The organism is Buchnera aphidicola (Eriosoma lanigerum) (assembly GCF_964059125.1).
Taxonomy (GTDB): Bacteria; Pseudomonadota; Gammaproteobacteria; order Enterobacterales; family Enterobacteriaceae; genus Buchnera_D; species Buchnera_D aphidicola_C.
In genome coordinates this window covers 232,751-290,421 of the sequence record NZ_OZ060395.1, presented here as the reverse complement: position 1 = coordinate 290,421, position 57,671 = coordinate 232,751, and the positions used below count along the sequence as shown (strand labels likewise).

The 57,671-nt window shown below is 22.3% G+C and carries 45 protein-coding genes, 3 tRNA genes and 1 rRNA gene (1 of these 49 cut by a window edge); 20 read left to right on the top strand and 29 right to left on the bottom strand.

Translation table 11 applies throughout. From position 1 onward, the window contains the following. The first annotated feature begins 305 nt into the window (after positions 1 to 305). Together cls and hns are read left to right on the top strand one after the other, a co-directional pair. On the top strand, positions 306 to 1,772 hold the full coding sequence (gene cls / locus AB4W75_RS01225) for a cardiolipin synthase (protein WP_367679640.1): 1,467 nt from the start codon (positions 306 to 308) through the stop codon (positions 1,770 to 1,772). Between the two features lie 660 nt (positions 1,773 to 2,432). Beyond that, positions 2,433 to 2,843 (top strand): histone-like nucleoid-structuring protein H-NS, encoded by a 411-nt coding sequence (hns, locus tag AB4W75_RS01220; RefSeq protein ID WP_367679639.1) that lies wholly within the window; start codon positions 2,433 to 2,435, stop codon positions 2,841 to 2,843. 774 nt (positions 2,844 to 3,617) lie between these two features. On the opposite strand, the gene ribA is transcribed toward hns, so the two are convergent. From ribA to mnmA, 9 genes are all read right to left on the bottom strand, one after another. Beyond that, a complete protein-coding gene (ribA, locus tag AB4W75_RS01215) occupies positions 3,618 to 4,211 on the bottom strand; it encodes a GTP cyclohydrolase II (RefSeq protein ID WP_367679638.1) in 594 nt (197 codons plus the stop codon). Between the two features lie 307 nt (positions 4,212 to 4,518). Next, complete coding sequence (gene pyrF / locus AB4W75_RS01210; RefSeq protein WP_367679637.1) at positions 4,519 to 5,235, bottom strand: orotidine-5'-phosphate decarboxylase; 717 nt, start codon at positions 5,233 to 5,235, stop codon at positions 4,519 to 4,521. Positions 5,236 to 5,328: 93 nt separating this feature from the next. Beyond that, complete coding sequence (gene lipA, locus AB4W75_RS01205) at positions 5,329 to 6,240, bottom strand: lipoyl synthase (protein ID WP_367679670.1); 912 nt, start codon at positions 6,238 to 6,240, stop codon at positions 5,329 to 5,331. Positions 6,241 to 6,320: 80 nt separating this feature from the next. Beyond that, positions 6,321 to 7,010, bottom strand: coding sequence for a lipoyl(octanoyl) transferase LipB (gene lipB / locus AB4W75_RS01200; RefSeq protein WP_367679636.1), 690 nt, complete (start codon positions 7,008 to 7,010; stop codon positions 6,321 to 6,323). A 145-nt stretch (positions 7,011 to 7,155) separates the two neighbouring features. Then, positions 7,156 to 7,803: a YchE family NAAT transporter gene (locus AB4W75_RS01195; RefSeq protein ID WP_367679635.1), complete on the bottom strand. Its 648-nt coding sequence runs from the start codon at positions 7,801 to 7,803 to the stop codon at positions 7,156 to 7,158. Between the two features lie 196 nt (positions 7,804 to 7,999). Then, positions 8,000 to 9,952 carry an exoribonuclease II gene (locus tag AB4W75_RS01190; protein ID WP_367679634.1) on the bottom strand — a complete coding sequence of 651 codons (1,953 nt, stop codon included), beginning with the start codon at positions 9,950 to 9,952 and terminating at the stop codon, positions 8,000 to 8,002. Positions 9,953 to 10,186: 234 nt separating this feature from the next. Continuing rightward, on the bottom strand, positions 10,187 to 10,957 hold the full coding sequence (locus AB4W75_RS01185) for an enoyl-ACP reductase (protein WP_367679633.1): 771 nt from the start codon (positions 10,955 to 10,957) through the stop codon (positions 10,187 to 10,189). A 458-nt stretch (positions 10,958 to 11,415) separates the two neighbouring features. Beyond that, positions 11,416 to 12,786 carry an adenylosuccinate lyase gene (purB, locus tag AB4W75_RS01180; RefSeq protein ID WP_367679632.1) on the bottom strand — a complete coding sequence of 457 codons (1,371 nt, stop codon included), beginning with the start codon at positions 12,784 to 12,786 and terminating at the stop codon, positions 11,416 to 11,418. A 351-nt stretch (positions 12,787 to 13,137) separates the two neighbouring features. Beyond that, positions 13,138 to 14,259, bottom strand: a complete 1,122-nt coding sequence (gene mnmA, locus AB4W75_RS01175; RefSeq protein WP_367679631.1) for a tRNA 2-thiouridine(34) synthase MnmA — start codon at positions 14,257 to 14,259, stop codon at positions 13,138 to 13,140. Positions 14,260 to 14,929: 670 nt separating this feature from the next. On the opposite strand from mnmA, the gene lepA reads away from it, so the two are divergent. The 5 genes from lepA (at position 14,930) to acpS (ending at position 19,844) form a co-directional block, all read left to right on the top strand. Continuing rightward, positions 14,930 to 16,717, top strand: a complete 1,788-nt coding sequence (lepA, locus tag AB4W75_RS01170; RefSeq protein WP_367679630.1) for a translation elongation factor 4 — start codon at positions 14,930 to 14,932, stop codon at positions 16,715 to 16,717. A gap of 27 nt (positions 16,718 to 16,744) precedes the next feature. Beyond that, positions 16,745 to 17,644: a signal peptidase I gene (gene lepB, locus AB4W75_RS01165; RefSeq protein ID WP_367679629.1), complete on the top strand. Its 900-nt coding sequence runs from the start codon at positions 16,745 to 16,747 to the stop codon at positions 17,642 to 17,644. A 112-nt stretch (positions 17,645 to 17,756) separates the two neighbouring features. Further along, positions 17,757 to 18,437, top strand: a complete 681-nt coding sequence (gene rnc, locus AB4W75_RS01160; RefSeq protein ID WP_367679628.1) for a ribonuclease III — start codon at positions 17,757 to 17,759, stop codon at positions 18,435 to 18,437. After that, positions 18,434 to 19,300 carry a GTPase Era gene (era, locus tag AB4W75_RS01155; protein WP_367679627.1) on the top strand — a complete coding sequence of 289 codons (867 nt, stop codon included), beginning with the start codon at positions 18,434 to 18,436 and terminating at the stop codon, positions 19,298 to 19,300. The genes rnc and era overlap by 4 nt, the downstream gene beginning before the upstream one ends. A gap of 163 nt (positions 19,301 to 19,463) precedes the next feature. Then, positions 19,464 to 19,844, top strand: a complete 381-nt coding sequence (gene acpS, locus AB4W75_RS01150) for a holo-ACP synthase (RefSeq protein WP_367679626.1) — start codon at positions 19,464 to 19,466, stop codon at positions 19,842 to 19,844. Between the two features lie 10 nt (positions 19,845 to 19,854). On the opposite strand, the gene tadA is transcribed toward acpS, so the two are convergent. Together tadA and smpB are read right to left on the bottom strand one after the other, a co-directional pair. Then, positions 19,855 to 20,334 carry a tRNA adenosine(34) deaminase TadA gene (gene tadA, locus AB4W75_RS01145; RefSeq protein ID WP_367679625.1) on the bottom strand — a complete coding sequence of 160 codons (480 nt, stop codon included), beginning with the start codon at positions 20,332 to 20,334 and terminating at the stop codon, positions 19,855 to 19,857. 46 nt (positions 20,335 to 20,380) lie between these two features. Then, positions 20,381 to 20,875: an SsrA-binding protein SmpB gene (gene smpB, locus AB4W75_RS01140; RefSeq protein WP_367679624.1), complete on the bottom strand. Its 495-nt coding sequence runs from the start codon at positions 20,873 to 20,875 to the stop codon at positions 20,381 to 20,383. A gap of 105 nt (positions 20,876 to 20,980) precedes the next feature. Between smpB and AB4W75_RS01135 the strand changes: the two genes are divergently transcribed. Continuing rightward, positions 20,981 to 21,268, top strand: coding sequence for an RnfH family protein (locus AB4W75_RS01135; RefSeq protein ID WP_367679623.1), 288 nt, complete (start codon positions 20,981 to 20,983; stop codon positions 21,266 to 21,268). Between the two features lie 47 nt (positions 21,269 to 21,315). Here AB4W75_RS01135 and AB4W75_RS01130 read toward each other — a convergent pair whose 3' ends face one another. The 4 genes from AB4W75_RS01130 to dnaQ all read right to left on the bottom strand — a co-directional run bounded on the left by AB4W75_RS01130 (position 21,316) and on the right by dnaQ (position 23,525). After that, positions 21,316 to 21,867 (bottom strand): nucleotide exchange factor GrpE, encoded by a 552-nt coding sequence (locus AB4W75_RS01130; protein ID WP_367679622.1) that lies wholly within the window; start codon positions 21,865 to 21,867, stop codon positions 21,316 to 21,318. A gap of 73 nt (positions 21,868 to 21,940) precedes the next feature. Further along, complete coding sequence (gene gpt, locus AB4W75_RS01125) at positions 21,941 to 22,396, bottom strand: xanthine phosphoribosyltransferase (protein ID WP_367679621.1); 456 nt, start codon at positions 22,394 to 22,396, stop codon at positions 21,941 to 21,943. Between the two features lie 250 nt (positions 22,397 to 22,646). Further along, a tRNA-Asp gene (locus AB4W75_RS01120) sits at positions 22,647 to 22,720 on the bottom strand. A gap of 76 nt (positions 22,721 to 22,796) precedes the next feature. Continuing rightward, positions 22,797 to 23,525: a DNA polymerase III subunit epsilon gene (gene dnaQ / locus AB4W75_RS01115; protein WP_367679620.1), complete on the bottom strand. Its 729-nt coding sequence runs from the start codon at positions 23,523 to 23,525 to the stop codon at positions 22,797 to 22,799. Between the two features lie 82 nt (positions 23,526 to 23,607). Here dnaQ and rnhA point away from each other — a divergent pair, with 82 nt between their 5' ends. Both rnhA and gloB read left to right on the top strand, forming a co-directional pair. After that, positions 23,608 to 24,090, top strand: a complete 483-nt coding sequence (gene rnhA / locus AB4W75_RS01110) for a ribonuclease HI (protein WP_367679619.1) — start codon at positions 23,608 to 23,610, stop codon at positions 24,088 to 24,090. 85 nt (positions 24,091 to 24,175) lie between these two features. Beyond that, positions 24,176 to 24,913 carry a hydroxyacylglutathione hydrolase gene (gene gloB, locus AB4W75_RS01105; RefSeq protein WP_367679618.1) on the top strand — a complete coding sequence of 246 codons (738 nt, stop codon included), beginning with the start codon at positions 24,176 to 24,178 and terminating at the stop codon, positions 24,911 to 24,913. Positions 24,914 to 24,919: 6 nt separating this feature from the next. Here the strand turns inward: gloB and AB4W75_RS01100 are convergent. The 3 genes from AB4W75_RS01100 to AB4W75_RS01090 form a co-directional block, all read right to left on the bottom strand. After that, positions 24,920 to 24,995, bottom strand: a tRNA-Ala gene (locus AB4W75_RS01100). A 16-nt stretch (positions 24,996 to 25,011) separates the two neighbouring features. After that, positions 25,012 to 25,089: transfer RNA gene (locus AB4W75_RS01095), tRNA-Ile, on the bottom strand. A 60-nt stretch (positions 25,090 to 25,149) separates the two neighbouring features. Continuing rightward, positions 25,150 to 26,714 (bottom strand): 16S ribosomal RNA (locus tag AB4W75_RS01090). A 338-nt stretch (positions 26,715 to 27,052) separates the two neighbouring features. On the opposite strand from AB4W75_RS01090, the gene argS reads away from it, so the two are divergent. Next, on the top strand, positions 27,053 to 28,786 hold the full coding sequence (argS, locus tag AB4W75_RS01085; protein ID WP_367679617.1) for an arginine--tRNA ligase: 1,734 nt from the start codon (positions 27,053 to 27,055) through the stop codon (positions 28,784 to 28,786). A 194-nt stretch (positions 28,787 to 28,980) separates the two neighbouring features. On the opposite strand, the gene flhA is transcribed toward argS, so the two are convergent. Together flhA and flhB are read right to left on the bottom strand one after the other, a co-directional pair. Further along, positions 28,981 to 31,086: a flagellar biosynthesis protein FlhA gene (gene flhA / locus AB4W75_RS01080; RefSeq protein WP_367679616.1), complete on the bottom strand. Its 2,106-nt coding sequence runs from the start codon at positions 31,084 to 31,086 to the stop codon at positions 28,981 to 28,983. Between the two features lie 49 nt (positions 31,087 to 31,135). Beyond that, positions 31,136 to 32,236: a flagellar biosynthesis protein FlhB gene (gene flhB, locus AB4W75_RS01075; protein WP_367679615.1), complete on the bottom strand. Its 1,101-nt coding sequence runs from the start codon at positions 32,234 to 32,236 to the stop codon at positions 31,136 to 31,138. A 305-nt stretch (positions 32,237 to 32,541) separates the two neighbouring features. Here flhB and AB4W75_RS01070 point away from each other — a divergent pair, with 305 nt between their 5' ends. Further along, positions 32,542 to 34,242: a proline--tRNA ligase gene (locus AB4W75_RS01070; protein WP_367679614.1), complete on the top strand. Its 1,701-nt coding sequence runs from the start codon at positions 32,542 to 32,544 to the stop codon at positions 34,240 to 34,242. 74 nt (positions 34,243 to 34,316) lie between these two features. Here the strand turns inward: AB4W75_RS01070 and dnaE are convergent, their stop codons facing one another. The 8 genes from dnaE to rpsB form a co-directional block, all read right to left on the bottom strand. Then, a complete protein-coding gene (gene dnaE, locus AB4W75_RS01065) occupies positions 34,317 to 37,814 on the bottom strand; it encodes a DNA polymerase III subunit alpha (RefSeq protein ID WP_367679613.1) in 3,498 nt (1,165 codons plus the stop codon). Positions 37,815 to 37,866: 52 nt separating this feature from the next. After that, positions 37,867 to 38,463, bottom strand: a complete 597-nt coding sequence (locus tag AB4W75_RS01060) for a ribonuclease HII (RefSeq protein WP_367679612.1) — start codon at positions 38,461 to 38,463, stop codon at positions 37,867 to 37,869. 127 nt (positions 38,464 to 38,590) lie between these two features. Beyond that, on the bottom strand, positions 38,591 to 39,013 hold the full coding sequence (gene fabZ, locus AB4W75_RS01055; protein ID WP_367679611.1) for a 3-hydroxyacyl-ACP dehydratase FabZ: 423 nt from the start codon (positions 39,011 to 39,013) through the stop codon (positions 38,591 to 38,593). 194 nt (positions 39,014 to 39,207) lie between these two features. After that, on the bottom strand, positions 39,208 to 41,643 hold the full coding sequence (bamA, locus tag AB4W75_RS01050; protein ID WP_367679610.1) for an outer membrane protein assembly factor BamA: 2,436 nt from the start codon (positions 41,641 to 41,643) through the stop codon (positions 39,208 to 39,210). 1,307 nt (positions 41,644 to 42,950) lie between these two features. Then, on the bottom strand, positions 42,951 to 43,508 hold the full coding sequence (frr, locus tag AB4W75_RS01045; RefSeq protein ID WP_367679609.1) for a ribosome recycling factor: 558 nt from the start codon (positions 43,506 to 43,508) through the stop codon (positions 42,951 to 42,953). A gap of 142 nt (positions 43,509 to 43,650) precedes the next feature. Beyond that, positions 43,651 to 44,388 (bottom strand): UMP kinase, encoded by a 738-nt coding sequence (gene pyrH / locus AB4W75_RS01040; protein ID WP_367679669.1) that lies wholly within the window; start codon positions 44,386 to 44,388, stop codon positions 43,651 to 43,653. A gap of 179 nt (positions 44,389 to 44,567) precedes the next feature. Next, positions 44,568 to 45,386: a translation elongation factor Ts gene (gene tsf, locus AB4W75_RS01035; protein ID WP_367679608.1), complete on the bottom strand. Its 819-nt coding sequence runs from the start codon at positions 45,384 to 45,386 to the stop codon at positions 44,568 to 44,570. Between the two features lie 132 nt (positions 45,387 to 45,518). Next, the gene (gene rpsB / locus AB4W75_RS01030) at positions 45,519 to 46,232 is read right to left on the bottom strand and encodes a 30S ribosomal protein S2 (RefSeq protein WP_367679607.1); all 714 of its coding nucleotides are present in this window, start codon (positions 46,230 to 46,232) and stop codon (positions 45,519 to 45,521) included. A 416-nt stretch (positions 46,233 to 46,648) separates the two neighbouring features. Here rpsB and map point away from each other — a divergent pair, with 416 nt between their 5' ends. Further along, complete coding sequence (gene map / locus AB4W75_RS01025; RefSeq protein WP_367679606.1) at positions 46,649 to 47,437, top strand: type I methionyl aminopeptidase; 789 nt, start codon at positions 46,649 to 46,651, stop codon at positions 47,435 to 47,437. A gap of 224 nt (positions 47,438 to 47,661) precedes the next feature. Further along, complete coding sequence (gene dapD / locus AB4W75_RS01020; protein WP_367679605.1) at positions 47,662 to 48,486, top strand: 2,3,4,5-tetrahydropyridine-2,6-dicarboxylate N-succinyltransferase; 825 nt, start codon at positions 47,662 to 47,664, stop codon at positions 48,484 to 48,486. Between the two features lie 81 nt (positions 48,487 to 48,567). Here dapD and AB4W75_RS01015 read toward each other — a convergent pair whose 3' ends face one another. Further along, positions 48,568 to 49,947, bottom strand: a complete 1,380-nt coding sequence (locus AB4W75_RS01015) for a Do family serine endopeptidase (protein ID WP_367679604.1) — start codon at positions 49,945 to 49,947, stop codon at positions 48,568 to 48,570. A 619-nt stretch (positions 49,948 to 50,566) separates the two neighbouring features. On the opposite strand from AB4W75_RS01015, the gene AB4W75_RS01010 reads away from it, so the two are divergent. From AB4W75_RS01010 to ftsZ, 6 genes are all read left to right on the top strand, one after another. Further along, on the top strand, positions 50,567 to 51,493 hold the full coding sequence (locus tag AB4W75_RS01010) for an FAD:protein FMN transferase (protein WP_367679603.1): 927 nt from the start codon (positions 50,567 to 50,569) through the stop codon (positions 51,491 to 51,493). Between the two features lie 465 nt (positions 51,494 to 51,958). Beyond that, positions 51,959 to 53,686, top strand: a complete 1,728-nt coding sequence (ilvB, locus tag AB4W75_RS01005; protein ID WP_367679602.1) for a biosynthetic-type acetolactate synthase large subunit — start codon at positions 51,959 to 51,961, stop codon at positions 53,684 to 53,686. Beyond that, positions 53,683 to 54,159: an acetolactate synthase small subunit gene (gene ilvN, locus AB4W75_RS01000; RefSeq protein ID WP_367679601.1), complete on the top strand. Its 477-nt coding sequence runs from the start codon at positions 53,683 to 53,685 to the stop codon at positions 54,157 to 54,159. Before ilvB ends, ilvN begins: the two co-directional genes overlap by 4 nt. Before the next feature lie 186 nt (positions 54,160 to 54,345). Then, positions 54,346 to 55,287: a 16S rRNA (cytosine(1402)-N(4))-methyltransferase RsmH gene (gene rsmH / locus AB4W75_RS00995; protein ID WP_367679600.1), complete on the top strand. Its 942-nt coding sequence runs from the start codon at positions 54,346 to 54,348 to the stop codon at positions 55,285 to 55,287. Between the two features lie 483 nt (positions 55,288 to 55,770). Further along, entirely contained in the window at positions 55,771 to 57,033 is a 1,263-nt protein-coding gene (ftsA, locus tag AB4W75_RS00990) for a cell division protein FtsA (RefSeq protein ID WP_367679599.1), read from the top strand. A 69-nt stretch (positions 57,034 to 57,102) separates the two neighbouring features. Further along, a protein-coding gene (gene ftsZ / locus AB4W75_RS00985; protein ID WP_367679598.1) for a cell division protein FtsZ crosses the window boundary here: on the top strand, positions 57,103 to 57,671 show its 5' portion. Its footprint extends 565 nt past the window's final position; only the first 569 of its 1,134 coding nucleotides appear in the window; the start codon lies at positions 57,103 to 57,105; its stop codon lies beyond the right edge, outside the window.

Sequence of the window (57,671 nt, the reverse complement as noted above, 5' to 3'; positions counted from 1 at the left end):
ACATTAACTATGTTACTTTTACTGATTTTATATAGGTAACATCTATATCATATGTAATATTTTACATAATGTAAGTAACATATAATATAAAACAATATATTTTTAATTTTATATATATATATATATATATGGTATTTAATAATATAGAAATAATTCTATTCTTTATTATAATTAATATTATTCATATTGATGTATTATAATACAAATACATATTAATTATTTTATATAATCATAAATTAATGATATATATATAAATTTTAAAACACAATTAATACTTAAATAAAAGTTAATAGGAAATATAATGCATGAAGAATAGTTATATTTTTACTTCTTGGTTTATGTTTCTAGGATATTGGCTGTTAATCGCTAGTCTTACAATTAAAATTCTTATTAATAAAAAAACAAGAAATTCAACTATAATATGGTTACTAATTATTTATACTATTCCATTAATAGGAATATTAATATGGTTATTATTTGACGAACCGTATGTAGAACAAACAAGAATTAAACTTATTCATAAAATTTGGAATCAAAATAATCAATGGATAAAAAAAATAAAAAATTATAAATATATTTTAAAAAATACAAATAGTAAAGTAGCCAGTCCATTATTTCAATTATGTAAAAATAGACAAGGACTATATGGAATTACTAATAATAAATTACAACTATTAACCAATTCTCAAAATATTATTGACATTTTAATTAAAGATATTCATTTAGCAAAAAAAAATATTGAAATGGTGTTTTATATTTGGACACCTGGAGGATTAGCTGATGAAGTAGCTAAAGCATTAATTTCATCAGCTAAAAGAGGAATATCCTGTAGATTAATGTTAGATTCAGCTGGTAGCATAAAATTTTTCAGAAGTAAATGGGTTCACATTATGAGACATGCTGGAATACACATTGTAGAAGCTTTAAAAATTAATTTATTTAAAACATTTTTTCGAAGAATAGATTTACGACAACATCGAAAAATTATACTAATTGATAATTATATTACATATACAGGAAGTATGAATTTAGTAGATCCAATTTTATTTAAAAAATCATCTAGAATTGGTCAATGGATAGATTTAATGACTAGAATTGAAGGACCGATAGCTACTACAATTGGTGTCGTATATTCTTGTGATTGGGAATTAGAAACAGGAAAAAAAATTTTACCAGCTATACCAAAAGTACATGATTATCCTATATATAAAAAAAAATGTAATAATAATTTAATTCAAGTTATAGCTTCTGGACCTGGTTTTCCTGAACATATGATTCATCAATCATTTTTAATTGCTATATATTCTGCTCAAAAACAGTTAATTATTACTACACCATATTTAGTACCTAGTGATGATGTATTACATGCTATTTGTACTGCTTCTCAAAGAGGAGTAGAAGTTATTATTATTGTTCCTAAATATAATGATTCATTATTAGTACAATGGGCTAGTAGAGCTTTTTTTAGTGAACTATTAGAATCAGGAGTAAAAATTTATCAATTTGAAAAAGGATTATTACATAGTAAAAGTATGTTAGTGGACAAACAACTGAGTTTAATTGGTACTGCTAATTTAGATATGAGAAGCTTATGGTTAAATTTTGAAATTACTTTAGTTATTGATGATAAAAATTTCGGAGATAATTTAGCTTCTATTCAATATGAATATATAAATCATTCTAAATTATTAGACCCTCAATCATGGTTTGTACGTTCATATTGGAGAAGAATTTTAGAAAAATTTTTTTATTTTTTAAGCCCATTATTGTAATTACTTATTTTAATTTTAATATGAATAATATTTTTAATTTATTTTAACAGTAACATTAACTTTTTATAAAATTGATATATAATAAATTAAAAATATCATATTAAGATAACATTAATAGTAATAAAATATGTAAATACATAAAAATATTATTCTATATATATTATATATATATTAAATAAAAAATATTATTATAATATTTAATATATAAATTAATAATATTCTATTAATGACCAATAATTATTTATTATATAAAATATCAAATAATATTTAGTTATTAAACTAGATATTTTTAAAATTTAAAATCAATTAAATAATATTTTAAAATCATATATATTTTATATTATTAAAAATGAAAAAAGAAAAAATTAAATTTTATTATTTTTTAAAACAATCTAATATTAATTATACATAAATATATTTAAAATTATAATTAATTATTATAAAAATAATTATATATATGTTAATCATTATATTTAAATTAAAATACTTTAATTAAATAAAAATTAATATATTTTAAATTAATTAAAATATATATTATTCTAATAATATTAATTTTATAAATTATATAATTATATTAATAATTAAATTTGTAATGATTCACATTGATTATTAAAATTAAATGAAGTTAAAAAAACTTAATTATATTTAGAGAGTATACTCATGAATGAAAGTCTAAAAATTTTGAATAATATTCGTACTCTAAGAGCACACGCAAGAGAATGTTCTTTAGAAACTTTAGAAGAAATGTTAGAAAAATTAGAAGTAGTTGTAAAAGAACGCCGTAATGAAGAGAATCAAGCATTAGAAGAAATAAAAGAAAAAACAAAAAAGTTACAACAATATAAAGAAATGCTAATTGCAGATGGTATAGATCCAAACGAATTATTACAATCTATGAATTCAAATAAATTTTTAGGAAAAAATAAAAAAAGAGCTACTAGACCTGCAAAATATAAATATATTAATAAAAATGGAGAAATAAAAACATGGACAGGACAAGGAAGAACACCAAGAATTATAAAAAATGCAATTATTAAGCAATTTAAAAAATTAGAAGATTTTTTATTATAATGTACTATAGTATAAAAAAAATAGTAATAATTTTGATATTTTAATTATTTATAATAAACATGAAATTTTTTATATATATAAAATTAAAATATAAATATTAATATATTTTCAATTACGATTTATTCAAATATATATATGTATATATTTAAAATATCTACATTTTTATATTATAGTCATCTTATTGTTTGTAATACATAAAAATAAATAAATTATATAAAAATATTAAAAATAATTATATAAATAACGATGACTATAATAAAAAATAATTAATAACGTATAAAAATATTATTTTTATAATAAAATTATATATATTAAAAAATAAAACAAAATAAAAAAAACAATACATATAATAAATTTATGTTTTTATCTTTATTAAAACGAAATATAAACTGGTTTTTATTACTATATAAAAATAGAAACTAATCAATAAATACTAATAAAAATTATGACGTATAACTAAATTAAATATAATTATGCTCTTAATTATCAATAACTTTAATAAATTAATAAAAAAAATATCATATTTTTTTTTTTTTTATGTGATACATTCATTAAAAAACTATAAAAAAATGTTATTATTTATAATATTGATTATTATTAATAATATAATTATTATAAAATATTTGATTATGAATTAATAATGTTATATATAATAAAAAATATTTTTTTATAATTTTATTTATAAAATATTTATTATTGTTAATAATAATTTTTTATTTTAAATAAACATAAAATATTAACATAATAATTATGTAATAATATTAAAAATTAATGTTATAAACAGTGCCCCATTTTTTTTTCTTTAGTGTTAAGATAAATGGAATTATTAGTATTTTGACCTACAACCAAAGAAATTCTTTTAACAACATTAATACCAAAAGTTTGCATAGCTAATACTTTAATAGGATTATTAGTTAATAATAATATATTTTTAATTTTCAGTTTTTTTAAAATTTCAGAACATACAAAAAAATTTCTTTCATCTGCAGAAAATCCCAATTTATGATTAGCTTCTACAGTATCTAATCCCATATCTTGCCAAGAATATGCTTTAATTTTATTTAATAATCCAATATTTCTTCCTTCTTGACGATGATATATTAAAATTCCATTCCCAGATGATGCAATCATTTTCATAGATTGTTTTAATTGAAATCCACAATCACACCGTAAACTAAATAAAGCATCTCCTGTTAAACATTCTGAATGTATTCTTACTAAAATTGGTTTTTGTGTAATTAATATATTTCCATATACTAAAGCAACATGATTACTATTAATTCGGTTATTTTCTTGAAATCCTACTAAAACAAATTGTCCCCATTTAGTTGGTAATATAGCCTTTTCTTTAATCATATTAAGATACATGCGTTCTCCATTATTATTAAGTGATGTAACTATATAAATATATTATTCCAACAATACTTAATATAAAATATTTTCAATATATACTATATATGTATAAATACTTAAATAATTACTATGATTAATAAAATTATGACAAATTTAATATATTAATAATACTAAATTATATTTGGATACATACTATTATATTTTTATCATCAATAATAAATTAAGTATTAAATAATTAATTAATTGAAATTATATATGATTAATATTAATAATAACACAATTATAAATAAAGTTATTGCTATCATAATTTTATATATATCAATTACAACATTGAATAAAAATTATTTAAAACTAAGATAGGATTGTTAGATAAAGTAATTGGTCTACCAACAACTATATAATCTATTGCAAATTTTTTAGCAAGATCAGGTGTAATAATTTGATTTTGATCATGTACATGTATAGAAGATTTTGACAATCGTACTCCTGGAGTAACAATTTTAAAATCACTTCCAAATTTTTTCTTTATATTTAATGCTTCTGATCCAGGACATACAACTCCATCTAAACAACATTGTTTAGCTAAATTAGATAATAAAAAAACTTGTTTTCGTAAAGAATGAATAATTCCTATTGCTTTTAAATCATTTTGATTCAAACTAGTTAATACTGTTACACCAATTAAAATTGGTGCAGTATCTGAAAAATTTTTCAACGCTAATTTAGCAGATTTTAACATATTTACTCCACCTAAAATATGAATACTTAACATCCATATCCCAAGATCTGCTGCTGCCTTTACTGAATAAAATACTGTATTAGGAATATCATGGAACTTTAAATCAAGAAAAATTTTAAATTTTAGTTTATGTAAATCTCTAATTAACTGTACACCAAATCTAGTAAACATGGCTTTACCTATTTTTAAATAAAAAATAGATGGATCCAACATATGTACTAATTTCATAGCAGAACTCATAGTAGGATAATCTAATGCTACTATAATTTTTGTTTTTTTAACTTGATTTAATAATAACAAGATGAACCTCTTAAAATATATATATATATATTAATTAACGTTATAATGTAAAAATACATTTTTAATTCTGAATAAATATTTATTGTAAAATCATTATTTATTTTTATATATCTGAATTTGTTCATAAGCATGATATGAAGATCGTACTAAAGGTCCACAAAATACACTAGAGAATCCAATTGATAAAGCTGTTTTTTTTAATTCATGAAATTCTAATAATGTTACATATCGTACTACAGGTAAATGCAATGTACTAGGTTGTAAATATTGCCCTATAGTCAACATGTCTACTCCATTAGAATGTAAATCTTTCATAACTTGAATGATCTCTTTATTAGTTTCTCCTAAACCTAACATTAATCCAGATTTAGTAGGAACATCAGGATATAAATTTTTAAATTCTGATAATAATTTTAAAGATAATTTATAATTAGCACCTGGTCTAATTGTTTTATATAATCTTGGAACATTTTCTACATTATGATTAAATATATCTGGTAATGATTGTTCCATTTTTTTTAACGCTTGTTCTCTACAATTTCTAAAATCTGGAACTAAAATTTCAATTTTAACATTAGATTGACTTCTAATTGTTTGAATACAATTGACAAAATGATTAGATCCACCATCACGTAAGTCGTCCCTTACTACTGAAGTTAATACTACATGATTTATTTTCATTTTTTTTATGGTCTTAGCCAAATTAATGGCTTCATCAGGATCTATTAACATAGGTCTTCCATGTTGTACTGCACAAAATGGACAAGATCGAGTACAAATAGTTCCCAAAATCATAAACGTAACCGTACCTTTATTAAAACATTCAAATAAATTAGGACAACGTGCTTCTTCACATACAGAATGTAATTTATTTGTTCTTAAAATAGATTTCATTTTCTGAATTCGAATAGAATCCATTGGAAATTTAACTTTAATCCAATTCGGTTTTTTTAATATATTATGATTAATAGGAATATTTTTAGTAGAAATATTTTTAGTAGAAATACTTTTAGATTTAATATATTGTGGATTACTAGAACATAGTAATTGTTTATTGGTTATTTTTGTCAATTTTGTCTTCCATTTTAAATAATAATTTGATGATAAATTAAATTTGAAATAAATAATATACATTTATAAAACAAAGTAAAACTAACTACAAAAAAAAAATATAATTGCTGTAATAATACTGATTTTACTTGATGTAAAGTAATATTAGAATGATGTTTTGCCATCATAGTCATTTTCATAGTTTTATTACCGCAAGGATATATATAACTAAATGGAGATAAATCCATATCAACATTTAATGATAAACCATGTAAGGAATATCCATTTTTAATTCGTAATCCAATAGAACATACTTTACTATTATTTATATATATCCCAGGAGAATTATTAATTCTGTATCCTATAATTGAAAAATATTGCAATGTATTAATAACAATTTGTTCCAACAATCTTATAAAATAACGAGGATACATCTTTCTTTTTTTTAAATTTATTAATACATATATTATTTGCTGTCCTGGACCATGATATGTAATTTTTCCACCTCTATCACTATACTCAATAGGTATACCATTTAAATTAATTATATTTTCTTTAATTTTTATTTGACCTTCAGTAAAAACAGAATAATGTTCTAGTAACCAAATTTCATCAATACTTGTACTGTTACAATTATTTATAAATTCATGCATTGCATTAAAGCTTGATTTCCACTGACATAAACCAAAATCCCTAATAATTAATTTTTTTGTATATAGATTCATATTAAAGTCATCTTTGTACGAAATATATTTAATAATTATTTAATTTTATGTAATTAAATTACAAATTATTAATAAATATTAATTATTAATAATATGATTGTGATATTTATTACATTGCAAAATTAATTACATATTATAAAGGTAATCAAAAATGATGTAATATTGATTTCATACTTATAGTTATAAACTCTATACCTAAAGACATAAGTAATAAACCCATAATTCTAGTTAAAACATTAATTCCAGTTTTTCCTAAAAACTGTACTAAACAAGGACCAGTCTTAAATAATATCCAACAAAAAAAAGAAAAAAAGAAAATCAATAAACAACATAAAAATAAACTAATCCAATTTGAATAATAGTTACTCCATACAATAGTAGAACTAATAGCACCTGGACCTGCTATTAAAGGAATAGCTAATGGTACTATAGAAATATCTTTATTTATAGATTTAATATTATTTATTGATTTTTTATTCTGTTCACTTTCTTCAATAATTTTTCCACTAACCATAGACATAGCAATTAAAATAATTAATATTCCTCCAGCTATTCTGAATGAACTAATAGAAATACCAAAAATATTTAAAATACTATCTCCTATAAACAATGTAATGCATAAAATAATAGCAGCAGACAAATTAGCCTTAAAATTTGTTTTATTTCTTTCCAATATTGTTTGATTATTTGTCATACTCATAAAAATCGGAATCATACCAATAGGATTAACTAGTGCAAATAAATTAATAAAAAATTTTATATAAGAAAAAAAATCAGGAAATAAAACATGCATATCATACCTCATAATTTATAGTATTGCAGATCTATTACAGATTATATAAAAAAATTAAATAAATATTATATTAATCATAATTATAATATATCAATATCAATACTATGAAAAAATATTTCAAAATAAATTTTATAAAATTATAAAATTATTTATATGTATATAAATTATATATTTTTATATATAAAATATAGTTAAACTAATTATATGTTATCAATTTTGCTATAATATTTCTATTCGATATTTTAATATCTACTAAATTCACTTCTATTACATCAGTAATTTTATAAATTACAATATTTTTTATATATATTAAACCATTTTCTTTATCAAGAAATAATTCTTCTTTTACTACATGTAATAAATAAGCCGGTATAAATACATTTGCACCATTAATTAATAATTTAGCTCTAATTCCACTTTTAAATACATCTATAATTTCTGCAGAAAACTGTGTGGTATTACAATTATTCTTATTAAGATATAATGAATATAACCAATCTTCAATATTTCTTTGAGCTAAACGATATTTTCTCTTTTTATCATTAATATTAATTAAAATATCATTCTCTAATTTTATACTTTTTTCACCCTGAATAATAGATTTTAACAAACGATGATTAATAATATCACTATATTTTCTTATTGGAGATGTCCAAGTAGCATACTGTTCTAAACCTAAAGAAAAATGAGGATAAGAACATATATTTATTTCTCCAAAAGATTGTAATTTACGTATCCTCATATCTAAATAAGAATTAGATAAAATATCTAATTTTCTATGCATTGCACAAAATCCTGATAAAGTCATAATTTCTTTTGCATTACACTCAATATTAAATTTAGATAAAATAGAAACTGCATGTTCAGCATGAATTAAATCTATAAAACCTTTATGTATATTATATATTCCATAACCCAAATGTTTATTTAAAAACTTAGCTGCACATATATTAGCAGCAATCATAGCTTCTTCAATCATTCGATTCGCAATTCGTCTATTTTCAATTAATATATTTACAACAGAATAATTTTCATTAAAACAAAATTTATATTCAGGTTTTTCTTTAAATATTACAGCATTATTTTTTCTCCATGAAGTTCTAATCATACATAATTCGTGAAGTAAATTAATTTGATTTGAAATAGATTGAGAAAAAGGTTTCCACGTTCCTAATTTTTCTAACCAATCAGAAACTTCTTCATAAACTAATTTAGCTTTGGATTTTATCCATCCTAAAAAAAATGAAATACTATCATCTATAATAGTTCCAGAACAAGAAACATTAAATTGACATAATACAGCAGGACGAATTGAATTAGGTAATAATGAACATAAATTTTCTGATAGTTCATCAGGTAACATAGGTATTGTTAAACCTGGTAAATAATTTGTAAAACTTCTTTCTCTAGCAATACAATCCAATCGGCTATTGTGCATGATATATGAACTAGGATCAGCAATAGCAACTATAATTGTTAATTCTTCTGTTCCTGTTTTTTCAATATAAATAGCATCATCAATATCTTGAGTTTGAATACTATCAATTGTAATAAAATCTAAATGTGTTAAGTCTTTTCTTAAACTTATTTTATTAAATATAATTTCTTGATTTTGAAGTATTAATGGAGCTTTTTTTTCTAAATTATAAGCAGATAAAGTTACTAACCAAGGATATAAATTATCCTGTTCTGTAGTAATAAAATCAATTAATTCTGCAAAAAAAAATTGATCACCTTTCAATTTATGTTGAATTAATTTAGCTACAGCCCAATCACCATGTTTAAAATTATGTAATAAATTAGATCTTTTTGAACATTTTATTAAATATTTAAATAATGGATAGTCAGGAACAATAAACAATTGATTTTCTTTTCTTTTTATTTTTCCTACAAATTTTTTTAAAAATGGATCAATTAATTTTTCTGGCTCAACTATATCCCTGTTTTGTTCTACTTTTAATAATGCTATAACTTTATCACCATGCATAACTTTTTTCATATTTTGTGGTGGAATAAAATAACTATTTTGAGAATCTACTTCTAGAAAACCAAATCCTTTTTCTGAACTTTTAATAATTCCTTCAACACGAGGAGTTTTAGAATGCAATTTTTTTTTTAATTGTACCAGTAATGGATTATCTTGAAACATGAGTATAATACCTAAAATATAAAGTAAAATTAAACACAAAAAATAAAACATATATTATTATAAAAATAAATAATACATTCAATAAATTTATTAAATTTGAAATTAATACAAATTCAATTAATGGGAAAAACAAAGAATTTAAATTCTATTAATAATGATATATATATATCATAAAATAAATATTTTATTAAATTCTAATTAATTAATAAATTTATAGTAATACAAAAGACATAATTATATCGCTGTAATATTAAATCCATTATCAACATAAATTATTTGTCCAGTAATTCCTATCGATAAATTAGAACACAAAAAGACAGCTGTATTTCCAATATTTTGAATAGTTATAGGTTGTCTAATAGGAGAATTCTTACAGTATTTTTTTAATATTTGATGAAAATTTTTAATTACATGTGAAGAAGAAGTCTTAACAGGTCCTGAAGAGATTGCATTTACTCTAATTTCTTGCTTACCCATAGAATAAGCTATATATCGTACATTAGACTCTAATGATGCTTTAGCTACACCCATAATATTATAATAAGGAACTACACGTAAAGCTCCTAAATAAGAAAGTGTTAATAATGATGCATTTTTATTCAACATATTTTTACTTTTTTGAGCCATAGAAACAAAACTATACGAAGCTATATTATGTACTTCCTGAAAATCGTCTTTAGAAATGGATTTAAGATAATCATCTTTAAATTGTTCACTTTTAGCAAACGCAATGCAATGCACAAATCCATCAAATGTTTTCCAATATTTTGATAACTGTAAAAAAAGTTTTGTAATATTTGAATCATGCGTTACATCACAGGGTAAACATATATGAGAATTAAAAAATTTAGCAAAGGATTGTATTCTTTTTTTTAAACGTTCATTGAAATATGTAAAAGCTAATTCAGCTCCATGTTGATACATAGATTCTGCAATTCCAAAAGCAATAGAAAATTTATTAGATACACCTGTAATTAAAATTTTTTTTCCAGCAAGTAATTTCATATTTATTACCCAATTGTATATATTAATGTGGTATTTTAATATTTCATATAAATTATAATATGATATAATGTAAATTATTATAAATTTAATTAAATTATTTTAATTAAATTAATTATTTCATTAATTATAAATAATATATAAATTAATAATTTTATATTACTAACTATATATATTAATTTAAGAAAATAAAGTAATAAAGAATTGTTATTTCTAAAAGTATTAAGAAATTATAAATTTATAAATTAAAAAATTAAATACTATTAAAATATAATTTATAAAAAAAAATAAAAATACAAAATTAATATAAAAAAAAATAAATTATTTAATACTAATAATAAATATTATTAATATATATATGTATAAAATAAATAGAAAAAAATATGAATATATGCATAATTAAATTACATATATAAAATAGTTTTTTTTTAAATAAATTATTAATATATATATATAAATTTTTATATTACTTCATCAATAATATTTACGGCATAACCAATATAGTTAAAAGGAGTTAATAACAGTAATTTTTCTTTTTCTATAGGAGGGATAGATAATTGATTAATAAAATTATGAATTAATTCTTTATTAATAATTTTTCCTCTAGTAAATGTTTTTAATATTTCATATGAATTATGAATATTATATTTTCTCATTACTGTTTGTATTGGTTCTGCTAATACTTCCCAATGTTTATCTAACTCTTCTAATAGAATTGTAGTATTAATATCTAATTTACTTATTCCTAATATAGTAGATTTATACGAAATTATTGAATATGAAATAGATAGTCCTATATTTCTTAAAACTGTAGAATCACTTAAATCTCTCTGCCATCTAGAAATTAATAATTTATTTGATATATGTTGCATAATAGCGTTAGATAATCCTAAATTTCCTTCAGAATTCTCAAAATCTATTGGATTAACTTTATGTGGCATAATTGAAGAACCAACTTCATCTAAATTGATTTTTTGTATAAAATAATTTATTGAAAGATAACCCCACATATCTCGATTAAAATCTAACAAAATATTATTAAATCTAATAATACAATCTAATAATTCTGAAATATAATCATGTGGTTCAATTTGAGTAGTTAATGGATTCCAAATTAATCCTAACTCTGTTATAAAATTTTTACTAACTTCATGCCAATTAATATTTGGATAAGCAACATAATGAGCATTATAATTTCCGATAGTACCATTAATTTTTCCTAAAATTTCTATTTTTTGTAATATTTTTAGTTGACGTTCCATTCTATATAAAAAATTCGCTATTTCTTTTCCCATGGTTGAAGGAGTAGCTATTTGGCCATGTGTACGAGTTAACATTGGAACATTTTTATATTTTATCACCATTAATTTTATTTTATTTATCAGTTTTTTCCATATTGGAATTAATATATTTTTCCTAACATATTTTAATGTTAATGCATATGCTAAATTATTGATGTCTTCGGAAGTACAGGCAAAATGAATAAATTCTAAATTAATATCTGAATTAAATTTTTTTTTAATTTTGTCCTTTAAAAAATATTCAATAGATTTTACATCATGATTATTTTTTTTTTCTAATAGTTTAATTTCATAAGCATCATTCTCATTAAATTTTTCTTCAAGATCAATTAAAAATTTATTTAAATCTAAATTAAAATTAGATAATTCTAATATTTTTGGCAAAGTTGATAATTTTTTTAACCATAAAATTTCTATTTTTAAACGAAATTTTAATAATCCATATTCACTAAATAATTTCCTTAAATCTAATGTTTTATTAAAATAACGACCATCAATTGGTGAAATAGCAGTTAAAGAAAATAAATTCATAAAAACCAGTCCCATTTTTAAAATCATAATAATTAAAAATGATTTCTTTAATTATTATCATCATAATTAATTATGAAATTGTATTTTATATTATTTATAATTATAATTAAAAAAAAAATAATAAAAACTATATCTATTGATAAAATAGATACAATTATATTAATACAATTAATAAAAATTTTTTCTATTACTAATAAATTTATATAAAGTATTAATAAAATGAAATTTTTATAAAATATGTTAATTAAATTAAAAATATCATGACATTTAATACAAAATATTAATTGATATAAAAAGAAATATTAACTAATATACCTCAAATAAAACACATATATTAAAATTATTTAATAATTACATTTTACATGATAATAATGGAAATCTTGATTTTATAACACCTCCTCCTAAACATCTTTCATCTAAATAAAAAACTGCAGATTGACCAGGAGTAACTGCAAACATAGGATAATATAAAAAAACTTTAACACATTTATTATTAATTATACTAACTTTGCAAGTGACCGATTTCTGCAAATGTCGAATTTGTACACTACATTTAATATCTTTTGTTAAAAGATCATATTTATTAATCCAATGAATATTTTTTACTATTAAACCAATAGACATTAAATATGGATTATTTCTACCTTGTACTACTATTAATAAATTTAAACTAATATTTTTTTCTGCAACATACCAAGGTAATGATTTTTTTTCTTTAATTCCACCTATATTTAATCCTTTACGTTGTCCTAATGTATAATATGTTAATCCTATATGTTCACCTATCACTTCTTTTTCTATAGTAACTATTTTACCTGGAATAATAGGAAAATAACGATGTAAAAAATTTGTAAAATTTTTAGGTTGTACAAAACAAATTCCTGTAGAATCTTTTTTATTAGCCACTTGAATATTAATATTATAAGCTATTCTTCGGACTTCTTGTTTAGTTAATTCTCCTATAGGAAATAATGTTTTTTTGATTTGATATTGATTTAAAGTATATAAAAAATAGCTTTGATCTTTATTTTTATCGAACGCCCTTAATAATACTACTTGATTATTTATTTTTTTTTTACGTACATAATGACCAGTAGCTATATAATTTCCACCTAAGTTAGTAATAGCAAAATTTAAGAATAATTTAAATTTAATTTCTTTATTACATAAAATATCTGGATTAGGTGTATTGCCTTTTTTATATTCATTTAAAAAATTTAAAAATACTTTTTTCCAATATTCAATTGAAAAATTAATAGTATGCAAATGCAATCCTAATTGATTACAAACATTTTTAGCATCATCTAAATCTTTTTTAGAAGAACAATATTGTTTATTATCATCTTCTTCCCAATTCTTCATAAATAAACCCTCTACTTGATAATTTTGTTTTTTTAATAACCAAGCAGAAACAGAAGAATCAACACCTCCAGACATAGCTACGATAACTTTATTACCTTTATTTATTATCATATAACTTTATTTTGATTACCTACTATTGTTCACTACAATAAACAATTATATTTAATATAAAAATTAATTAAAATGAATATTTTTATTATTTAAATTCAAAATGTTATTTTAACAAAATACATATAGATCTTACAATACTTATTCTTGATAATTAAATTATTTTATGATTAAATTTAACAACGGTAGTATTTGTTATACTAGAAAATATTATGCATAATTAATTTTATATTTTCACATCTAGTATAATTAAAATTCAAAAAATAATATTTTTTATAAACATCGATTCTAATACTTTGTTAATTTTAAAAAATAATACAATATAATAAAAATTATATTTTCATCATTAAATTTATTATTGATATGATATGTCAATATTTATAATATATTAGATATAACTATTATTAATATCAATTATAAATATATTTAAAAATAAACATCCCATAATAAATTTTTTATAAAATATATGTTGATTAAATTATTATATTTAATATATGTATATTACAAACAATTTTAATTAATAAAATGCATATTAGATAATATAATTACATTTACAAAAATAATCATTTTTTTTTTTGCTATTTTAATTATTAAATTAAACTTATCTATAAAAGATATGATCTATATTTTTATAGATACAATACCGTCACATTATTTTGGTTAAAATTGTAACATGAAAAACATAAGAAATTTTTCTATTATTGCACATATTGATCATGGAAAATCTACATTAGCTGATCGTTTTATTCAAATATGCGGAGGATTATCACAAAGAGAAATGTCTTCACAAGTATTAGATTCTATGGATTTAGAACGAGAAAGAGGGATTACAATTAAAGCGCAAAGTGTTAAAATTAATTATTCTTCTAAAAATGGAAAAATATTTCATTTAAATTTCATAGATACACCTGGACACGTAAATTTTTCATATGAAGTATCGCGATCATTATCTGCATGTGAAGGAGCTTTACTAGTTATAGATTCTACTCAAGGAATAGAAGCTCAAACTTTATCTAATTGTTATACAGCAATGAAAATGAATTTGAAAATCATACCTATATTAAATAAAATTGACTTACCTACTGCTAATCCTGATCAAGTTGAACAATCTATTAAAGAAATTATAAAAATTCCTTTTCATCATGCTGTTCGTTGTTCAGCAAAAACAGGATATGGAATTATTAATGTATTAGAACAAATTATTACTGATATTCCATCCCCAACTGGTGATAATAATGCACAATTACAAGTATTAGTTATTGATTCTTGGTTTGACAACTATTTAGGTGTAATGTCTTTAGTAAGAGTTAAAAATGGAATACTCAAGCAAGGTGATCAAATTCAAATAATGAGTACAAAAAAAAACTATTATATTAATAAAATTGGAATTTTTACTCCTAAAAGAATTATACAAAACACTTTACAATCTGGTGAAGTTGGTTGGATTGCTTGCGGTATTAAAAATATTACAGCTATACCAGTAGGAGATACTTTAACTGCATTTAACAATCCATCATCTCACAAACTACCAGGATTTAAAAAAATTAAACCACAAATTTATGCTGGATTATTTCCTATTAATTCTAATCAATATACAAATTTTAGAGATGCATTAGGAAAATTGAAATTAAATGATGCATCTTTATTTTATGAACCAGAAAATTCTTCTGCTTTAGGATTTGGATTTAGATGTGGATTTTTAGGATTATTACATATGGAAATTATTCAAGCTAGATTAGAACGAGAATATAATCTTGATTTAATTTCAACCACACCTAGTGTAATCTATGAAGTAGAACTAATTAATAAGAAAATATTATATTTTAATACACCTTCTAACTTGCCTAACATACATACAATTAAAGAAATAAGAGAACCAATTGCTGAATGTAATATATTAGTTCCTTCTAAATATTTAGGAAATGTTATAAAACTATGCGAAGAAAAGCGTGGAATTCAAATAAATATGATTTACCATCATTATCAAATTTCTATTACTTATGAAATCCCTATGTCAGAAATTATTCTAAATTTTTTTGATCATCTAAAATCTATATCCAGCGGTTATGCATCTTTGGACTATCATTTTAAATATTTTAAAAAATCTGATTTAATTTGCTTAGATATTGTAATTAATAATGAAAAAATAGATTCTTTATCCATCATTATACATCGAACTAAATCACAATTTTATGGAAAATTAATTGTAGAAAAAATAAAAAAAATTATTCCTAGACATCAATTTAATATTGCTATTCAAGCAACAATTGGAAATAACATCATTGCTCGTTCTACCATTAAACAACTTAGAAAAAATGTATTAGCAAAATGTTATGGTGGTGATATTTCTCGTAAAAAAAAATTATTACAAAAACAAAAAGATGGGAAAAAGAAAATGAAAAAAATTGGAAATATTCAAATTCCAAAAGAAACATTTTTATCTCTTTTAAAAACTTATTAAGTCTAATAAATCAAAGGATTAAAAATAATGGAAAACATGATTTCAATAATATTATTCATAAGTATATTAATTTTATTATTTATATATTTTATTAATTTCATTCAACATAAAATTAATAAAAATCATGTTCAAAATAAATGGCAAAAAAAAATACTATCTATACTACCTATATTAATTATAGTTTTTATTATACGTTCGTTTATTTATGAATCTTTCAGAATACCTTCAAGTTCGATGGTTCCTAATTTATTAATAGGAGATTTTATATTAGTTAAAAAATTTGCTTATGGAATTCGAGATCCAATTTTTCATACTAATATTATTAAAACTAGTTTACCTAATAGAGGAGATGTTATCGTTTTCAGACATCCTATTCAAACAAATATAAATTATATTAAAAGAGTAATTGGTATACCAGGTGATACTATCATTTATAATATCATTAATAAAAAAATAGTAATTATACCAATGTGTAATTCATCAATATCCTGTAAAATAATTCATGTTGTTCAAAAAACACTTCCTTACAATAATAATTATATAAATAATACATATAAAGAAGAATATAATAATTTTTATGCTTATAATCAAATTAAAAAACATATCTTCAAACATTTTTTTTCTCTAAAATTACTTGAAGAAAAAATTGAAAATAAAAAATATAAAATTATTCTCTTACAAAATTTATTTAATGTTCATCACACTAATAAAAAAAATATTAATTATAATAAAATATGGATTGTTCCTAAAAAAAAGTATTTTGTAATGGGAGATAATAGAGATAATAGTTTTGATAGTCGATATTGGGGATATGTTCCAGAAAAAAATTTAGTAGGTCAAGCTACTTATATTTGGATGAGCATCAAAAACATAAAGTATTGGTTTCCTATTACATTTCGTCTATTTAGAATAGGAACTATTAATTAAACAGTAACTTTATATAGTGAATTTAAAATTATTAATATAAAGTATTTATCTTTCTTAAAATCACGATAATTTATTATATTAAATCAAATTCAAAAATTTATATTGGTACATCATGGATCATATCATAATAGACAGACTACAAAAAGTAATAGGTTATACTTTTATACAAAAAGAAATTTTAAAACAAGCGTTGACACATCGAAGTGCAAATAGTAAACATAATGAACGTCTTGAATTTTTAGGAGATTCTATCTTAAGTTTTGTAATTGCTAATGCTCTATATCACGATTTTCCATATGTAAATGAAGGAGATATGAGTAGAATGAGAGCTACTTTAGTACGTGGTAATACACTGGCAGAATTAGCATATGAATTTGATTTAGGAGAATGTTTACAATTAGGACAAGGAGAAATAAAAAGTGGAGGTGAATGTAGAGAATCTATTTTAGCCAATACGATAGAAGCAATTATAGGAGGAATATTTTTAGATAGTAATATTAAAACAATTGAATCATTAATATTAAAATGGTATAAAAAAAGACTAAAAAAAATTAGTCCTGGTGATACACAAAAAGATCCAAAAACTAGATTACAAGAATATTTACAATCAAAACGATTGCCATTACCTTCTTATATAGTTATGAAAGTATACGGAGAAGCACACGATCAAATATTTACTATTCATTGTATTATTACTGGTGTACATGAACATTTAGTTGGTATAGGATCTAGTCGTAGAAAAGCAGAACAAAGTGCAGCTCAACATGCATTAATAAAATTGGGGTTAGAGTGAAACATAATAATAATAATAAATTTTGTGGTAAAATTGTATTATTAGGGAAAAGTAATGTAGGTAAATCTACTTTATTAAATCAAATTATAGGAGATAAAATTTCTATTGTATCTCATAAAACAAATACTACGCAAACACAAGTAATTGGTATTCAAACTGAAAATAATTTCCAATTAATTTATATTGATACTCCAGGAATATATAATAAAAAAAATATATATTTTTCAATTAATAATATAAATCAATATATAAAAAAAACAATTGCAAATGCAAATGTAATTGTTTTTATGATCAATCAAATACATTTTAACATCACTGATGAAAAAATATTACAATTAATAACAAAAATAAATAAATCTATTATTGTTGTAATTAACAAAATTGATTTAATTAATAATAAAAAATTATTATTACCTTTTATACAATTATTACATAAAAAAAATAATAATTTAAATTGTATTATTCCTATTTCAGCAAAAAAAAAACATAATATAACAAATTTAATTAAAGAAATTAAAACGTTATTACCACAATCTAGACATGAATATTCTAATAATATTAATACTACTAATTCATTAAATTTTACTATAACAGAAATTATAAGAGAAAAAATTATTTATTATTTTCATAAAGAAATTCCATATATAATTGATATTAAAGTTGAATCAATTAATATTAGTAGCAATAGAAATTGTAGTATAAAAGTATTATTAATGGTCAATAACTATAGACAAAAGAAAATTATAATTGGGGAAAAAGGAGAAAAAATTAAACATATAAGTACATTAGCAAGAAAAAATATAGAAAAAAAAATTCTTAAAACTGTTTTTATTACTATTTGGGTTATTACTAAAAAAAAATAAAAAAATTTAATTTAATACAAATTAAATATTATTATAATAAAATATATTTTAATTCATAATTTAATATATTTAATTATTGAAATTTAATTATTTTTAATAATAAATCAAATTTGATTAAAAAAAAATAAAATTAAGTACAATTTAAAAAAATAAATATAATTTTATGAATATATTTGGAATTGGTATTGATACTGTATCTTTTATTCGAATAGAAAAAATATTTAAAAAATTTAAATATAAATTTGCTCAAAGGATTTTATCTATAAACGAATTTAAAGAGTTAATTAAAAAAAAAAATAAAATTGCATTTTTATCGAATAGATTTGCGGTAAAAGAAGCAACCGTAAAAGCATTTGGAACCGGTATAAGACATGGAATTTGCTTTAATCAAATTGAATTAATACATAACGAATTAGGAAAACCAGAAATAAATTTATTAAAGTTATCACTGCAATTATTTATACATAATAATTTAAAGTCAATCCATGTTTCTTTATCAAATGAAAAATTATATACATGTGCAATAGTTATAATTGAAAAATAAATATATTTTTTTATAATTGATTTAATAAATTTTTCTTTCTTTTTTTATGAAAAAATTTTTTTATCATTGTAGAACATTTTAATTCTAATATTCCTGATTTAATTTTTAAACTACTATTTACAAAAATATGCTTTAATAAATGTTGTTTAAAGCAACATTTATTATTACTATTGTCATGAGCACCATATACTAAATTTGATATACGACTTAAAAATATAGCACTAAAACACATTAAACAAGGTTCTAAAGTTACATATAAAGTTGTATTTAGTAAACGATAATTATTTAAAAATTTTCCACCTTGACGCAATGCTATAATTTCAGCATGTCCTGTTGGATCATTTTTACTAATTGAATTATTTCTACCACAACCGATAATTTTATTATTTAAAATTAAAATAGAACCTATAGGAATTTCACCTACAATTTCAGATAAATAGGCTAATTGTATTGCTTGATTCATCCAATATTCATCATTTTTTTTGTTCATATATTATATATATCAATTAAATATAATTTTAAAAATTATAATATAATTAATTATTTTTCATGCTATTTTTAATAATTCTGTTTTTTTCTATGATCCAATCACGTTTTTTTATACATAATCTTTTATCTTTATTTTTTTTTCCTATTGCTAATCCTAATTTTAATTTAAACCAGGATTTTTTTAAAAAAATAGATAATGGTATAATTGTATACCCTTTTTTGGAAATTTTATTTTCTAAAAATTGAATTTCATGTTTATTTAATAATAATTTACAAGCGTTACAATTATGTTTATTTTCTACATTTTTTATCACTGTAATTAATTTTTTAAAACATACACCATATAAAAATGCTTCTCCTTTATTAATACTAACATATGAAGTACTAATATCAACTATTCCCAATCGTAAACTTTTCACTTCCCATGATTGCAGTATTAAACCTGCTTCAAATATTTTTTCTATAAAAAAATCTAAATATGCTTTTTTATTAGAAACAACATTTGAAATAATATTACTATTTTTATTTTTTTTTGAAATCATATAATTTTAATTAATTTTTCTTAATATATATTATATAAATAATTATTTAAAAGAATTAAAAAAATCTATAAAATATAAAAAATTAGATATAATATATGGTTTATTATGAATTACATAAATATTACTATAGTGTATGCCTTACCTGAAGAACAATTCATAGAAAATTTAACATTAAAAGAAGGTTCTACTGTTGAATATGCTATGATACAATCAAATATCTTTACTAAAATAAAAAAAAGTATTTTATCCAATCCAATTGGAATTTATGGAAAAATAGTAAATTTAAATTATGTATTAAAAAATAATGATAGAATTGAAATTTATAGAAAATTGAATTTTAATCCCATGGATTTAAGAAGAAAAAAAATTCTATCTTACAAAAATAAAAAATAATTTATTACAATTAATTTTTTTTTTGTTTTTTATATTTTAATAAATTATTAACATTTAGATACTATTACCATTGCTGGTCTCAATAAACGATTATGTAATAAATATCCTTTTTGTATAGTAGAAACTACATGATTGTCTTTGATATTAGGATCCATTACTAAAGACATTGCTTGATGAATTTCTGGATTAAAAACAACATTCGTTTCATTGATAATTTTTACATTATACTCTTTCAATAAAAATAAAAAATCATTTAATATTGATTCAATAATAGTACTAATATGTTTTGTATATTCATTATCAAATAATTTAAAAGCACACTCTAAACTATCTATTACTGGAAGTAAAGAAATAATAATTTTTTCTAAAGAAAATTTATAAATATTTTTTACATCTCGATCAATTCTATTTCTTACAGTTGAAATTTCTTTTTCTAATAAAGACTTATGATTAACAAATATATCTTGAAGTGTTTTTAATTCCTTTTTTAAATCAATATTATCAATTGTTTGATTAATTTTTTTATTATCGTCTGTAAGAATATTTTTTTCATCTACATTATTATTATTTTTTAATTCTTCATCAGTATTATCAATCATAACGTTACTCCTATAATATTTTTTCAAGAAAATATCTTTTAATAATTACATCAATTAAAATATTATTTTTAATTTACTTAATCATTGGATCAATATAAGAAATAGACATATCCCATGGTAATTCAATCCATATTTTTTGTGGTACATCTATGATGTATCTATCAACCAATGAACGAGCTTGTGGTTTAGCAAAAATTGTGACAAAATAAGAATTAGGATAAATTTTACGAATAATAGAAGCAGTACCACCAGTATCTACCAAATCATCAATAATAATTGTTTTGCTACAATTTCCTTTTGCTTTCTTTATTATTTGAATATCTCGCATAATATTAAAATCATAGCTAGAAATACATATAGTATCTACATAACGTATCCCTAATTCTCTAGACAAAATAGATGCAGGGACCAGACCTCCTCTACTAACTGCAATAATTCGATTCCATTGTTTAAAATTCATTAATTTTTTAGCTAATTCTTTAGTATGAATATGCAACATATCCCAAGTAACAATGTATTTATTAGTCATTAAATTAATCCTAAAATCATATCATTGTCAAATTAACTATTTAATTATCATAAAAAAATATTATTTTTACAAATACTTTGATCTATAAAATATATTCATATATTAAATATTTTTAAAAATCAATTTAAAAATAAAAATGTTATTCTTTAAGAAATTTATTTGTTTATTTTATACAATAACTGTATAAAAATATAGTTTTTTTATATACATAAAATTTAAATGATAAATATGATTATATCATTTAAATATTCGGTGCGGACGGGGATCGAACCCGCGACCCCTGGCGTGACAGGCCAGTATTCTACCAATCTGAACTACCGCACCTATATAAATAAACTTTTAATATGATTAAATTAAAATTATACATTTTTTTTTATGCAAGTCAATCTCTATTCTGTAACTAGTTTATTTTTTCTTTCCAAATACATTTACCAAATTGATTTTTCATATTTGTTAAATATTTTTCATGTAAAATACATTCACTTTTACTCGCTAATTTTAATAACGATAAATCACATTTAGTTTTAGTAATATCACTATATGTAATATTATCATTATTTAAATGATCAGAAAATTGTATCATATTTTGATCAATAGTCATTAATAAATATACTTTAGATAAAATTTGAGCATCTAACATTGCATTATGTGTTACTCTATTAATTGGAATATTATAACGTTTACATAATGCATTTAAATTATTTTTTTTTCCTGGAAAAATTTTTCTTGCTATTGATAAAGTATCAGTAATATTACATATATCTTTTATTTTAGGAAAATTCATATTTAAATTATTAAATTCATAATCAATAAAACCAACATCAAAACTTGCATTATGAATAATTAATTCACTTCCTTTAATGAAATTGAAAAATTTATGTGCAATATTAATAAATTTTGGTTTATCTAATAAAAAATTATCGGTGATACCATGAATTAAAAAAGCTGATTTATCTATTTTTCGATTAGGTTGAAGATATACATGAAAATTAATACCTGTTAATTTTCTATTTAAAATTTCTACAGCACCTATTTCAATAATTTTGTGTCCTATATACGGTATACCAGAAACATTAATACCTGTAGTTTCAGTATCTAATACAATTTTCCTATTACAAAATAAATTCATGATGAATACTTGAAATATAAAATTAAAAATATAATCTTATAGAGATTATATATAATTTAATAAAAAATCAATACTACTATATATGTTAAAATCAATTACAATGTTTACAGATGGATCATGTTTAGGAAATCCAGGTCCAGGAGGATATGGAATCCTAATTAGATATAAGAATTATGAAAAAACTTTTAGTTCTGGATTTTACTTAACCACTAATAATAGAATGGAATTAATGGGAGTTATTAAAGGAATAGAGCAAATCAAAGAATCTTGTTCTATTACAATTATTACTGACAGTCAGTATGTAAAGAAAGGAGTTTCTATTTGGTTAGATAATTGGAAAAAAAAAAACTGGAAAACAGTTAAAAACAAAACAATTAAAAATATAGATTTATGGATTAATTTAAATAAAATATTAAAATTTCATTTTGTACAATGGATATGGGTTAATAGTCATAATGGACACTTAGAAAATGAAAAATGTGATTTACTAGCAAAAAAATCAGCTAAAAAACCATTATTTATAGATTATGGATATATTAATACAAAAAAATATAAAACTATATAATTTTTAAAATGTAATAATCTTTTAGCCCATTGTAATAAATTAAAAAAATAAATAATTATTTCAAATTACGAGTGGAATTTAATATATGTTATATTTAACTGTTATACCTATCTTACAAGATAATTATGTATGGATATTAAGAAATTCAGAAAAATGCTGTATAATAGTAGATCCAGGAGAATTTACACCAATATTTAAAGTTATAAATAAATTTAAATTAATACCAAAAATTATTTTAATTACTCATAACCATATTGATCATGTATCTGGTATTCAAAAATTAATACAGAATTTTCCAAAAATAAAAGTGTATGGACCTATAGATTGTATAAAATATGGAGTGAACAATATTTTAATAGGAGGGGAAAGTATTAATTTGTTACAAAATAAATGTATTGTTATGCATACTCCTGGACATACTTTAGATCATCTTTCTTACTATATTAAACCATATTTTTTTTGTGGTGATACTTTGTTTTCTGGAGGATGTGGGAAAGTAAATAATAATTATTACTACATGATGTTTAAATCATTAAAAAAAATTTCATTACTTCCTGAATCTACATTAATATGTTGTTCTCATGAATATACTAAACAAAACATTAAGTTTGCAATATCAGTTTTCCCTAAAGAAAAAGAACTAACTGAATTTTATTACCTAATCAATAAAAAAAAACAATTATTAATTAGTTTACCTAGTACTCTAAAAATAGAAAAAAAAATTAATATTTTTTTAAAATTAACATTAAATCAAGATATACATCTAGAATCATATTATTTTAATTTATTCATTAAACTTAGAAAAGAAAAAGATAACTATTAATTTAATTGGTGGAGCTAAGCGGGATTGAACCGCTGACCCCCTGCGTGCAAGGCAGGTGCTCTCCCAGCTGAGCTATAGCCCCATATTAAAGATGGTGGTGGTAGGCCTGAGTGGACTTGAACCACCGACCTCACCCTTATCAGGGGTGTGCTCTAACCAAACTGAGCTACAAGCCTGTAATATGGTTTTTATATCAGATAATTTATGTGGACACTTATAAATAAAAGTGTATTTTTTAAGGAGGTGATCCAACCGCAGGTTCCCCTACGGTTACCTTGTTACGACTTCACCCCAGTCATGAACCACAAAGTGGTAGGCGCCATCCTAAAAAAGGTTAAGCTACCTGCTTCTTTTGCAATCCACTCCCATGGTGTGACGGGCGGTGTGTACAAGGCCCGGGAACGTATTCACCGTGGCGTTCTGATCCACGATTACTAGCGATTCCGACTTCGTGGAGTCGAGTTGCAGACTCCAGTCCGGACTACGACGAACTTTTTGAGGTTGGCTTGTCTTCGCAGATTAGCATCTCTTTGTATACGCCATTGTAGCACGTGTGTAGCCCTGGTCGTAAGGGCCATGATGACTTGACGTCGTCCCCACCTTCCTCCGGTTTATAACCGGCAGTCTCCTCTGAGTTCCCGGCCTAACCGATGGCAACAAAGGATAAGGGTTGCGCTCGTTGCGGGACTTAACCCAACATTTCACAACACGAGCTGACGACAGCCATGCAGCACCTGTCTCACAATTCCCGAAGGCACTTCTATATTTCTACAGAATTTTGTGGATGTCAAGACCAGGTAAGGTTTTTCGCGTTGCATCGAATTAAACCACATGCTCCACCGCTTGTGCGGGCCCCCGTCAATTCATTTGAGTTTTAGCCTTGCGGCCGTACTCCCCAGGCGGTTGACTTAATGCGTTAGCTTCGGAAGCCACTTCTCAAGGAAACAACCTCCCAGTCAACATCGTTTACAGCATGGACTACCAGGGTATCTAATCCTGTTTGCTCCCCATGCTTTCGCACCTCAGCGTCAGTATTCGTCTAGGAGGTCGCTTTCGCCACAGGTATTCCTCCAGATATCTACGCATTTCACCGCTACACCTAGAATTCTACCTCCCTCTACGATACTCTAGATTATCAGTTTCAAATGCAGTTCCTAGGTTAAGCCCAGGGATTTCACATCTGACTTAATAATCCGCCTACGTGCTCTTTACGCCCAGTAATTCTGATTAACGCTAGCACCCTCCGTATTACCGCGGCTGCTGGCACGGAGTTAGCCGGTGCTTCTTCTTCGGGTAACGTCAAGAATAAACTTTATTAAAATTTATTTTTTCCTCCCCGCTGAAAGTACTTTACAACCCTAAGGCCTTCTTCATACACGCGGCATAGCTGCATCAGGCTTTCGCCCATTGTGCAATATTCCCCACTGCTGCCTCCCGTAGGAGTCTGGACCGTGTCTCAGTTCCAGTGTGGCTGGTTATCCTCTCAGACCAGCTAGAGATCGTTGCCTTGGTGAGCCGTTACCTCACCATCAAGCTAATCTCGTCTGGGTTCATCTAAAAGTGTAAGGCTTTATTAAGCAAGCTTCTTCAAGTCCCCTACTTTGGTTTCTCAACATTATGCGGTATTAGCCACCATTTCTAGTAGTTATCCCCCTCTTTTAGGTAGATCCCCAGATATTACTCACCCGTTTGCCGCTTGCCGACAAAAAAAAGTAAACTTTTTTTCTCGATGCCGCTCGACTTGCATGTGTTAGGCTTGCCGCCAGCGTTCAATCTGAGCCATGATCAAACTCTTCAATTTGAAAAATTTACTTATTTAATCTTTAAAATAAATTTAAAGATTATAAAAATGAATTTAAAAACTTAACATTCACTTAATTTAAAGTGTCCACATAGATTTTCTGATATTTTTAAAGAGCGTTTAATACTGAACTTTATTAATAATACACGTTTTATATTAAAAGTCAATGTTTTGTTAATCTTATTTTTTAATTTTTATAGTTTAACTATAAATTATTTATTAATATATTTAAATAAATTATTATTAAATCATGAAATATAGATAAAACAATTGATAAACAGTAATAATTATAATATTTTTAATAAATATTAAAATATAATTATATTATAGGATTATATATGAATATTCAAAAATTTTTATCTAAAAAAATAAAATTATCATTAATTAATAATAATGCTTCTCTAAATTGCGATCCTTTTATTATTCGATCAACAAAAAAATATAATGGAGATTATCAAGTAAATGGAATTATGAAAATAGCGAAAACAATAAATATTGAACCATTGATGTTAGCTGAAAAAGTTATATCTAATATAGATCTAAACAATGTAGCCAAAAAAATAGAAATTATTCCTCCAGGATTCATTAATATTCATTTACATCAAGAATGGATTGAACAACTAATAGAAAAAATTAACACATGTTCAAGACTAGGAATACATAAATTTATAAAAAGAAAAAAAATTGTTATAGATTATTCTTCTCCTAATATAGCAAAAGAAATGCATGTAGGTCATTTGAGATCAACAATTCTAGGTGATTCTATGGTTCGAATTATGGAATTCTATGGACATAAAATTATTAGAGCTAACCATATTGGTGATTGGGGAACACAATTTGGAATTCTATTAGCATATTTAGATTATATTAACAAAGATAATATAAAAATAAACATTAATTTAAAAAAACTAGAAAAATATTATCAAATATCAAAAAAAATGTATTCAGAAAATAAATTATTTGCAATATTATCTAAAAAATACGTAGTAAAATTGCAAAATAAAGAAAAAAAAACATATGATTTATGGAAAAAAATTATCAAAATAACAATATTAGAAAACAATAAAATTTATAAAATGCTCAATACTACTTTAAGAAATCAAGATATTAAAGGTGAAAGTAGCTATCATCATATGATACACAATATAATTATAGATTTAAAAAAAAAAAATATCGCTATTAAAAAAAATGGCTCACTTGTAGTTTTAATGGATCACGTAAAAAATAAAAATAATGATACTATGGGAGTTGTTATACAAAAAAAAGATGGAGCAATCTTATACGCAAGTACAGATATTGCTTGTTTAAAATATCGTTGTAATGAATTACAAGTAGATAAAATCATATATTACATAGATAACAGACAAAAAGAATACTTACAAAATATATGTAAAATCGTAAAACGAGCTGGTTATACATCTGAAAAAGTTCAAATACAACATCATAATTTTGGAATGATTTTATCTAAAAATAATAAACCATTTCAAACTAGAAGCGGTAATACAATTAAATTATTTGACTTACTGACAGAGTCTATTAATCGAACAACAAAAATTATTAAAGAAAAAAATCCTGTTTTATCCGAAGAACAAATTATTAATATAGCTAATAAAATAGGAATCGGTTCAATAAAATATGCAGATTTATCTAAAAATAGAGTACAAAACTACATTTTTGATTGGAATCAAATGTTAACACTAGAAGGAAATACAGTTCTATATATACAATATACCTATACTAGAATATTATCAATATTTAGAAAAGGTAAAGAATCTATATTCAAACTACCATCTGGAATTAAATTAACAAAAAAAATAGAAATAAAACTAGGAATAAAAATTCTACAATTTGAAGAAATACTTTTACAAACAAGTGAAACAGGACAACCACATTTAATATGTAAATATCTATATGAACTATCTGTAATCTATTCTAAGTTCTATGATACATGTGATATTTTATCTTCTAAAAATATTACTTTATTAAGCAGATTAAAATTATCTTCTTTAACTTGTAGAACAATTAAAAAAGGATTATATATGTTAGGTATTAAAGTTATACCATATTTATAATTATAAATATAATAATTATATACATAAACCAAGTAAAAACACGTTCATAAATTATTTTTTACTTTAAAATAAAAAGATCAAAAATGTGAATTCTAATTATTTTTACGTGTTTATCTTGTTTAATATAAATTTTAATATGTAAATAAACTAATTTTAAAATATATTTTACATTAATTTTAATAATTAATTTAAAATTAATTTTTTTGTGATCCTATTACACTAGTAATATGTATTTCACGATGATCTATAATTTCCATATTAGATAAAATAACTAATTCAGAAAATTTTTGTCTTAACAAATTTGATAAAAATGAACGTAAATTATGATGTACCAATAAAATAATTGGCAAATTAAATTTCTTTTGTTCATTAATTGCAATTTCTGTTTGATTTAATAATTGATTAGATAAACCAGGTTCTATGCATCCTTCTCCAGATTGTAATATCTGTAATAATATACGCTCTAGATCCATATCTAAACCTATTACTTGAATAACACTTAAAAACTTAGGGAAAAACTTTTGTGTAATAGATCTCCCTAATGCTACTCGTACAATAGATGTTAATTCTTGATAACAATTTTTTACAGTAGCATGATGTTCAATTATAGTTTCTATAATAGTACGCATGTCTCGAATGGAAATATTTTCCCACAATAAATTATAAATAATTTTATGAAATATTGTAAGACTAATTTGATTAGGAATAAATTCTTCTGTTAATTTTGGCATTGTTCTAGAAATATGTTCTAATAAGTACTGTGCTTCTTGTCTTCCAAATAATTCACATACTTGACTAAATATTAAATTATTCACATGTGTGGCAATAATTACACTTGGTTGTACTACAGTAAAACCATGTTTTTTAGCTTCTATAAGTAAACTTTTATTAATCCAATAAGCAGGTAAACCGAATGTAGGATCTTTTACTAAATGATCAGATAAAACAATTTTAATATTACTAGGATTAATTGCCATAAATAGATTTAAAAAAACTTCTCCCATTCCTAATTCTAACCCTTTAATTAAAATTCTATAATTATTTTCAGGTATTTCTTCATTATGATAAATATGTATTTTTGGAGGAAGAAAACCAATCTGTTTAGCAAATTTTTTTCGAATTGCTCGGATTCGATTTTGCAAATCACTATCTGTTTTGGAATTAATCATAGATAATAAATTTCTTCCTAATTCTATACCAATTACATCCTCTAAATCAACATCATTCCATGTAGCTTCTTGAGTAAATGAAATGTTATTTTCTAAACCATCTTTTTCCAATGAAGATTCTAATAATGCTACATTTTTATTACGAATGTATAAGTTCCAAGCTAATAATAGTAAAATTCCTGTAAAAAATAAAAATACTAAATTAGGCATACCAGGTACTAGTCCTAATGATCCTAAAACTAATGCACTTAATAATATTACACGAAAATCGCAAAAAAGTTGACTAATCATTTGTTCTCCAACATTTTGATCAGTACTAACTCTAGTTACAATTACTCCAGCTGCTGTAGAAATCACTAAAGCTGGAATTTGAGCAACTAATCCATCTCCTATAGTTAATAAAGTATATACTTTAGCAGCTTGATATAACAACATATTGTGTTGTCCTATAGCAACAAATAAACCACCTAAAATATTAATTACCATAATTAATATTCCAGCCATAGCATCACCTCGTACAAATTTACTAGCTCCATCCATTGAACCATAAAAATCAGCTTCTTGAGTAATTTCTTTCCTTCTTTCTTTAGCTTCTTTTTCACCAATTAACCCAGCATTTAAATCAGCATCAATAGCCATTTGTTTTCCAGGCATTCCATCTAAAATAAATCTAGCTCCTACTTCTGCAATTCTTCCTGCACCTTTAGTAATAACCATAAAATTTATAATTACTAAAATAACAAAAACAATTGTTCCTATAGCAAAATTTCCTCCTACTAAAAAATGACCAAAAGCCTCTATTACATATCCAGCTGATGATGATCCTGTATGTCCATTTAAAAGTATAATTCTTGTTGAAGCAACATTTAAAGCTAACCGTAATAATGTAGAAAACAATAAAACTGTAGGAAAAGAAGCAAAATCTAATGTATTTTTAGTAAACATTGAAACTAGTAAAATAATAATTGATATAGCAATATTAAATGTAAAACAAATATCTAATATCCATGAAGGTAGTGGTAATACCATCATAGATAATATTGCTAATATTAATATAGGAGCAGTTAATACCTTCCATTGCAATACTTTAAAGTTTTTTATTATCTGAAAAAAAGAAAAAAAATTAGCCATATTTTACATTCTCTCTAATAAAACTTACATTATCTAGAATAAAGAAATATTACATTGATTTAGTTTTATTTTTTTTATTTTGTTTCCCTCGTTCTAATTTCCATACCCATGCTAATATTTCCGCTACTACAGTATATAACTTACTAGGAATATCTTGTCCTATATCAGTATAACGATATAAAGTTCGAGCTAAGACAGGTTCAGAAAATATTGGAATATTACATTTTTTACCTATTTTACAAATTTTTAATGCTAACTGACCAACTCCTTTTGCTAAAACTTTAGGTGCATTCATTTTTTTTGAGTCATATTGTAAAGCCACTGCATAATGTGTTGGATTTGTAATAATCACACTAGCTTTAGGTAAATCTATCATCATACGTCTTTTTATGTTTTCTTTCATTAATTGACGGACTCTAAATTTAATTAATGGATTTCCTTCAATTTGCTTAAATTCATCTCGTATTTCTTGACGACTCATTCGTAAATTTTTATAATAATTGAAAAATTGATAAACAACATCAAAAAAAACTACCGGAATCATCGATAAAATCACTAAAAAACAACAAATATAAAGTAAATACATTCCAACATATAGCTCTTTTACAATATTATCTATAAATAGCAACGATAAAATATTTAATATATATTTCCATAAATAAGTGGAACAAACAATCATAATAAAAAATATTTTAAATATTGCTTTAAATAATTCTATTATAACTTGTAATGAAAAAATTTTTTTTAATCCTTGTATTGGATTTAATCTTGTTAAATTACATTTTATAGATAAAAAAAATAATTTTCGACCATTTAATATCCATGAAGAAATAAAAATAATTAACAATAACAATATAATTATAGGAATAAAAATCAAAAAAATTTTTTTTAATACATCAGAAAATATAAATATAGAATTATTATTACCGTATATTGTTTTATAATTAAAATGTAAACAAGAATACATAATATTTTCTAATTCAAAAAAAATACTAGATATTTTTATTCGCATGAAAATCAATGTAACTAACAAAATTAATATAGAATTCAATTCACGAGAAGAACAACTCCCTATTCCTTCTTTTTTAGCTTTTTGTAACCTATAATTTGTTGGTTGTTCTGTTTTTTCTTCATTATTATTATGATTCATAATTATTACCTTTATAATTTTTTAATATAATATTAATACAAATCACACATAATGATTAAAAACTATAAATTTAATTATAATTACATGCAAAGTAATGTCTTAAAAAAATATATATACACTTAAATAAAGTAATTTAATTAAAATAATATTTCAATTTTAAATCTATATTTTAAATAGAACAAACTATTTTATATTTAGTCAACAAAAAATAACATATTTAATATAAATTATATATGTAACTAATAACATATTATAATTAAAAAAAAATAAAAAATTAAATAATAATCTATATTAAAGAGGTAATCATGAAAGCAAGTCAATATAATTTTTTTACTATGAAAAACAAACCTCATAACTCTGAAATTCCAAGTCATCAACTAATGTTAAGAGCAGGTTTAATTCGACAAATATCATCTGGTATATATGTTTGGTTACCTACTGGAATTCGTGTTTTAAACAATATAAAAAAAATAATAAAAAAAGAAATGAATAAAATAGGAGGAATAGAAATATATATGCCTGCTATCCAACCATATAAATTATGGAATATAAGTGGAAGATGGAATACTTATGGAAAAGAATTATTTAAAATATTTGATCGAAAAAATAATCAATTTGTATTAGGTCCTACACATGAAGAATTAATTACTCAAATTATTAAAAATGAAATACATTCTTACAAACAATTACCAATGTTATTATATCAAATTCAAAATAAGTTTAGAGATGAAATTAGACCAAGATCTGGAATAATTAGATCACGTGAATTCATTATGAAAGATGCTTATTCTTTTCATAACGATAAAATATCATTACAAAAAATGTATAGTACAATACATGATACTTATAGAAAAATTTTTAAAACATTAAAATTACAATATCGATCAGTAGAAGCAGATTCTAGTAGTATGGGAGGAAATATTTCACATGAATTTCAAGCAATTTCTAAACATGGAGAAGATACTATAGTTTGCTCTACATTATCTAATTATGCAGCAAACATAGATGTATCACCAGCAATAGAACAAAACAATCAATTAATAAATCAAAATATTTATCAAGAATCAATTAATACAACTAAATATACATTAAAACCTTGTCTAAAAACAATAATACAAATTATATTAATCAAATCTAATAATTATATACAAGACAAATCATTAGTAACATTAATAATAAAAGGAGATCATACCATTAATTTAAATAAAGTAAAAAATATTTCTATAATTTTAAAACCAATAGAATATGCATTAAAAAATGATGTAGAATCTTTTGTTAAAAAAGCTAAACAATCAGTAAAAAATATATTTAAAGAAAACACTATAATAACCGATATATCAGTTATTAATACATTAAATTTAATTAATTGGATTCAAATCAACAATCATCTAATACCAATTAATAATATATGGAAAAATATTTTACAAAAATCTACAATTTTAGATATAAGAAATACTATTCATGGAGATATCAGTCCAGATCACAGTGGTATATTAGAAGTAAAAAATAGTATAGAAATAGGACATATTTTTCAATTAGAAACAAAGTATTCTAATCTTATGAATGCTAATATACAACAAAAAGACGGAAAGAAAAAAAATATATATATGGGTTGCTATGGAATAGGTATTTCTAGAATTATTGCAGCATCGATTGAACAAAATCATGATCATAAAGGAATTATCTGGCCAAATATTTTAGCACCTTTTAAAATAGTTATTATTCCAATTAATTTAAATAAATCATATTTAGTACAAAACATTGCTAAAGAAATATATAACAATTTTATTAAAGAAAAAATAGATATAATTTTTGATGATCGAAATGAACAAACAGGAATAATGTTTGCTGAAATGAATTTAATTGGTATACCACATCAATTAATTATAAGAGAAAATAATTTAATTAATAATCAAATTGAATATCATAAAAGAGGTACATCAAAAAATATTTTAATATCTTTACACGAAGTAATTGAATTTATGAAAATCAAGTTATGTATCTAGTATATACTTTATACACAATGTTAATTATACATATTTAATATATAAGTCTTATTAATTTTTACATATCTATATCTTTAAAACATTAATTTTACATACTTTATTCCTATTATATTACGAACATCATACAGTAAATTATCACTTGGAATTACATTCCATTGTACACCTAATAAACATTTATCATATATTGTGATATTTTGAGAATAACTAACGTAAATAGGCACAGTTCCTCCTATATATTTTTGTAAAATTATACATAATTCATCTAAAATAGAATTAGATTTTTTTTTCAAGTCTAAAACAATAACAATTTTTTTTACATATCGTTCTCTTGCTGAATGCAAATTCATTATATTTTTTGCAATTATTTTATAATTTTTAGAAATTGGATCAATTACCACATGACCTTTAATTATTAAAATTTCATCTTTTACTAAAATATCTTGATATTGATTTATCAATTGAGAAAATACAATAACTTCAATTTTTTTTGATCGATCTTCTAATTGCAAAATTAAATAACTATTACTATTTTTAGAAACTTTTTTTTTAATATACCCAACTATTCCAAAAACAATACATACAGTTTTATTATAAGTAATTGAAAAAACATCCTGAATACGAAATCCTTTTGTATAATATAATAATTCATACAAATATTCATTAATCGGATGACCTGTTAAATAACAACCTAATGTTTCCTTTTCAAAATATAATTTTTGTTTTTCTGACCAAAGAATAGAGTTCTTGACCGATTTATTCATAATGTTTTGAAAAATATTATTAAAATTACCAAACATAGTTTGTTGTCTATTATTAAATTCTATTACATATTGATTAGCTGCTTTAATAATATTATCCAAATAATGTACTAATGTATCTCTATTAATTTTAAACACATCTAATGATCCAGATTTAATTAATTTTAATATAATTTTACTAGTTAATTGCTTAGTATCTATTCGAACACATAAATCAAAGATATCTCGAAATATTCCTTTATTATCTCTAGATTGTATTATAGATAATATAACATTTTTACTAATTCCTTTAATAGCACCTAAACCATATACTATTTCTTTTTTATTATTTACAAAAAAATGAAATTTACTGTAATTAATATTAGGTGATAATAATTTAATATCCAAACGTAACACCTCATGAATTAAAATCACAAGCTTATCTATATTATCTATTTCAGTATTCATAGCAGAAGCTAAAAATTCTTCTGGATAATATGTTTTTAACCACAGTGTTTGATAAGATATTAATGCATACGCTGCTGAATGAGATTTATTGAAACCATATCCAGCAAATTTTTCTAATAAATCAAAAATTTTTATTGATAAATTACTGTCAATACCATTTTTTTTTGATCCTTCTTGAAATATAAATCTTTGTTTCGACATTTCTATAGGATTTTTTTTACCCATGGCTCTCCGTAAGATATCAGCTCGACCTAATGTATAACCAGATAATACTTGAGCTATTTTCATAACTTGCTCTTGATATAAAATAATACCATAAGTTGAATTCAGAATTGGTTTTAATAATGCATGTTGCCAATTTTTATCAGGATAATATATTTTTTCAAGTCCATGTTTACGATTAATAAAATTATCAACCATTCCAGACTTTAATGGACCAGGACGAAATAATGCCACTAAAGAAATAATGTCTTCAAAAGTATCAGGTTTTAATCTTTTAATTAAATCCTTCATACCTTTTGATTCTAACTGAAAAATACCTGTAGTTTCAGCTTTTTGTAATACATGAAAACACTTACTATCATTTAAATCAATTAAATTAATATTAATTAATTTTTGATTTTTTAAATTTTTAGTAGAATTATTAATCATTTTTACTGTAGAATCAATAATTGTTAGAGTACGAAGACCTAAAAAATCAAATTTTAACAATCCTACATACTCAATATCATTTTTATCAAATTGTGTAATAGGATTCTCTCCTTTATTGTCATAATATAATGGAGAAAAATCAGTAATTTTTGTTGGAGATATTACTACACCTCCTGCATGTTTACTAATATTACGAGTCACTCCTTCTAATTTTCTTGCAATATTAATCAATATTTTTACATCAGAATTAGTTTGATATAAATCAGTTAATTCTGAACATACTAATAATGCTTTATTTAATGTCATTCCAGGATCTAATGGTATTAAATGAGAAATTTTATTTAAAAATCCATATGGATATCCTAATACACGACCTACATCTTTTATAACAGCTTTAGCAGTCATAGTTCCAAATGTAATTATTTGTGAAACTGCATCACTACCATACCTGTTAGAAACATGCTCAATTACTTTGTCTCTTTGATTGATACAAAAATCAATATCTAAATCAGGTAACGAAATTCTTTCTGGATTCAAAAATCTTTCAAATAATAAATTAAAAAATAAAGGATCTAATTCTGTAATTCTTAAAGCATAAGCAACTAATGAACCTGCTCCAGAACCTCTTCCAGGCCCAACTGGTATACTATTATCTTTAGACCATTTAACAAATTCCATAACTATTAAAAAATAACCCGGAAAACCCATTTTATTAATAACATCTAATTCCTCATTTAATCTATCATCATACTTTTTTCTTTTTTTACATCTAATATTGATATCTGGATAAATATATTCTAAACGTTTTTCTAATCCTTCCTTAGATTTAATAATTAAAAATTCCTCAATTTTTATATTTTTTGTAGGAAAATTAGGTAAAAAATATTCACCTAAACGAATTGTAACATTACATCTTTTTGCTATTTCTACTGTATTCATTAATGCTTGAGGAATATCTATAAATAACTTATACATTTCATCTTCAGTTTTTAAATACTGTTCACATGTATATAATTGTGATAAATAAACATTATCTATTGGAATTCCATGTTGAATAGCAGTACGAATCTTATGATTATAAAAATCTCTTTTATGTAAAAAACAAACATCATTTGTAACTACCAGAGGAATTCTTTCCATTGAAGCAATCAACTTAGCTCGATGTATATATAATTCTTCATTAACACGATTTGTTCTAGTTAGTTCAATATAATAATTATCAGGAAAATAATTTTTATAAATAGATAATACATCAGAAATTATTTTTTTTTTACCAGCTATCAAACTAATTCCTAAATCTCCATAAATTCCTCCAGATAACACAATCAACCCATTTCGATACTGTATTAACCAATCTTGTTCAACAAAAACTGAAGAAATAGAATCCGAATAACCTTTTTTATATGCTTTTGTAATCAAAATAATTAAATTAGAATACCCTTGATTGTTAGTTGCTAATAAAGTTAATTTAGTTAATTTATCCGGAACAACCATAGATTTAAGATGAATATCTATACCAATAATAGGTTTTACACCTGAGTTACAAGCAGCTTGATAAAATTTAATAACACCATGTAAATTATTAAAATCTGTTAAAGCTACTGATGGAAAACCTAAACCAGATACATACTTAATTAATTCTTCAGGTTTTGATATCCCATGAATTAAAGAATAATCACTATGTACACGAAGATGGATAAATCGAGGTTTATACATAAATATTTACCAATGATCAATATTTTCAAAAAAAATATCACTTTAATAAATTCTATTTATTATTAAATAATTTTTGTACTGGAAAAAAAGAACGACGATGAAAAATTGTATGACCATATTTTAATAACGCATTTAAATGATATTGAGTAGGATATCCTTTATTATCTTTAAAATTATATTCAGGATAAATTTTATCTAAATTAATCATTTCTGTATCTCTATAAACTTTAGCTAAAATAGAAGCAGCACTAATTTCAGGAATCATATTATCACCTTGTACTATAGACATAGAAGGTATATGAATATTAGGAACATGCTTTCCATCAAAAAAAATAAAATCAGGAAAAACATTTAATTTTTGTACTGCACGATACATAGCTAATAATCTAGCACGAAAAACATTTAATTGTTCTATTTCTTCAATATTAACAGAACCAATCCCCCAATATCTTGCTTTAGCAATTATTTCCTTGGATAATCTCATACGAGATTTAATTGATAATTTTTTAGAATCCTTCAAACCATAAATAGGAGTTCTATAATTTAGTATTACTGCAGCACTGACAATATTTCCGACTAAAGAACCACACCCTACTTCATCTACTCCTACTATCAATTCAGATTTAACTACAAAATTTAATTTATTCATATATATTAAATTCATACAAATAAGAAATATAATTTTTAATAAAAAATATAAATATAAAATTATAAATAAAAAATTTGTCTTAAAACAGTCTTTATTTATTAAATTATATTTATCAAATATATATATATTAATTATAATTCATACAAGTTAATGTGGATTTACATACCATTTTATTATCTACTGTAATTATACCTTTAAATATATAAAATCCTTTTTTTGATTTATCTAAAACCACAGTAATAATCATTTGATCTCCAGGAACTACAAATTGTTTAAACTTAGTTTTATCTATACCAACTAAATAATATGGTTTACAAAGTTTAGTTGATTCATTATTTTTAGATAAAAAAATTCCAGCAGTTTGAGCAATAGATTCAATCATTAAAACACCAGGAACTATCTTTTCTATTGGAAAATGTCCCTGAAAGTATGACTCATTAATCGTTACATTTTTAATAGCTACAATTAAATTATTTTTAATAAATTTTAAAATTCGATCTACTAATAAAAAAGGATATCTATGTTGTATTGTATCTAATATTATCTTCACAGAAAAGATCTCTAATTTTTATTTTAATTATCTTATTACTGAAATATTAATTTATATTTATTTTATTAAAATTAATTAAAATAATAAATGTAATTAATTTAAAATAACAATATATTTTATACAATTCTAATTTAAAAAAAAAAAAAATTATTATTGGATTAATATATATTATTTATATAATGTATAAATAAATATTAAAATACATTTCCAATATTAAATTGAAATTTTTCTATTTTATATCTATCGTAATTACCAATAGGTTTAGCATAAGAAATAATAATTTTCCCTAATGAAGTATTCCATCTTAACGTTATACCAATAGAACTATGAATTTTATTAGGATTCTTATAACTTAATGTTTTATTCCAAAAATTGGAGTCAAACATATTTTTCCAATGTCTGTCCCAAACAGTACCTACATCTAAAAACAATGAAGTACTAAATTTATTTTTCTTTATTTTATCAAAAATTAAATTAGGAAAAAATAAATCTACATTAGTAACTACCATATAATTACCACCAATAAAATTATGTATTTGACAAATACTATTTTTTTTATCTTGTATACAAGAATGCATAGTTGTATCATAAGTAATTAATTGAGGTCCAATACTATTCATATAAAATCCACGTACTGAACGTAAACCACCAGCATAAAAATTTTCATAAAATGGCATTTTTTTATTTAATAACCATGTATCTCCTATACCTAATTGAGAATGTAATAACAATCTAAAATGTTTTAATTTATCTAAAAATACAGATTGATTATTATCTAATATAAATTTATAAAAACTATTATCTGATCCAGGAATAGTAATTTTACCTGTTAATGTTGAAATATTTTTTAACATTTGTTTATTAGATGATAATAAATAATGATTTTTTAAAAAATAATTTATAGAAAAATCATCTGTATCACTATCTCCACGTTGTTTATGTACAAATTTATTAAAATTATTTAATAAATCATGAAAACGAAATACTTTAGATTTAATATACGATAACCCATTATGTATGTATCCTATACCTACCTGTAATTGATTATGTTTATCTAAAATGTATCCTATACTAGAATTCAAACCAAATCTTTTATCCATATAATCTGAAAAATGACTATAACCTCCTTTAAATTGATCATAGAAAATACGATTAGTAAATATTTTACCGTCTTTAGTCCAATATGGATTGGCTAATACAATTTCTCCATAAGTTTGATAATTATTATTTAATGTATTAATTTTAAATAATTGACCAGATCCAAACCAATTATTGTGAATTAAATTTAAATTAATACTTACACCTGTTTCTAAACCATAACCTGAATTAAAGTTCAATGAACTAGAATGTTTTTCTTTTATATTAAAAACAACATCTATTTTACTACTATCATTAGCAACAGAATGAATATTTACATCAACATGTTTAAAAAAATTAGTATTCATTAACATTTTCTGTGCATGATAACAATCATTCTTCCTAAAAATATCACCTGGAATTAAATGTACTATATTAAATAAAATTGAATTATTAGTGTATTTATTTCCTTTAAAATAAACATGATGTATAAAATAACGAATACCAGGAACAATATGAATTTGTATTTCAACAGTTTTTTTACTTTCATTAAATTCAGGAATAATTTCAACTTGAACATTATTATAACCATAATTAACGATATTTTTTACGATTTTGCTTTTTAAATTATTAATTTTAAATATATTATAGATTTCTCCAGGATGAAAATGTAATAACTGAATAAATTTAGTACAATAATTTGAAAATTTTCCATTTATTAATATATTAGAAATATGATATTGTTGACCTTCATGTATATCAATCATTATAGAAATATTTTTATTGTAATTATCTCTAGATAATTTTATAAAATTAAAAAAAAAGTGAATATAACCTTTTCTAAAATAAAAATGTTGTATAGTATTTAAATCATCTTCTAAAATTTTTGGATAATAATTTTTGTCTCCTACAATATTCCACCATAATAATTTTTGATATGTTTGTGATAAAGAATAAATATTTTTTAAAGAAAAATTTTTTGTACCCGTTATTTCTACTTTATTTAATTGATAAAAATAACCATCAAAGAGATAAATATTTATATTGGCAAAACCATGGTGTAAAATCTTTAATCTAATATCTATTGTAAATTTATATTTTCCAACTTTTTGATAAAAACTTATTAATTGTTTTTTAAAAATATTAATTGTAAATAAATCAAGATAATGTCCTTCAATAATTCCTAACTTTTGCAAATTAATTTTTAGTTGATCAATAGAAAGAATTTGTGTTCCTAGTAAAGAGATATGAGAAATAATCAATTTTTCTTGTAATTGAAAAATCAAAGTATGATCAAGTCGGAACACTTTAATATTTTCAAATTTTTTTGTTAAAAATAACGAATAAATAGCATTATCTAAATCTTTTTTTGAAATAAGTTGATTGATATGAATACAAATATTACTTAACACTTGATTTAATGGTATTCGATGTAAACCTACAACTTCAATTTTTCGAACAATCCATTTATTCTCTGCTTGTACATTACTACTCATACTAGAAATAATGCATGTCAAAACAATAATTAATATTTTTTTTATTACCATAATCATATTATCTTCTTACAATCATTTGAATATATATAGTTATCTTATTTTTATATTAATATCTTATATATATTAAAAATAAAAATAATACACAAAAAAAAATATTTTTAAATAAATTTATACATATATGTATATATTTAAATAAAGTAATAAAAATAAAATATAAAATTAATATATAATGAAGAAATAAAAAAAAATTAAGATTTGTATATTACATATATAATATATATATATAAATTATTATTAGTAAATTTTTTATATTAATTTAAAATAATACTGTATATAATAAAAATTATAAAAAATCAGTAAAAATATATATTTATTAAAAATAGTAATTATCATAAATATATTTATAAAAATTTTATTATATATTAATAAATTAATATATATAGAAATTCAATACTAATAAAAATATAATTAAAAATTTTACAAATACTAAATATAAAAAAAATATAAAAAATTAACATTCAAAAAAATATACATTATTTAACAACTGTCTAAAATTTCTATTTAATTATAAATATTTTATAATAATTTTATATTATTAAAACTTATTTTAATTATTTTAAATAAATATTTATGTAAATAAATATTAATTAATGTTAATACATATAACTATTGATAATATTAAATATATATATCTTAAATTCTGGAATATTATGTATTTATAATTACAATAATTAATTGTAATATAAAAAATTATATATGTAAAATACTAAATTTAATGTATTAAATTTATTAAATTTAATTAATATAATCAATAACAACATTACAATACAAAAAAAGATTGTATGAATAAAAAAAATATTTGAATCAAATTAAATTACTATAAAATAAAATTAAAATACTAATTCTCTATAACATAGACAAATATGAAAATTGATCTATTATTATATACATATATATCAAATAATATTTTATTTTAATTTATTTAAATATTTTTATACATAACATAACACAAAAAAAATACAAAAATGATATTTTTAATGATCTATTTAATTAACAATTAAAATATTATTTATATAATACATTTCACATAATTTATTTAATACTATACTAATTTTAATTAATTTTTATTTTTATACTACATATTATTTAAAATAAAAATTAATATATTAATTATTTTATAGACTCTATTAAATATTAATATAAAAAAATTATATATATATATCTAAATCAAACAGAGATACAATAGCTAAATATAATATATAAAATACATATGTAAAAATAAAAATACTTTTTTATTTCTTATTTTATTTTAAATTTATTATATATATTATATCTAAAAATTTATTTTTATATTAATACATATTTTAAAACGTCATTAATTCTTTTTCTTTATTTAATAAGATCAAATCTATTTCTTTAATATATTTATCCGTTTGATTTTGAATAATTATTTGAGTACTATATTCATCATCTTTTCCTATAATATTCTGTTTAACAAATTTTTTAATTTTATCATTCATAGATCTTCTTATATTACGAACAGCAATACGACTAAATTCAGCTTCTCCACGAACTAATTTAATTAAATTTTTTCTTCTTTCTTCTGTCAATACTGGAAATATTACACGAATAATATCTCCCACTATATTTACTTGTAAACCTAAATTAGAATTATTAATAGCTTTATATATTAAATTACTGACTGATTTATCAAAAATATTAATTTTTAATGTACGAAAATCTTCAATAGATATATTAGATATATTTTTTATAGCTTGTAAAGACCCAAAATATTCAATATGAATTCCATCTAATACAGTAGGTGATGCTTTTCCTGTTCTTAACTTATCAATATTTATTTCAAACAATTTTACACACTGCATCATTCTATTTTTTACATCATTTTGAAAATCTAATAACATTATTTCTCCAATAAATATTTTAATTTCAATTTTAAAACATAAAATACTGCAACAAATATCAATAAAAATCATATTTTACAATAATAAAATTATTTAATAATAGAAAATAAATTAAAATGAATACATCTATATTAAATATAATTTAAATATTTGAAGCAGTAATTAAAGTACCCTCGTTTTCTCCTAATATAATACGATGTAAAGCACCTGATTTATTAATATTAAACACTCGAATTGGTAAAGAATGATCTCGAGCTAAAGTAAAAGCAGATAAATCCATCACTTGAAATTCTTTTTCTAACACTGTATGATAGCTTAATTGTTTATACATCACAGCATTTAAATGTTTTTCAGGATCCAAGTCATACACACCGTTAACTTTAGTACCTTTTAATAAAATATCAGCTTGAATTTCAATACCTCTCAAACAAGCTGCTGAATCAGTTGTAAATAATGGATTTCCTATACCTGCAGAAAAAATTACAACATGTCTATTAGACAATAATCTTATTGCTTTTTCATAATTATAAATTTCACAAATTCCATTAATTTTTATTGCAGACATTAGACGAACATCCATAGATGCTCTATCAATAGCATCCTTAACAGCTAAACTATTAATAATAGTAGACAAGATTCCAATCTGATCGGAAATAATTTTGTTTACTCCAAGTTTTTTTAAATGTAAACCTCGAAACAAATTACCACCACCTATTACCAATCCAATTTCTACACCATAATCAAATAAAATTTTTATTTCTTTTGCAATACGATCAATAGATTGAATATCAATTCCAAATCCATCTATATTTTTTTGTAAAGTCTGACCACTTATCTTCAATAAAATGCGTCTATATATAGGTTTAGTGTTACTCTGAATGGTCATTATTTTTTAAACCTAATTAAATTAAATATAATATATAAAATTATATTTAAAGTATAATATTAAATGAAATCATATTTTTATATATTTTTTATATATATAAATTGTTTAGTTTAAAATAAATTTATATTTAGTACATAAACAAAATTCCACTAACAAAAAATTTTAAAATATTATTAATTACAATTATTTTTAATATTTTCTCCTAATTCAAATCGAATAAAAGATTTTATTTTTACTCCATGTGATTGTAAAAAATCTTTTACTTTAATTTTTAAATCAAAAATAAAATTTTGTTCTAATAAAGAAATTTCATTAATAAATTTATTAATTTTTCCATTAATAATTTTTTCAGCAACAAACAACGGTTTATTTTGTTTTTTTATTAAATCTAATTGAATTCTTTTTTCTCTTTCTATAACTTCCTTTGGTATATTATTTTTATTTAAGTAATCCGGTTTACTAGCTGCAATATGCATAGCTAAATGTTTAGCTAATTTAATATCATCAAAATTTGAACTCACTAATACTCCTATACGAGATGCATGTATATAGGAACTAACTGTTATTCCAGTTGTTATAACTACCCTTCGAATAACAATATTTTCAGAAATCCTCTGAATTAATTGATTCTTTAATAATTCAAATTTAGTATTTAATAGATTAATATCTATAATTTTTTCTATTGCTGATTGTTTTACAACTTCTTGACCAAAACGTAAAAAATCAGAATTTCTAGATACGAAATCTGTTTCACAATTAATTTCTACCATTGAACCTATTTGATTATTATCAACATATGTAAAAATTGCACCTTGTAATGCAATATTAGATTGTTTTTTTAAGATTTGAGACAATCCATTTTTTCTTAAATTATCTACTGCTAATTCTATATCTCCATGTTCTTCTAACAATGCTCTTTTACATTCCATAATTCCTACCCCAGTTCGTTTCCGTAACTCCTGTATTAAATTGACATTAACGTTATTAATCATAATTATTACCTTAATATTATCTATTATCTAAAAAAATATAAAAAATTATTTAACATATATATAAACTTACTAAATTAAAAAAATTATAATAAATTATAGTAATTTATTTAAATTATTATAAATAATTATTAACTAACTTATACTAGATGTAGATAATTCAATAGAACTTATTGAATTATTCAAAATAACACTAGTAATACTAGTTAAATATAAATTGATTGCACGAACAGAATCATCATTTCCTGGAATAATAAAATCAACACCATCAGGATTAGAATTAGTATCAACAACAGCAAAAACTGGAATACCTAAATTATTAGCTTCTTTTACTGCAATATGTTCATGATCAGCATCAATTATAAAAACAGCATCAGGTAAACCACCCATGTTTTTAATTCCACCTAAACTATTTTCTAATTTTTTTAATTCTCTTAACCTTAGTAATACTTCTTTTTTAGTTAATTTATCAAATGTACCATCTGTAGATTCTAATTCTAAATCTTTTAAACGTTTTATTGATTGACGTACAGTTTTCCAATTTGTTAACATACCACCAAGCCAACGATAATTAACATAAAATTGATTTAAATTGATAGCAATATTTTTAATATTTTTATTTGCTGCCTTTTTTGTTCCTACAAATAGAATCTTTCCTTTTTTTAAAAATATTTTTTTTAATTCTATCATCGCTAAACTAAACATAGGTAATGTTTTTTCTAAATTAATAATATGCACTCTATTACGAGAACCATAAATAAAAGGTTTCATTTTAGGATTCCAATAACGAGTTTGATGACCAAAATGTACCCCAGCTTTTAACATATCTTTCATAGAAACAGTTATCATATAATATCCCATACTAAATTAATGCAAAAAAAAAATGTATTATATTTATGTATTAAAAATTAATTAATACATTCAATATAATTATAGATCTGAATTATATTATATCCTGTTAACATTACATAAAAATATATAGTGTTAGTGATATATTCTATAATCCAATTAGATAATTTTTCATAAATATTCAAAATTTTAATTTATATATTATAATAATACATATCTATTACGTATAAAATAAATAATATAAATAATTTTATCAAATATAAAAAAATATACCAGAATATTTGAATACAATAATTAGAATATATTTTCTATTAATTTATTAATTATTTTAATTATTAATTATACATATTGTTTTTATTTTTTTTAAATTAATATTGTAATATTCAAATTACTATTTTAATACCATTAATACAAAAATGACTATATCTATTAAAACTACTCAAGAAATTAATAAAATTAAAATATCATGTAAACTAGCATCTGAAGTATTAGAAATGATTGAAGAATTTATTGTTCCTAATATTACTACTGAAGAAATTAATCAAATTTGTCATCTATATATTACAAACAAACAAAAAGCTCAATCTGCTTGTCTAGGTTATTATGGTTATCCAAAATCAATATGTATTTCTATTAATGATGTTGTTTGTCACGGTATACCAAATAAAAATCAAACCTTAAAAATAGGTGATATTGTAAATATTGATGTAGCTATTATAAAAGACGAATATTATGGTGATACATCAAAAATGTTTATTGTTCAAAAAACCAGTATACTAGGAACTAGACTATGTAATGTAACCTTAAATAGTCTATATCTATCATTTACTGTTATAAAGCCAGGAGTAAGATTACAATTAATAGGAAAAACAATTCAACAATATGTAGAAAAAAATGGTTTTTCAGTAGTAAAAGAATATTGTGGACATGGAATAGGAAAAAATTTTCATGAAGAACCACAAATATTACATTATGATGGTTATGATCAAGGAGTCATTTTACAAGAAAACATGATTTTTACTATTGAACCTATGGTTAATGCAGGTAGTCATGAAATTAGATTAATGAAAGATCAATGGACAGTGAAAACTAAAGATAGAAATTTATCAGCTCAATATGAACATACTATTTTAGTTACAAAATATGGTTGTGAAATTTTAACTAAACAACATCAAGAAAATATACCTACAATATTTATAAACTAAATCTATATTTTATTATTTAATATAAATAGGAAATAATGTTTATTATAATTAAAAAAAAAGTTATATTCCTATTTATATTATATTTATATATAAATTTAATAAAAAAACTTTTTTTACATAAAATATCTAACATATTTAAATATGTAAATTACAGAAATAACTAATATTACATTAAAAAATATAAATATATATATTTAAAATATATACTACTAGGAATAATAAATATGAACTATTACAAAAACATTATTGAATATATTTTTGATAATAAAATAAAAATTAATAGCTTTACAATTAATCAAGAAGAAAAGCAAGCTATCTCATATATTATAGAACAACTAAATACAGGGAAACTTAGAATTGCAGAAAAAATTAATAATCAATGGATTACACATCAATGGTTAAAAAAAGCTGTATTACTCACTTTTTGCTTAAATGAAAATCAAATTATAGAAAATCAAACTCATCCTTATTTTGATAAAATCCCACTAAAATATAAAAACTATACTCAAGAACAATTCGTTACTGAACAAATAAGAATAGTACCACCTGCAACTGTACGATATGGTTCTTTTATTGCTAAAAATACAATATTAATGCCTTCTTATGTAAATATTGGTGCATATATTGATACTAATACTATGATTGATACATGGGCGACAATTGGATCATGTGCTCAAATAGGAAAAAATGTACATATCTCTGGAGGTGTAGGAATTGGAGGAGTATTAGAACCATTACAAAATAATCCTACAATCATTGAAGATAATTGTTTTATCGGTGCTAGATCTGAAATTGTAGAAGGAGTAATAATAGAAGAAGGTTGTGTAATTTCTATGGGAGTATTTATTGGACAAAGTACTAAAATTTATGACCGAGAAAATAACAAAATCTTATATGGTAAAGTACCTAAAAATTCTGTAGTTATTTCTGGAAGTTTACCTTCTCAAACAGGGAATTGTAATTTATATTGTGCTGTTATAGTAAAAACTGTTGATCATAACACTTTAAAAAAAATTGAATTAAATCAATTATTAAGAAATATTAATTAAATTAATAATTACTGTTATTTTTATTTTAAAAATAAATTTTAGTCCGCTATTAAAAATGTATAGCGGACTAAATTACAATTTTTATTTTTTTAAAAATAAATAAATAAAATGATCATTACGGTTCACAAGAAAAGCAAACAAATTATTCGTTTTGACTAAAATATTTTTTAAATCTTTTATATTATTGATAATATGATTGTTAATATTAACAATAATATCATTTTTTTTAAATCCAATTCTAAAAGCATAACTATCTTTTAAAACATGATCTACCCTTACAATATTTTTTCCTCTATAATAATCATTACAAAAATATACACCATTAAGAATTTTATCATTAGTAAAATATTTTACTTTTTCATTAAAATTGTATTTTAATTTGACCAATATATGACGAACAATTCCATTTCTAAGTATACCTAAATCTAATTCTGTATTAATTGGAAATGAATTAATTTCTGTACGAAAAGAAGAAAAATTTAATATCATCTTGTCATAAACAGAAACAATAATATCTCCTGCATGAATCCCAGCTTTTTGTGCAGATGAATTAGATAATACTTGACTAACAAATACACCATGATTAGTATTAACTTTCATTATTTTAGCTAATTCTGAAGTTAACTCTGTCCCTATAATACCTAACTGTCCTCTTATTACATGTCCATATTTCATTATTTGTTTAGTTAAATGTTGCACCATATTACTAGGAATCGCAAAACCAATACCAATGTTACCACCATCAGGAGCTAATATAGCTGTATTAATACCAATAAGTTCTCCTTTTAAATTAACCAATGCCCCTCCAGAATTACCTCGATTTATTGCAGCATCAGTTTGAATAAAATTTTCATAATTTTCTAAATGCAATCCACTTCTACCTAAAGCTGAAATAATACCAGAAGTTACCGTTTCTCCTAAACCATAAGGATTTCCAATAGCTATAGCATAATCTCCAACTTTAATTAAATTTGAATTAGAAATAGTAATAGCAGTTAAATTAGTCAACAAAGTTAATTTTAATAATGCAATATCAGTACGAATATCTCTACCAATTACTTTTGCTTCAGAACATCTTCCATCATTTAATTGCACTTGTATTTTTTTAGCGTTTTCAATTACATGATTATTAGTGACAACATAACCAAATTCAGAATTAATAATAACACCTGATCCTAAAGCATGGAATTTATGATAACTCACATCATAATTTGATTTCACAGAACCATTACATAATAAATTATTTTGTAATAACACTTTTTTTTTATGTACACATATCTTACTATCGGAATAATAATTAACAGAACGTTTTAACTGACATGAATTTGTTTTTACCATTCCTTCAATACTAATACTAACAACTGATGGTATAACCTTCTCTAACATAGGTGCCAAACTAGGAGTTGAACTTTGTAATAAAGATTTTGCAATAACTGTATTATTAAATATGCTCCAAAACATTAACAATGTTGAAAATAATATCTTTAATGTTATGTGATGTATTTTCATTGTTCTATTCTCAAGTTACAACATACTCAAAAAATAATTCTAATTTTATGTTTAATTATATAATAAAAAAATAATATACACTGTATAATTTAATGGATATATATATATATAAGAATATAAATCTTTAATTAAATATATATTTCAATATTATTAAATTAATAATTAAATTAAATACATATATCTTTTTCTTCGAACCATATCTTCCAATTATTAAACTAATTAACATCACAGTAAATTGTTTTAGCAATAATTTAATTTTATATTTCATATATATACAAATACATATTTCAACTAATAAAAAAAATATTAAGATAAATTTTAGATATTATTTATTATTTACAATAAATTCTTAATATATTTTAATATTAACTTTAAAATATGTAATAATTGTTACATTAAGTATCATATAAATTATAATAATTAAATTATTACAATAAACCATAGAGCATCATACATATGTTAAAAATAATTAATTTAAATATACTATTATATATTATTTACTGTATTTATAATTTTTATATTGTGGATATAAAAATTATAAAAAAAAAATGAAATAATTAATGGATATACTATGGGTACAAATTGGAAAATTACTATTCCTAAATGTAATCTACACAACCAATCAATAAAAAACATAAAAAAAGTTATTACAAATAAACTAAATAAATATGAACAAAAATTATCTTCTTGGAATAACAAATCATTTGTATCAATTTTTAATAAATATAAAGCAAGACAACCAAAATTAATAGATAATGATTTAGAAGAAATTATTTCTATGGGAATAAAAATAGAAAAAAAAACTCATGGAGCATTAGATATTTTTATAGGATCATTAATAAATAAATGGGGATTCGGTCCTATCAAAAAAGCAAAAAAATATTTATCAGAACATAAAATAAAAAAAATTCTTAATACTACAGGAATAAAATATATTCAACTAGTTAAAAATATATCTGGAACATATATTCAAAAATCTATTCCAAATCTTCAAATTAACTTGTCTACAATGGGAGAAGGATTTGCAGCAGATCAATTAAACAAATTCTTAAAACAAAAAAAAATTCAAAATTATACTATTACAATAGGTGGAGTAGTCATAGGAAAAACTAATCAAAAAAAAAATAATATTCCAGTGGCTATATTAGCTCCAATTAATAATAAAAACATTGTTTATTCTATAATTAATCTTAAAAAAGGAAAAGCAATTAGTACATCAGGTACTTATCGTAATTATTATAAAATTAATAAAAAAAATATTTCTCATTTAATTAATCCTATAACTGGAAAACCAATTAATAATAGTTTAGTATCCGTAAGTGTGATAGCTAATTCTGCATTAGAAGCTGATGCATGGGATACAGCACTAATGGTTTTAGGATTAAAAGAAGCAAAAAAAATAGCAATTTTAGAAAAATTATCCGTTTACTTTATAATAAAAAAGAATAACCATTTTTATACATGGTATTCTCCACAATTTAAACAGTTTTTATTTTAATAAATATAATGCTTATAATAATTCAAAATATAATCTCTATTGTATATTTTATATATATATATAAATATATTTTCTCGTTACAATGTTCTTTAAACATATATTTTTTACTAACTTTATATAATTTTAAAATACATTAGAAGATATTAATATTTTTCACATAATTAAATACAAAATTTTACATTAACAACATATATTGTTGTTAATTTCAATCTTAATTAAATTAAATACAATTTTATAACTACAAAATATATTATAAATCATTACAATAGTAATATAATTAATAATAAAATATATAAAATACTATTCAATTTTCGTATCAGAAACAATCTATTTATTCTTACTACTTACTGAAGCAAGTTATTAATTAAAAAAATAAATATATATTTTTTTAGAAAATATAATTTATAAACATAAATAACAAAATATAAAAATATCACAAACTTAATTTATACTATTGGAGAAGATATGAAAATGTTATCAGGTTCAGAAATGGTAATTCAATCTTTAATTGATCAAGGAGTTCAACATATATTTGGTTATCCAGGAGGAGCTGTTTTAGACATTTATGATGCTTTACAAACATTAGGGGGTATTCAACATATTTTAGTAAGACATGAACAGGGTGCTACTCACATGGCAGACGGATATTCCAGAGCTACAGGAAACACAGGAGTGGTACTAGTGACATCAGGTCCAGGAGCTACCAATGCTATCACTGGGATTGCTACAGCTTATATGGATTCTGTTCCAATAGTGATAATATCTGGACAAGTGGCATCATCATTAATTGGATACGACGCATTTCAAGAATGTGATATGATTGGTATTTCTAGACCAATAGTAAAACATAGTTTTTTAGTAAAAAAAACCAAACATATTCCAGAAATATTTAAAAAAGCATTTTGGATTGCTGAAAGTGGCCGTCCTGGACCTGTAGTAATTGATTTACCGAAAGATATTTTAAACCCTCATCAAAAAACTTTATATTTACGTCCAGAAACTATACAAATTAGATCATATAATCCTATACAAAAAGCTTGCATAAAACAAATTCAACTAGCTGTTAATACATTATTAAATGCCAAAAAACCTGTAATCTACGCTGGAGGAGGAGTAATTAGTTCTTCTAGTCATCATGAATTAAAAGTTATTGCTGAAACTTTAAATATACCTGTAACTACATCTTTAATGGGAATAGGAGCATTTCCAGGTAATCACATACAAAGTATTTCTATGTTAGGAATGCATGGTACTTACGAAGCTAATATGACAATGCATTATTCAGATGTTATTTTTGCCATTGGAGTACGCTTTGACGATCGTACTACTAATAATTTAGAAAAATATTGTCCTAATTCTAAAATAATACATATTGATATTGATCCAACTTCTATATCAAAAACTGTTGTTGCAGACATTCCAATTATTGGAGATGCCAAATATATTCTTCAAAAAATGATAAAAATACTAAAAACAAAAAAAAATATTACAATAAATAATAATTTAAAACATTGGTGGAAATCTATTAATCAATGGAAAAATGTAAATAGTCTACAATACAACATAAATGAAAAAAAAATCAAACCTCAATCTGTAATTAAAACTATTTGGAAACTAACCAAAGGGAAAGCATATATTACATCTGATGTAGGTCAACATCAAATGTTTACTGCATTATATTATCCATTTGATCAACCAAGAAAATGGATTAATTCAGGAGGTTTAGGAACAATGGGTTTTGGATTACCAGCTGCATTAGGTGTTAAGTTAGCATTACCTAATGAAATTGTAATTTGTATTACTGGAGATGGTAGTATTCAAATGAATATCCAAGAATTATCTACAGCAAAACAATATAATTTACCAATTTTGATTTTAAACTTAAATAATAGATCTTTAGGAATGGTGAAACAATGGCAAGATTTAATTTATGAAGGTAGACATTCTCATTCATATATGAAATCGTTACCAAACTTTGTAAAATTAGTAGAATCTTATGGACATATTGGAATGTATGTAGATTCTCCTAAAAAACTTGAAAATATACTGCAATCTGCACTTGAATATGTATCTAATCAACACTTAGTTTTTGTAGATATAGCTATTGACCGTTCAGAACATGTATATCCTATGCAAATTCGAGGTGGAGGAATGAATGAAATGTTGCTTAGACCAATAAAGGATATCTCATGAGAAAAATTTTATCAGTATTATTAGAAAATGAATCTGGTGCATTATCTCGAGTAATTGGATTATTTTCACAACGTAATTATAATATTAAAAGCGTTACAGTTGCTCCAACTGATGATCTAAGCATTTCGCATATGATAATAGAAACGATAGGAGAAACAAAAGTTATTGAACAAATTGAAAAACAATTAAATAAACTTATTGACGTTCTAAAAGTAGTAGAAATTAATGATTCTACTCATAAACAAATAGAAATAATGTTAGTAAAAATTCAAATTAATGATCAAACAAAAACAGATATTTATCGCATTAATAATATTTTTAAAGGAAAAATTATTAATGTTACACATTGCAATTATATTATACAAATTGTTGGTTCTAGTAATAAATTAGATGTTTTTCTTGATTTAGTTAAATCTATTTCAAAAATAATTGATATAGCTCGATCTGGAGTAGTCGGAATTACAATAAAATAAAAATTAAAAATAAATACTATACTAATCATGTTATATGATAATCAGTATGATTCAATTTATAATTAATTCTACTAATTTTAGTTATTACTTTAATCATACTGATTTATAAAATATAAATTATTATTTTACAGTGTAATACATTCAAAATATGATATGATTAAATTTTAACATATTTCGTATTAAATCATGAAAAATAATAACAAACATAATCCAGTCATGTTAAATGAAACTATTGAATATTTAAATATTCAAAAAAATGGTATTTATTTTGATGCAACTTTTGGATATGGTGGTCATTCTTTAAACATTTTGCAACATTTAGGGAAAATGGGAAAATTATATGCAATAGATAAAGATCCTTTCAGCCAAAAATATTCTCAAAAAATTTATGATCAGAGATTTCATTTTATATATGGAAATTTTTCAAAAATATATTATTATGCAAAAAAATTAGACATTATAAAAAAAATAAACGGTATAATTATAGATTTAGGAATCTCATCTCCTCAAATTGACAATCCAGATCGTGGATTTTCTTTTATGAAAGATGGACCATTAGATATGAGGATGAACACAAATGATACACTTACTGCTTCAAAATGGCTTCTAAAAACAAAAAAAAAAAATATCATTGATGTACTTAAAAATTACGGAGAAGAACGTTATGCAAAAAAAATAGCAGAAGCTATTGTTAAAAGAAATAAAATTAATCCAATACTTCGAACATTAGATCTATCTAAATTAATTTCAAACGTTATTTCTAAAAAACAATACAGAAATCATCATCCTGCTACAAAAAGTTTTCAAGCCATCAGAATATTTATAAATAACGAATTAGAAGAAATTAATCAGTTATTAAATAATGTATTACATATTTTAAGTCCTGGAGCACGTTTATTAATTATTAGTTTTCATTCATTAGAAGATAGAATAATAAAAAACTTTCTAAATCAACATAGCTATAAAAAAAATATTTCTTCTCATTTCAATATTACTGGGAAAACAGAACATAAAAAAAATATTATACAAATAAAAAAAATTAATAAAATTACCCCCACTAAAAATGAAATTAATCAAAATAAAAGATCAAGAAGTGCAATTCTAAGAATTGCTGAAATTATTTCATAACATCACAAACATAACGTATAAATATACATAAATTAAAAAAATTAATTGTTATAACTGTATAAATATATATATATTAATGTTTATTAATACTTTAAATTATGTAAAAATAAAATCTGGTTATTAATAAAAATTAATATTTTTTTGATACATATTATTATATTTTATTATAAATTATTTCGTAATAAAAGTAACATATCAATATATGATTATTATTTTGTATATACAATAACCAATCTATTAAATAATAGAATATATTGTTCTTACATATATAATTATATTTATTTATAAAAATATTAACTATTATTAATCAATTGCATAATAATACTTGTATAGATTTTATATTTAATTTAGTAATAATATTATACAACTATAATAGTAACTTTTATACTAAACATTTTATTTATTTTAAATAATAATATACCATTTATAATTATATAATAAAATAATTTGTAAAAAATCATCAAAACATGAAATAGGATAAAAATGATTCCATTAGAAGAAAAAAAAATAATAGTGGGGTTAGATATAGGTACCACAAAAGTTTCTACTTTAATAGGAGAAATACTAATTGATAATACAATTAATATAATTGGAATAGGTACTTGTCAATCTCGTGGAATATATAATGGAATTATAAATGATTTAGAATCTGTAATAAAATGTGTAAAACAATCTATTCATGCAGCTGAAGTTATGTCTCAAACTAACGTAAATTCTATTTTTTTATCTATATCAACTAAAGATATCAACTGTCAAAATGAGATAGGAATTATTCCTATTAATAAAAGAGCAATAACTAAATTAGATATTGATAATATAATTCACACAGCCAAATCGGTACCAATTTCCAATGAACATCATATTTTACATGTTATTCCTCAAGAATATGCAATAGATCAACAAATTGGAATTAAAAATCCAATTGGATTATCCGGAATAAGAATGACTGCTAATGTACATTTAATTACATGTCACTCAACTATAAAAAAAAATATCATTAAATCTATTAAAAATTGTGGTATTCAAATTAATCAAATAGTTTTTTCTGGATTAGCTTCTAGTATAGCTGTTTTAACTCAAGAAGAAAAAGAACTAGGAGTTTGTCTTATTGACATAGGAGGAGGTACTCTAGACATTACAATATATATAGATGGAATATTGAGACATAGTCAAGTAATTCCTTATGCTGGTAACTCGATAACTAATGATATTGCTTACGCTTTTTCTACTTCTTATACAAATGCTGAAAAAATAAAAATCAAATATGGAAATATAAATAGTTATACTTCATCAGATATAGAATATATTGAAGTAATGAATAAATCTGGTATTTATAATCAAAAATTTAAAATACATACATTAACTGAAATTATAGAACCAAGATGTTCTGAATTATTGTATTTAGTTAATAATGAAATCGTACAAATACAAAATAGTCTTAAAAAAAGTGGAAAAAACTATCAATTACTAGCTGGAATCGTACTTACTGGAGGTAGTGCAAAAATAAAATCATTAACTGTATGTGCTGAAAAAATTTTTAATAAAAAAGTTAGAATTGGATTACCAAATATTATAAATGGTATTATTGATCAAATTCATGAACCTGATTACTCTACAGTATTAGGATTACTCTACTACGGTAGGAAAAAATATCATAAAAATAAACAAAGAAACATAATTGAGAAACAAAATTTTTGTAAAAAATGGTTAAAAAAAATAAATTCATGGGTAAAAAAAATAATTTAAATATTATCAACAATATTTACAATATAAAGATATTATATACAATAGCTAATAATATTTGGAGAAAAAAAAATGTTTGAATCTATAGAATTAAGTAATAATGCAATTATTAAAGTAATTGGAGTAGGAGGAGGAGGAGGTAATGCAGTAGAATATATGATTCGAGAACGAATTGAAGGAGTAGAATTTTTTTCAATTAATACAGATGCACAAGCACTAAAAAAAATTGAAGTTGCTCAAACAATACAAATTGGAACAAACATTACCAAAGGATTAGGAGCAGGAGCTAATCCAGAAGTCGGACGTATTTCAGCAGAAGAAGATAAAGACACATTAAAATCAACATTAGAAGGATCAGATATGGTCTTTATCGCTGCTGGTATGGGAGGAGGTACAGGAACTGGAGCAGCACCAGTAGTAGCTGAAATTGCTAAAGAGCTAGGAATACTTACAGTAGCTGTAGTTACTAAACCATTTCATTTTGAAGGAAAAAAAAGAATGATATGTGCAGATCAAGGACTACATGAATTATCTAAACACGTAGACTCTTTAATTACCATTCCAAATGATAAATTATTAAAAGTACTATCTAGAGGAATTTCTTTATTAGATGCATTTGGTGCTGCTAATAATGTATTAAA

Bases quoted from the DNA above. Each gene is read 5' to 3' on its own strand.
- cls (WP_367679640.1), top strand. From the start codon at position 306: ATGAAGAATAGTTATATTTTTACTTCTTGGTTTATGTTTCTAGGATAT.
- hns (WP_367679639.1), top strand. From the start codon at position 2,433: ATGAATGAAAGTCTAAAAATTTTGAATAATATTCGTACTCTAAGAGCA.
- ribA (WP_367679638.1), bottom strand. From the start codon at position 4,211: ATGTATCTTAATATGATTAAAGAAAAGGCTATATTACCAACTAAATGG.
- lipB (WP_367679636.1), bottom strand. From the start codon at position 7,010: ATGAATCTATATACAAAAAAATTAATTATTAGGGATTTTGGTTTATGT.
- AB4W75_RS01195 (WP_367679635.1), bottom strand. From the start codon at position 7,803: ATGCATGTTTTATTTCCTGATTTTTTTTCTTATATAAAATTTTTTATT.
- AB4W75_RS01190 (WP_367679634.1), bottom strand. From the start codon at position 9,952: ATGTTTCAAGATAATCCATTACTGGTACAATTAAAAAAAAAATTGCAT.
- AB4W75_RS01185 (WP_367679633.1), bottom strand. From the start codon at position 10,957: ATGAAATTACTTGCTGGAAAAAAAATTTTAATTACAGGTGTATCTAAT.
- purB (WP_367679632.1), bottom strand. From the start codon at position 12,786: ATGAATTTATTTTCTTTAACTGCTATTTCACCAATTGATGGTCGTTAT.
- mnmA (WP_367679631.1), bottom strand. From the start codon at position 14,259: ATGATAATAAATAAAGGTAATAAAGTTATCGTAGCTATGTCTGGAGGT.
- lepA (WP_367679630.1), top strand. From the start codon at position 14,930: ATGAAAAACATAAGAAATTTTTCTATTATTGCACATATTGATCATGGA.
- lepB (WP_367679629.1), top strand. From the start codon at position 16,745: ATGGAAAACATGATTTCAATAATATTATTCATAAGTATATTAATTTTA.
- rnc (WP_367679628.1), top strand. From the start codon at position 17,757: ATGGATCATATCATAATAGACAGACTACAAAAAGTAATAGGTTATACT.
- acpS (WP_367679626.1), top strand. From the start codon at position 19,464: ATGAATATATTTGGAATTGGTATTGATACTGTATCTTTTATTCGAATA.
- tadA (WP_367679625.1), bottom strand. From the start codon at position 20,334: ATGAACAAAAAAAATGATGAATATTGGATGAATCAAGCAATACAATTA.
- smpB (WP_367679624.1), bottom strand. From the start codon at position 20,875: ATGATTTCAAAAAAAAATAAAAATAGTAATATTATTTCAAATGTTGTT.
- AB4W75_RS01135 (WP_367679623.1), top strand. From the start codon at position 20,981: ATGAATTACATAAATATTACTATAGTGTATGCCTTACCTGAAGAACAA.
- AB4W75_RS01130 (WP_367679622.1), bottom strand. From the start codon at position 21,867: ATGATTGATAATACTGATGAAGAATTAAAAAATAATAATAATGTAGAT.
- gpt (WP_367679621.1), bottom strand. From the start codon at position 22,396: ATGACTAATAAATACATTGTTACTTGGGATATGTTGCATATTCATACT.
- dnaQ (WP_367679620.1), bottom strand. From the start codon at position 23,525: ATGAATTTATTTTGTAATAGGAAAATTGTATTAGATACTGAAACTACA.
- rnhA (WP_367679619.1), top strand. From the start codon at position 23,608: ATGTTAAAATCAATTACAATGTTTACAGATGGATCATGTTTAGGAAAT.
- gloB (WP_367679618.1), top strand. From the start codon at position 24,176: ATGTTATATTTAACTGTTATACCTATCTTACAAGATAATTATGTATGG.
- argS (WP_367679617.1), top strand. From the start codon at position 27,053: ATGAATATTCAAAAATTTTTATCTAAAAAAATAAAATTATCATTAATT.
- flhA (WP_367679616.1), bottom strand. From the start codon at position 31,086: ATGGCTAATTTTTTTTCTTTTTTTCAGATAATAAAAAACTTTAAAGTA.
- flhB (WP_367679615.1), bottom strand. From the start codon at position 32,236: ATGAATCATAATAATAATGAAGAAAAAACAGAACAACCAACAAATTAT.
- AB4W75_RS01070 (WP_367679614.1), top strand. From the start codon at position 32,542: ATGAAAGCAAGTCAATATAATTTTTTTACTATGAAAAACAAACCTCAT.
- dnaE (WP_367679613.1), bottom strand. From the start codon at position 37,814: ATGTATAAACCTCGATTTATCCATCTTCGTGTACATAGTGATTATTCT.
- AB4W75_RS01060 (WP_367679612.1), bottom strand. From the start codon at position 38,463: ATGAATAAATTAAATTTTGTAGTTAAATCTGAATTGATAGTAGGAGTA.
- bamA (WP_367679610.1), bottom strand. From the start codon at position 41,643: ATGATTATGGTAATAAAAAAAATATTAATTATTGTTTTGACATGCATT.
- frr (WP_367679609.1), bottom strand. From the start codon at position 43,508: ATGTTATTAGATTTTCAAAATGATGTAAAAAATAGAATGATGCAGTGT.
- tsf (WP_367679608.1), bottom strand. From the start codon at position 45,386: ATGATTAATAACGTTAATGTCAATTTAATACAGGAGTTACGGAAACGA.
- rpsB (WP_367679607.1), bottom strand. From the start codon at position 46,232: ATGATAACTGTTTCTATGAAAGATATGTTAAAAGCTGGGGTACATTTT.
- map (WP_367679606.1), top strand. From the start codon at position 46,649: ATGACTATATCTATTAAAACTACTCAAGAAATTAATAAAATTAAAATA.
- dapD (WP_367679605.1), top strand. From the start codon at position 47,662: ATGAACTATTACAAAAACATTATTGAATATATTTTTGATAATAAAATA.
- AB4W75_RS01015 (WP_367679604.1), bottom strand. From the start codon at position 49,947: ATGTTTTGGAGCATATTTAATAATACAGTTATTGCAAAATCTTTATTA.
- AB4W75_RS01010 (WP_367679603.1), top strand. From the start codon at position 50,567: ATGGGTACAAATTGGAAAATTACTATTCCTAAATGTAATCTACACAAC.
- ilvB (WP_367679602.1), top strand. From the start codon at position 51,959: ATGAAAATGTTATCAGGTTCAGAAATGGTAATTCAATCTTTAATTGAT.
- ilvN (WP_367679601.1), top strand. From the start codon at position 53,683: ATGAGAAAAATTTTATCAGTATTATTAGAAAATGAATCTGGTGCATTA.
- rsmH (WP_367679600.1), top strand. From the start codon at position 54,346: ATGAAAAATAATAACAAACATAATCCAGTCATGTTAAATGAAACTATT.
- ftsA (WP_367679599.1), top strand. From the start codon at position 55,771: ATGATTCCATTAGAAGAAAAAAAAATAATAGTGGGGTTAGATATAGGT.